Source organism: Salmonella sp. SAL04214 (genome assembly GCF_046550615.1).
In the GTDB taxonomy this organism is placed as follows: domain Bacteria; phylum Pseudomonadota; class Gammaproteobacteria; order Enterobacterales; family Enterobacteriaceae; genus Salmonella; species Salmonella enterica.
Genome location: NZ_JBGDXT010000013.1, coordinates 1 through 57,671 on the forward strand (window position 1 = coordinate 1; position 57,671 = coordinate 57,671).

Sequence of the window (57,671 nt, forward strand, 5' to 3'; positions counted from 1 at the left end):
AAAGGGGTTTTAATAACTGGCTTAAAGCTGAAAGCTTTCCGGAACCCCCAGCCTAGCTGGGGGTTTTCCATAGACAATAAAAAAACCTGCCCGAAAGCAGGTTTTTGTTTAATTAACTGAACGCTTATTGCAGTAACGAAATATCCGCAACCTGCAGGAACAGTTCGCGTAGTTTCGACAACAGCGTCAGGCGGTTGATACGGATATCTTTCTCTTCCGCGTTAACCATGACATTTTCGAAGAATTCATCCACCGGCGCGCGCAGTGCCGCCAGCTCAATCAACGCTTCCTGATAACGACCATCGGCAAAGTACGGCTGAAGCTTATCACGCAGCACAACCAGATGTCTGGCCAACTCAATTTCCGCCGCTTCTTTCAGTACGGAGGCGTGGACGATATCGTTCAGCGGCTCAGTGGCTTTCGCCAGGATGTTGGAGACGCGCTTGTTCGCCGCCGCCAGCGCAGAGGCTTCTTCCAGGGTGCGGAAATGAGACACCGCCTTCATGCGGGCATCAAAATCTGCCGGACGGGTCGGACGACGCGCCAGTACCGCCTGGATGGTGTCGACGGTGTAACCTTCATCCTGATACCAGGCGCGGAAACGACCCAGCATAAAGTCGATCACATCATCGACTACGTTGGCGTTGGTCAGCTTGTCGCCATACAGACGCACCGCTTCTTCGGTCAGCGTTTGCAGATCGAGATTCAGGTTCTTCTCAACAATGATACGCAGCACGCCCAGCGCGGCACGACGCAGCGCAAACGGGTCTTTGTCGCCTTTCGGATGCTGACCAATACCGAAGATACCCGCCAGAGTGTCCATCTTATCGGCGATCGCCAGCGCACAGGCTACCGGGTTAGACGGCAGGTCATCACCGGCAAAGCGCGGCTGATACTGTTCGTTCAGCGCCACAGCCACATCTTCCGCTTCACCATCGTGACGCGCGTAGTGCATCCCCATCACGCCCTGGGTGTCGGTGAACTCGAAGACCATGTTGGTCATCAGGTCGCACTTGGAGAGCAGGCCCGCACGAGTGGCGTGGTTGACGTCAGCGCCAATCTGACCGGCAATCCAGCCCGCCAGCGCCTGAATACGGTCGGTCTTGTCGCGCAGCGTGCCCAGTTGTTGCTGGAACAGCACGGTTTGCAGACGCGGCAGATGGTCTTCCAGACGTTTTTTACGGTCGGTATTGAAGAAGAATTCAGCATCTGCCAGACGCGGACGCACCACTTTCTCGTTACCGGAGATAATCTGGGTCGGATCTTTCGATTCGATGTTGGCGACGAAGATAAAGTTCGGCAACAGCTTGCCCGCGTTGTCATAAACCGGGAAATACTTCTGGTCGCCCTTCATGGTGTACACCAGCGCTTCGGCAGGCACGGCGAGGAATTTCTCTTCGAATTTCGCCGTCAATACCACCGGCCACTCCACCAACGAGGCCACTTCTTCCAGCAGGCTTTCGCTCAGGTCGGCATTACCGCCAATCTTGCGTGCTGCTTCTTCGGCGTCCGCTTTGATTTTGGCTTTACGCGCTTCGTAGTCCGCAATGACTTTACCGCGCTCCAGCAGAATTTGCGGGTACTGGTCAGCATTGTCGATAGTGAACTCAGGCTCCCCCATAAAGCGATGGCCGCGAATGACGCGGTCAGACTGAATACCCAGAATAGTCGCCGGAATGACCTTATCGCCCAACAGCAGGGTCACGGTGTGCACCGGACGCACGAAGTGGACGTCAGACGCGCCCCAGCGCATCAGTTTCGGGATCGGTAGTTTCGCCAGCGAGGTGGCTACCATGTTCGGCACCAGCGCTTCGGTACTTTCGCCCTTCACGTGGGCGCGATACAGCAGCCATTCGCCTTTGTCGGTCTTCAGACGCTCGGCCTGATCAACGGTGATCCCGCAGCCGCGCGCCCAGCCTTCTGCCGCTTTGCTCGGTTTGCCTTCGGCGTCAAACGCCTGAGCAATCGCCGGACCACGTTTTTCGACTTCGCGATCGGGCTGAGATTCAGCAAGATTCGCCACTTTCAGCGCCAGACGGCGCGGGGCGGCAAACCATTCAACGTTACCGTGCGCGAGGCCGGCGTTATCCAGCTCCGCAGTGAAGTTCGCAGCAAAGGACTCAGCCAAACTGCGCAGTGCTTTTGGTGGCAGCTCTTCAGTGCCGATTTCCACCAGAAAAGTTTTCTCAGACATGGCCGCCTCTTACTTGTCTTTGTTGCACATCGGGAAGCCGAGGGCTTCACGGGAAGCATAATAAGCCTCTGCCACTGCTTTGGTCAGGGTGCGAATACGCAAAATGTAGCGCTGACGTTCGGTGACGGAGATAGCTTTACGCGCATCCAGCAGGTTGAAGCTATGGGCGGCTTTCAGAATACGCTCGTAGGCCGGCAGCGGCAGCGGGTTTTCCAGCGCCAGCAGCTGCTGGGCTTCTTTCTCATACTGCTCGAAGCAGGTGAATAAGAAATCCACATCGGCGTATTCAAAGTTATAGGTGGATTGCTCCACTTCGTTCTGATGGAACACGTCGCCGTAGGTAGTTTTACCCAGCGGGCCATCGCTCCAGACCAGGTCGTAAACGCTGTCCACGCCCTGGATATACATCGCCAGACGTTCCAGACCGTAGGTGATTTCACCGGTCACCGGCTTGCACTCCAGGCCGCCGACCTGCTGGAAGTAGGTGAACTGCGTCACTTCCATGCCATTCAGCCACACTTCCCAGCCGAGTCCCCAGGCGCCCAGCGTCGGGTTCTCCCAGTTATCTTCCACGAAACGGATATCGTGAATGGTCGGGTCCATACCCAGCTCTTTCAGAGAACCGAGATACAGCTCCTGAATGTTGTCCGGAGACGGCTTAATCACTACCTGGAACTGATAGTAGTGCTGTAAGCGGTTCGGGTTTTCGCCGTAGCGGCCATCGGTCGGACGACGAGAAGGCTGCACATAGGCAGTCGCCATCGGCTCTGGCCCCAGCGCGCGCAGGCAGGTCATTGGATGAGAAGTTCCCGCGCCGACTTCCATGTCCAATGGTTGAACAATGGTGCAGCCCTGGCGAGCCCAGTAATCCTGTAAGGTCAGGATCAAGCCCTGGAAGGTCCTGGTATCAAACTTTTGCATATTATTTCGTGCTGGATACGTGTGGATTTAAAGGAAGGAGCCAGTATACCCGCTGGATGCGAGATATACAGTATGAAACCGGTTTGTTTAGCGAAAATTGCCGGATTTCGCGGCATCACACCTCACCAGGCGCGGCTTTTACCGCATAGAAAGATGTAAAAACTGCCCATCTGCATCAAAAGAGCAGACAAAACTCTCTTTACGGAAAGTATTACCACGCATCTCATAGCTCCCCTGAAACTGTTCGAAACCGGTAACAGCAATTTTCTGTGCGCCAGTATTGTAACGCTGCGCCGCCTGAGCTTTACACAATGCTTCCATATCCAGCGTGCGTGTTGGGCTCACTTTACTCTGCTGGGCTTTTTGCGTCGGTGGCGGTGTCGCTGTGCATCCCACCAGAGCGATGGCTATCATCACAGAACAGAAATACTTCATTATCATTTTTATTACCGTCTGGTTTGCTGGTCAGTCTTATTATTAAGGTTTGTGGGTAGCAGACACATTGTGCGAATCTCCTTACGCCATCACAAGATGTAGCGTAGAAAGTCGGATTTTTCCAGTGAGCCACCGCGCTGGAACTCTATTGAAACGGAAGCTGAGGAACTGATGCAGCCTAAAATTAACTGGATTGATAACCTGCGAGGGATCGCCTGTTTAATGGTAGTGATGATCCATACTACAACGTGGTACATCACCAACGCCCACAGCGTCAGCCCGCTAAACTGGGATATTGCGAATGTCCTGAATTCGGCTTCGCGCGTTAGCGTTCCCCTGTTTTTTATGATTTCAGGCTATCTTTTTTTTGGCGAGCGCTGCGCGCAACCGCGGCATTTTTTACGTATCGCCCTCTGCCTTATCTTTTACAGCGTTGTCGCCCTGGCTTACATTTCACTTTTTACTTCGATCAACGTCGAGCTTTCGCTAAAAAATGCGCTGCAAAAACCCGTGTTTTACCACCTGTGGTTTTTCTTTGCGATTGCGGTGATCTACCTGGTATCGCCATTAATCCAGGTAAAAAACGTGAGCGGCAAAATGCTCCTGATGCTGATGGTGATCATTGGTATTATTGCTAACCCAAATACTGTGCCGCAAAAAATCGGCGGCGTTGAATGGTTGCCCATCAATCTGTATATCAACGGCGACACGTTCTACTACATTCTCTACGGTATCCTGGGCCGCGCCATTGGAATGATGGAGACGCAAAAGCCATCGCTGACGCTTATCTGCGCTGCCCTGTTCATCATCGCGGTATTTGTTATTTCTCGCGGCACATTGCATGAATTACGCTGGCGCGGAAATTTTGCCGATACCTGGTATCTGTATTGCGGTCCCATGGTGTTTATTTGCGCCGTCTCACTGTTCACGATAGTTAAAAATAAGCTGAATGCGCGGACGTTACCTGGACTGGGACTTATCTCCCGCCACTCGCTGGGTATTTATGGTTTCCACGCGCTGATTATCCATGCGCTACGTACTAATGGTCTGGAGTTAAAACGTTGGCCGCCGTTAGACATCGTGTGGGTTTTTGCCGCGACGGTGACAGGAAGCCTGCTACTTTCCATGCTGTTACAGCGTATTGATAAACGGAAATGGGTTAGCTAAACGAATGATGGCTCCGGCCATCATTCATCATCACTGTAGGAAGCGTAAAGATCGGTTCCATATATACTGACCCCCAGCGCCACCAGACACAGTATTTTCAGCGCGCCCGCCAGCGCCAGGTTAAATACGCCGACCGCGACCATGCCGATGCCAAGCAACAGCAAAGATTTGCAACGAGAAAGCAAGCGGCCATTTCCCGTGTGTTCCTGGCGAATTAAGACTGGAAAACCACACATGACGATTGCCGCAAAAAAATATCCCTTTTCGCTTAATGTATGACAGCCTGGCCACAGTCCTACCAGGTATACCACTGCACCGACAACTAACATTCCCAGGCCGAATATCCGTTTCCTGCGCGCAACGTGATCGTCCATCTCACTCTCCTTGTGGTTGTGTGAGACACATTAAGCGAAGAAATAGCGATGAAAAAGGCGCCTGCTCAGCAATAATATAAAAATCAGAAAACACACATACTTACTTCGATATAATTCAATAGAATTAATATTTACGGGAAATGCCTTTCAGCCAAAACCGAAAGGCATTCTGACTTATGACATCAACGGCAACAGCTGCTGATAGAGTCGACGGAAGGTTTCACGACGTTGTTGATAAACCGCATGACGCTGCGCATCGGGATAATGCGCCTGCTCCAGCGGCAACTGCGGCAATACATCGGCGAGCGGAGTCTGTTTATTCACCGCAATTTGCGCCAGACGCGCCGCGCCCAGCGCTGGCCCCACATCGCCGCCAGTACGATAATCAAGCTGTAGCCCGCTAATATCAGATAGCATCTGACGCCAGTATTCGCTGCGCGCCCCGCCGCCGATAAGCGTCACGCTGGCGGGTTTGACGCCGCAGGCGTGAACCACATCCATGCCATCCGCCAGAGCATATCCCACGCCTTCCAGTACCGCCCGCGCCAGTTCCGCCGGGCCATGCTGATGGGTTAAACCAAAGAAAACGCCTTTTGCCTGCGGATTATTGTGCGGCGTGCGCTCGCCGGACAGGTACGGCAAAAACCAGATCGGATCGGTATGCTCATCCGCCAGCTGCGCGGCGGCAATCAGCGTCGGGACGTTCTTCTGCCCGGTGAGTTTAGCCGCCCAGTCCAGACAAGAGGCGGCGCTCAACATTACAGACATTAAATGCCAGCGTTCCGGCAGCGCATGGCAAAAACTGTGTACTGCGCTCTCCGGTTTACTCAGAAAGCCGTCGCTGACGGCAAAATAGACGCCCGATGTTCCGAGTGAGAGCATCGTCTGTCCGGCATCGATCATTCCTACGCCGACCGCGCCAGCCGCATTGTCGCCGCCGCCCGCCACCACAGGTACTGCTGGCATTCCCCATGCGCTGGCTACCTCTGGCAGCAACGTTCCGGTAATGTCACTACCTTCAAATAACGCTGGCATCTGCTGTCGGGTTAAATGACAGGCGTTGAGCATAACGTCGCTCCAGTCGCGCTTTTTCACGTCCAGCCACATCGTTCCCGCCGCATCCGACATATCGCTGGCAAAGACGCCCGTCATTCGCAGCCGCAGAAAATCTTTCGGCAGCAGAACTTTGTCTATCTGGCGGAAAATATCCGGTTCGTGGCGCTGCACCCAGACTAATTTGGGCGCGGTAAAACCGGGCATCATCAGATTACCGGTTATCGCACGCGACTGCGGCACCTGTTTTTCCAGCCAGGCGCACTCTTCGCTACAGCGTCCGTCATTCCATAAAATCGCTGGTCGCAGAACCTGCTGACGGCTATCAAGCAATGTCGCGCCATGCATTTGTCCGGCGATGCCCAACGCCCGGACGCCACTTAACGACTGTTGCCGACCTAAACCTTTAACCGCACGATCCGTCGCCTGCCACCACTGCTCTGGTTCCTGCTCCGACCATAAGGGATGCGGACGCGATACGGTCAGTTTTTCAGTATGCGTAGCCAGCACATCGCCCTGCTCATTCAACAGGATAGCTTTTACACCCGATGTACCAAGATCGATCCCGATATACATAGTGTGGGTTCCTTTACTGAAAGCGCCCGGCAGCGCTACGCTTACCGGGCTAATCACGACTACAGGCCGGGCTAACGCGGAGTCGCCCGGTAGATAGGGTTATTTATCAAACAGATAACGGTTAACCAGATTTTCTAACAGCTCCTGATGACCGCTTTGATGTACTGGCGCCAGATTATGCTGCTCCGCATACTGCGCCAGTTCGCCTAAGGAGAGTTGTCCTTTCAGAATCTGCTGCCCCAGCTCGCCATTCCAGCCGGCATAGCGCTTCGCCACGCGTTTATCCAGCTCGCCGTCTTCAACCATACGCGCGGCGATTTTCAGCGACAACGCCATCGTATCCATCGCGCCGATATGACCGTAGAACAGATCGTATTTATCGGTGCTCTGGCGACGAACTTTGGCGTCGAAGTTGAGACCGCCCGTCGTGAATCCGCCCGCTTTCAGGATTTCGTACATCACCAGCGCGTTCTCTTCAACGCTAATCGGGAACTGATCGGTATCCCAGCCCAGTTGCGCATCGCCGCGGTTGGCATCAACGGAGCCAAAAATACCCAGCGCGATAGCGGTCGCGATTTCATGATGGAACGAATGGCCCGCCAGCGTCGCGTGGTTCGCCTCAATGTTCACTTTGATCTCTTTTTCCAGGCCGAACTGTTTGAGGAAGCCATAGACCGTTGCAACGTCATAATCATACTGATGTTTTGTCGGTTCCTGCGGTTTCGGTTCAATCAGCAGCGTGCCCTGGAAACCCATTTTATGTTTGTGCTCAACCACCATTTGCATAAAGCGGCCAATCTGTTCGCGTTCCTGGCGCAGATCGGTATTCAGCAACGTTTCATAACCTTCGCGCCCGCCCCACAGCACGTAATTTTCGCCGCCCAGTTTATGCGTGGCGTTCATTGCCGTAACCACTTGCGTCGCTGCCCAGCTAAAGACTTCCGGATCCGGGTTAGTGGCGGCGCCTGCGCCATAGCGCGGGTTGGTAAAGCAGTTCGCCGTTCCCCACAGCAGTTTTACGCCGCTCTGCTCCTGTTTCGCCGCCAGCACATCCACCATCTGCGCGAAGTTGTTTTTATATTCTTTCAACGACGCGCCTTCCGGCGACACATCCACGTCATGGAAGCAATAAAAAGGCACATTCAGTTTGTGGAAAAATTCAAACGCCACGTCCGCTTTGCGTTTCGCCAGCTCCAGCGCTTCGCCTGGTTGCTGCCACGGACGATTAAACGCGCCTACACCAAACATATCCGCGCCGTTCCAGCAGAAGGTATGCCAGTAACAGGCCGCGAAACGCAGGTGATCTTCCATACGTTTACCTAAAACCAGCTCGTCGGGATTGTAATGACGAAATGCCAGCGGGTTAGTCGATTGAGGGCCTTCATAGCGAACACGATCGAGTTGGTCAAAATAAGCCTGCATAGTGAGCTCCATAATCAGATAAGACGGCAAGTAAACGACATAACGTCATACTGGAATTTCCTGATTTATTGCTCAATTACGTTATTTCACACCGCTATTAAGAGAATCCCCAAATGTGCTCTGGCTCTCAAAAAAACGCTGAAAACCACAGAAGAAAAAAGCGATCGCGATCGAATCCTGGCAAATAAACAAAAAACCGTAATATATAGATAAGAAATGACAATTGTCATCCGCCGTTTGCTGTGATGAATTTCGCATAACGTTTCAGGCGCAAAATAATTTGTCATCATTCGCCAGACCGTTATGTCAGCCGTTTTGATAGTATCCATGAGTCCAGGTTCACTTTTGCAGGATATATCCTCATGTTTGATAAACGTCACCGTATCACTCTGTTATTTAACGCGAATAAAGCCTATGACCGTCAGGTAGTGGAGGGGGTGGGTGAATATTTACAAGCCTCGCAATCCGAATGGGATATATTTATTGAGGAAGATTTCCGTGCCCGTATCGATAACATTAAAGAGTGGTTAGGCGACGGCGTTATTGCCGATTACGATGATGACGATATCGCGCAATTATTAGCCGATGTCGACGTACCCATTGTCGGGGTCGGAGGTTCTTACCATCTTGCTGAAAATTATCCCGCCGTTCATTACATCGCCACCGATAATCATGCACTCGTTGAAAGCGCTTTCCTGCATTTAAAAGAAAAAGGCGTTAACCGCTTCGCGTTTTACGGTTTGCCCGACTCCAGCCGCAAACATTGGGCGGCGGAACGGGAATACGCCTTTCGCCAGCTGGTCGCCGAGGAAAAATACCGCGGCGTAGTCTATCAGGGACTGGAAACCGCGCCGGAAAACTGGCAGCACGCGCAAAATCGCCTCGCCGACTGGCTTCAGACGCTGCCGCCGCAAACCGGCATCATTGCCGTAACGGATGCCCGCGCCCGTCACGTATTGCAGGCCTGTGAACACCTGCATATTCCGGTGCCAGAAAAACTTTGCGTTATCGGTATTGATAACGAAGAGTTAACCCGTTATCTGTCGCGCGTCGCGCTTTCCTCCGTCGCGCAGGGGGCGAGGCAAATGGGCTATCAGGCGGCGAAACTGCTGCACCGTTTGCTGGCGCGCGAAGAGATGCCGTTACAGCGCATTCTGGTGCCGCCGGTGCGCGTCATTGCGCGCCGCTCGACAGACTATCGCTCCCTGACCGATCCGGCGGTTATCCAGGCGATGCACTTTATTCGTAACCATGCCTGTAAGGGCATTAAAGTCGAGCAAGTGCTGGACGCGGTTGGGATTTCACGTTCAAACCTGGAAAAACGTTTTAAGGAAGAAGTTGGCGAGACGATACATGCGCTGATCCACGCCGAAAAGCTGGAAAAAGCGCGTAGTTTGTTGATTTCTACCACGTTGGCGATAAACGAAATTTCGCAAATGTGCGGCTACCCGTCGCTGCAATATTTCTATTCGGTGTTTAAAAAGGAGTACGTCACTACGCCTAAGGAGTATCGCGACCAGCATAGTGAAGCGTTGTTGTAGTTTATCCAGCCTACAGACGCCTTGTAAGCCGGATAGCGTAGCGCCATCCGGCACACAGAATTACATATGCGCGGCGATCAGACGCTGGTTGTCCTGGTACATCGCGAACAAGTAGTTGTTATAGCGCGACCCCTGGGTAGAGTAACCCTTCAGCTTATGAATCATCGCCGTGGCGGTGACTTCCTGATCCGCCTTACGCAGTTGGGCGCGCGACTTGCGGAAAGAGGAATAAGCCGGATGCGTGTTCAGGTTGGCGACATACGCGCTCACCGACTCCTCAACCGACGCGAATTGCGAGTAACCTTTCACCTTACCCGGCGTATTGGTACAACGCCCTTTCGTACACTTCATGCCGAACAGGTTGTTGTTGCTACGCGCCAGTTTAGAGGTTCCCCAGCCGCTTTCCGCCGCCGCCATCGTCGCCACCATGCTGGTTGGGATAATGTCGACGCGCTCCAGCAACGTATTCCACGGAATACGACGCGTGTTGCCGGACCAGCTCACTTTATAGCGCTTCGCGATATCTTTCATACGCGCGCGTTCAGACGGCGACCAGCGGTTCTGGTACTGTTTTGAGATCAGCCAATTACGGTCCGCGGTAATCGCGGCATTTTGGCTGGTGATGTAAGGCATAACGGTCCGGAGAAACGCTTTTTTTCTGGGGGTTCCGGAAGGGTATTTTCGCAAATCAGGAAGTGAACTGCTCTTTGCACTATTGCGAGAATACTCTTGTTTACTGCTAACCTGTTTATAACTTGTCTCAGTTATGTGGGACTTTTGACTCGTTTGTGTTGCGTGCGTCTTTGCCAGCACCTCACCCGAAAATGCGATGGTGAGTAACATAAGAATCATTGCCCCATATCGTCGCATGGGAGTCAATATCATTAGGTCTCCTGGTCGGATTGATACATTCCAACACCTTTTATTTTTCACGAAGTTGAGGTTTGAACCCCAAATTCTAGCAAAAATAGGCTTAAAAAGCACCTCAGGGAATAGTCTTAATCCGAAACTATGTCAACTATTAACGATAACAGGCAGCAATAATGCCAATAAAATGTGGTGCTTATCGCAAATAGAGGCGTTTTTTTGCGCCTCGTCGCTCACCCTCGCGCCTCCTCCTGCGCGACTCTCTGCTGAGGAGGAGTTCATTCGCCTAAAAACCAGGCAAGCTGATGAATATTGCCCACAAAGGATAGCGTGATGAAACTTGCCGCCTTCGCTCTGACGCTGATACCCGGTATCGCGATCGCCTCATCATGGACCTCACCCGGTTTTCCGACGTTCTCGACGCAGGAAACCGGGCGCTTTACCAGCCATGCTGCATTAACAAAAGGTACACGCGCGTTAACGCTCCATATTGACCAGCAGTGCTGGCAGCCCTCCGGCGCCATAAAACTCAACCAGATGTTGTCGTTAAAACCCTGCGAAGGCGCGCCGCCGCAATGGCGTCTGTTTAAAGATGGCGACTATACGATAACGGTAGATACCCGCTCCGGTACGCCGACCCTGTTGTTATCGATAAAAACTGAACCTGAACGCACCGCGCAGCTCGCCCGTCAGTGTCCCGTCTGGGATGGTTCGCCGCTCACGCTGGATGTTCGCCAGACCTTTCCGGAAGGGACGGTAGTGCGCGATTATTACAGTGGTCAAACCGATACCGTCCAAAACGGGCAAATCACGCTGCAACCTGCCGACAGCCACGGGCTTTTATTGCTGGAGCGCGCGGAAACCCATGCATCAGCGCCTTTTAACTGGCGCAACGCCACCGTTTATTTTGTGCTTACGGATCGTTTTCGCAATGGCGATCCAACCAACGACCACAGCTATGGTCGCCATAAGGATGGTATGCAAGAGATTGGCACTTTCCACGGCGGCGATTTACGCGGGTTGACGAGTAAACTGGACTATCTACAGCAATTAGGCGTGAACGCCTTGTGGATAAGCTCGCCGTTTGAACAGATCCACGGCTGGGTCGGCGGCGGAACAAAAGGCGATTTTCCTCATTACGCCTATCACGGCTATTACACTCAGGACTGGACGACGCTGGATGCCAATATGGGCAGCGAAGCCGATCTCCGCGCGCTGGTCGACGGCGCGCACCAGCGCGGCATCCGTATTTTATTTGACGTAGTAATGAATCATGCCGGTTACGCCACGCTGGCGGATATGCAGGAGTATCAGTTCGGCGCGCTCTATTTATCCGGCGCGGAACGGCAAAAAATTCTCGGCGATCGCTGGACAAACTGGCGACCCGCCGCCGGACAAAGCTGGCACAGCTTTAACGACTACATCAACTTCAGCGACAGCGCCGCCTGGGAAAAATGGTGGGGGAAAAAGTGGATTCGTACCGATATTGGCGACTACGACAGTCCGGGATTTGACGATTTAACCCTGTCGCTGGCCTTCCTGCCGGATATAAAAACGGAATCTACCACGCCTTCCGGCCTACCCGCGTTCTATGCCAACAAACCCGATACTAAAGCAAAGTTCATTGAGGGCTATACGCCACGGGATTATCTGACTCACTGGTTAAGCCAGTGGGTGCATGATTACGGCATTGACGGGTTCCGGGTCGATACTGCCAAAAACGTTGAGCTTCCTGCCTGGCAACAGCTAAAAACCCAGGCCAGCGCGGCGTTACATGAATGGAAGCAGGCCAATCCGGACAAAGCGCTGGATGATAGCCCGTTCTGGATGACTGGCGAAGCGTGGGGCCACGGCGTCATGAAAAGTGATTATTATCGCTATGGTTTCGACGCGATGATCAATTTTGATTATCAGGAGCAGGCGGCGAAAGCGGTCGATTGCCTGGCGGAAATGGGGCCAGTCTGGCAGCAGATGGCGGATAAAATGCAGGATTTCAACGTATTAAGTTACCTCTCCTCGCATGATACGCGCCTTTTCCGTGAGGGCGGTGATAAGGCGGCGGAACTGCTGCTGCTTTCACCGGGCGCGGTGCAGATCTTTTACGGCGATGAATCCGCTCGTCCCTTCGGCCCCACCGGCTCCGACCCGCTGCAAGGCACCCGTTCAGATATGAACTGGCAGGACGTGAGCGGAAAGTCAGCCGCAGCCGTCGCGCACTGGCAGCATATTAGCCAGTTCCGCGCCAGACATCCCGCCATCGGCGCAGGCCAACAAACCACGCTGACGCTAAAACACGGGTACGGTTTTGTACGCCAGTACGGCGACGATACGGTGATGGTCGTCTGGGCGGGCCGCCGCTAATCGTGGCGCTACCGGTCCCCTCGCGTACCGGTAGCCCCTTCAAAATAAAAAACTAACCTGATAAAAATTTGTAGCATAAAACATCAATACTACCGCCTGCCCCTCATTTGCGCCCCGCCATTTGTAGCGTTATGGTTATCCACTTTGACAGACAGTTCGATAGATCACCCGTTATGACATTTTCACTTTTCGGCGATAAATTTACCCGCCATTCAGGCATTACCCGCCTGATGGAGGATCTCAACGACGGCTTACGCACGCCAGGCGCCATCATGCTTGGCGGCGGTAACCCGGCACACATCCCTGCAATGCAGGATTATTTCCAGACGCTACTGACAGAGATGGTAGAAAGCGGCAAAGCCGCTGATGCGCTTTGTAATTATGACGGTCCCCAGGGAAAAACGGCGCTACTGAATGCACTGGCCGTACTGCTACGTGAAACGCTGGGATGGGATATCGAACCACAGAATATTGCGCTGACAAATGGCAGTCAGAGCGCGTTTTTCTACTTATTTAATCTCTTCGCCGGACGTCGCGCCGACGGCAGTACGAAAAAGGTACTATTCCCGCTTGCGCCGGAATACATCGGCTATGCAGATTCCGGTCTGGAAGACGACCTCTTCGTTTCGGCGCGCCCGAATATTGAACTGCTGCCGGAAGGCCAGTTTAAGTATCACGTCGATTTTGAGCATCTGCACATCGGCGAAGAAACGGGGATGATTTGCGTCTCGCGCCCGACCAACCCAACCGGTAACGTTATCACCGACGAAGAGCTGATGAAGCTGGACAGACTGGCGAATCAGCACAACATCCCACTGGTGATTGATAACGCTTACGGTGTACCGTTTCCGGGCATTATCTTTAGCGAAGCGCGCCCGCTGTGGAACCCCAATATTATCCTATGCATGAGCCTCTCGAAGCTGGGGCTGCCCGGTTCCCGCTGCGGGATTATCATCGCCAATGATAAGACGATTACCGCCATTGCCAACATGAACGGCATTATCAGCCTTGCGCCCGGCGGCATGGGTCCGGCGATGATGTGCGAAATGATTAAGCGTAACGATCTGCTGCGGCTGTCGGAAACGGTTATCAAACCTTTCTACTATCAGCGCGTTCAACAGACGATCGCGATCATTCGTCGCTATTTATCCGAAGAACGCTGCCTGATTCATAAACCGGAAGGCGCAATATTTTTGTGGCTGTGGTTTAAAGATCTGCCGATTACCACCGAGCTACTCTATCAACGCTTGAAAGCGCGCGGCGTGCTGATGGTGCCGGGCCACTATTTCTTTCCCGGACTGGATAAACCCTGGCCGCACACACACCAATGTATGCGGATGAACTACGTGCCTGAACCGGATAAAATCGAGGCGGGCGTAAAAATTCTGGCAGAAGAGATAGAACGCGCCTGGCGTGAAGGCTGACGGCTATTCCGGCCATCATGCAGGCCGGAACGACATTCAGAAAGGTTGAGAATAGAGGCGCTGGCGCTGCACGTGTGCTGCGTCAACGCACTGTAACGCACTGGTCGGGCAGGCTTCCACGCACGCCGGCCCCGCTTCCCGATGCCAGCAAAGATCGCATTTAATCGCCTGCGCGCCTGACGTGGACGCCACCACGGTCATCGCGCCAAACGGGCAAGCCAGCATACAGCTTTTACAACCAATGCAGCGCGATGGCGTCACGAAGATATGCCCCCGATCACGGCGAATCGCCTGTACCGGGCAGACATTCGCGCACGGCGCGTCCTCACACTGATGGCAGACCGTGGCCGTGGTGAAGCTATCCTCTTTTATCACCCGGATACGCGGCACAAAGTCCGCCGTCGTCACCGCCGCGCTATTCTGCTGTTGCTGGTGCGACACCACGCAGGCGACCTCGCAGGTACGACACCCGATACACGCCGACGCATCCGCCATAATAAACCGGTTCATTGTTCTCCCCCTGCGTTAAAACGCCAGAATGCCAGAGAGCCATTCCCCGCCGCTTTGATCCCACTACGCAAACGGACAAATTTTGTCAGATGCCTGATAAAACCTGGCGAGCTGTCTTATTCGCGAACGGTAAATCCCAGCTCATTAGAGATAGCCTGTGCGGTTTCACGCAACGGTTTGAGCAGATTTTTCTCGCCGATCTGTTTTAGCCGTGACGTCGACAGTGAAATAGAAATGGCGTAAGGCACTCGATGGTGAATATCAAACACAGGCACAGCAATACAGGAAACGCCCAGTTCATTTTCTTCGCGATCCATCGCCATGCTGGTTTCACGAATTTGCGCCAGCTCATCGTACATTGCTGGTAAATCGGTAATGGTATTACGAGTCAGCGGCTGGATCTGATCTTTATGGCTTTCCCAGTAAGACGCCACATAATCCGGCTGACCAAACGCCATATAAATTTTCCCCATCGCCGAGCAGTACAGCGGCATATGCTGGCCAATGTAGGCGCGCGTGCGCAGCATACCGGTGGTCGGTTCCAGCTTATAAATCAGGATAGCGTGGTCATCTTCACGGCTGGAAAAATTCACCGTCTCGCCGGTGGCCAGGTTGAGCGCCTCAAGGTGCGGTGCCGCAACGTGGATGATATTCAGCGATGACAGGGCTTTTTGGCCGACGGCAATAAACTTTGTCGTCAGACGGTAGCTTCCGGCCGCCGGCGCTGGCGTCACGTATCCGCAGGATTGAAGCCCCTGCAATAAACGATGGACGGTACTCTTGTTCAACCCCGCCAGCTCCGACAGGTGCGCCAGCGGGCAACCGTTCGGGTAGTTACTCAAAATTTCTATCAACATCAGGCCACGAAACAGGCTCTGACTCCCCGCAGGCTTCTCTTTATCGTTGTTCTGGCTCATCAGAAAACTCTCTCCTTTCTTGGGCGATCAGATGGTAGCTCAAAGTGTGTTGCAGTTCACGATATCAGCATAAAAAACATAACCCGATGATTTTAATCGTTTTTAAAAACCTTCTCTGGCGTTGCCATGTCAATTTTTGATCTATATATTTGGAACTACATTTCGCATTATGAAATTTATCGACAAAAAAACATACTAAAATTTCTGACAATCGACCAGGAGAACAGGGATGAAAGTAACTTTCGAAGAGTTAAAAGGGGCCTTCTACCGCGTCTTGCGGTCGCGGAATATTGCGGAAGATACCGCCGACGCCTGCGCGGAAATGTTCGCTCGCACCACCGAGTCCGGTGTCTATTCCCACGGCGTGAACCGCTTTCCCCGCTTCATTCAGCAACTGGATAACGGCGACATTATTCCTGATGCTAAACCGCAGCGGGTTACCAGCCTCGGCGCCATCGAACAGTGGGATGCTCAGCGCGCTATCGGCAACCTGACGGCGAAAAAGATGATGGACCGGGCCATCGAGCTGGCTTCCGATCATGGTATTGGCCTGGTGGCGTTACGTAATGCTAACCACTGGATGCGCGGCGGCAGCTACGGCTGGCAGGCGGCGGAAAAAGGCTATATCGGCATTTGCTGGACCAACTCCATCGCCGTCATGCCGCCGTGGGGCGCGAAAGAGTGCCGTATCGGTACCAATCCGCTGATCGTCGCCATCCCTTCCACGCCGATCACGATGGTAGATATGTCGATGTCGATGTTCTCTTACGGCATGCTGGAGGTTAACCGTCTGGCGGGCCGCGAACTGCCGGTGGACGGCGGTTTCGACGATAACGGTCAGTTGACCAAAGAACCGGGCGTGATCGAGAAAAATCGCCGCATTTTACCGATGGGTTACTGGAAAGGCTCTGGTCTGTCGATTGTGCTGGACATGATTGCCACCCTGCTTTCCAACGGTTCTTCCGTTGCCGAAGTGACCCAGGAAAACAGCGATGAGTATGGCGTTTCGCAGATCTTCATCGCCATAGAAGTGGATAAGCTGATCGATGGCGCAACCCGCGATGCCAAACTGCAGCGGATTATGGATTTCATCACCACTGCTGAACGTGCTGACGACAACGTCGCGATTCGGCTGCCCGGCCACGAATTTACCAAATTGCTGGATGACAACCGCCGTCACGGTATCACCATTGACGATAGCGTCTGGGCCAAAATTCAGGCGCTGTAAGGAGCCACATCATGATTTTTGGACATATCGCGCAGCCTGATCCGTGCCGGTTACCGTCGGCCATAGAGCAGGCGCTCGATTTCCTGCGTAATACGGACTTTCGCACGCTGGAACCCGGCGTAGTGGAAATCGACGGCAAAAATATCTTCGCGCAGATTATCGATATGACCACCCGCGATGCTGCTGAAAATCGTCCGGAGGTTCATCGCCGCTATCTGGATATTCAGTTTCTGGCATGGGGCGAAGAGAAAATTGGGGTTGCCATTGATACCGGTAATAATCAAATCAGCGAGTCATTATTAGAACAGCGCGATATTATTTTTTATCACGACAGTGAACATGAATCATTCATTGAAATGATACCGGGAAGTTATGCCCTGTTTTTCCCGCAGGATGTTCATCGTCCAGGTTGTAATAAAAGCATTGCTACGCCGATACGGAAAATAGTCGTAAAAGTCGCCATAGACGTTTTATAAAATAGAGTTTACTGGAGCACAAAATGAAAAATAATACCGGTTATATTATCGGTGCGTACCCTTGTGCACCCTCATTTCACCAGAAGAGTGAAGAGGAAGAGACGGAATTCTGGCGGCAACTCTCTGATACTCCGGATATCCGGGGGCTGGAGCAGCCTTGTCTTGAACATCTTCACCCGCTCGGCGACGAGTGGTTATTGCGCCATACACCGGGAAACTGGCAAATCGTGGTCACCGCGATAATGGAAACCATGCGCCGCCGTAGCGAAAACGGCGGTTTTGGATTAGCGTCCAGTGACGAGGAACAGCGTAAAGCCTGCGTGGAATACTACCGTCATCTTTATCAGAAGATAAATAAACTCAATGCGAAAACCCCCGGCAAAGTTATAGCCCTTGAGCTTCATGCCGCTCCTCTGGCGGGCAATCCGAACGTGGCGCAGGCAACCGACGCCTTTGCGCGCTCATTAAAAGAGATTGCCAACTGGGACTGGTCCTGCGACCTGGTGCTTGAACACTGCGACGCGATGACCGGCCCCGCACCGCGCAAAGGATTCTTACCGTTAGTAAACGTACTGGAAATTATTGCCGACTATGACATAAGCGTCTGCGTTAACTGGGCGCGCTCGGCTATTGAAGGGCGGGATACCTCTCTACCGCTGATCCACACGCAGCAGGCCAAACAGGCTGGAAAACTCGGGGCGCTGATGTTCTCCGGTACAACGCTGGATGGAGAATACGGCGAATGGCAGGACCTCCATGCTCCGTTTGCACCTTTCTGTCCACAAAGCCTGATGACGGAGAAACATGTTAAAGAACTCATTACCGCCGCCGCTCCCGATCTGTTGCAGTTTACCGGTATTAAATTGTTGGAAATCAATGCCAGCGCCGATATTAATCACCGCATCAATATATTACGCGATGGTATTAACATGATGAAAAGGCCACACGCCGCTAACCTGAATTAAACATCATCACCTTAATTCTCGGCCTGCAACTCAACGTTGCGCCGACCTAATATAAACCAAACATAATAAATTAAGTTCCACTATTCAGCATCGAAAGAAATAAGTTTCTATAACCTGATGGAGTCGTTATGAAGCGGGTACTTGAGGGCATACTTGCGGTATTAATTGCCGTACTTTCCTGCATTGTATTTATTAACGTTATTTTACGTTACGGTTTTGAGAGCAGTATTTTGTCGGTAGATGAACTATCACGTTATCTATTTGTATGGCTGACGTTTATTGGCGCCATTGTTGCATTTATGGATAACGCTCACGTTCAGGTCACTTTTGTGGTGGAAAAACTTTCGCCAGCGAATCAGCGTCGACTCTCGCTGCTGACACATTCGCTGATTTTATTGTTATGCCTCGCATTAGGCTGGGGCAGCCTGCAAAAAGCGTTGCAGGACTGGAGCGATCACTCGCCAATCCTCGGTTTACCGATCGGCCTGATGTATATCGCCTGTCTGCCCACAAGCGTTGCCATCGCGTTAATCGAGCTGCGTCGGCTTTATCACTTAATAACGCATAACGATTCCTTTCAACAACCACAGCAAGGAGCCTAATCATGGCCGTGGTGATATTTCTCTGCTGCCTGCTCGGCGGGATCGCGATAGGTTTACCCATCGCCTGGTCGCTGCTGCTTTGCGGCGCTGCTCTGATGACATACCTGGATATGTTTGACGTGCAGATTATGGCGCAAACCCTGGTTAACGGCGCGGACAGTTTCTCCCTGCTGGCCATTCCCTTTTTTGTTTTGGCCGGTGAAATCATGAACGCGGGCGGCCTGTCAAAGCGAATTGTCGACCTGCCGATGAAGCTGGTCGGCCATAAACCCGGCGGCCTGGGCTACGTGGGCGTTATTGCGGCAATGATTATGGCCAGCCTTTCCGGCTCTGCGGTAGCAGATACCGCTGCGGTCGCCGCGCTGCTGGTGCCGATGATGCGCTCCGCAAACTACCCGATCAACCGCTCCGTTGGGTTAATCGCTTCCGGCGGGATCATTGCGCCAATTATTCCACCCTCAATTCCTTTTATTATCTTCGGCGTTTCCAGCGGCTTGTCGATCAGCAAGCTGTTTATGGCCGGGATCGCACCGGGCATCATGATGGGCGCGGCGCTTATGCTCACCTGGTGGTGGCAGGCTGGGCGATTAAATCTCCCTTCTCAGCCTAAAGCAACACCGCGTGAAATCTGGCAATCATTGGTTTCAGGTATCTGGGCGCTGTTTTTACCGGTGATTATTATCGGCGGCTTCCGTTCCGGACTTTTCACGCCAACGGAGGCAGGGGCGGTTGCCGCGTTTTACGCCCTCTTTGTCGCCGTGGTTATCTATCGGGAATTAACGTTTTCCAGTCTCTACCACGTGCTGGTCAATGCCGCCAAAACGACGTCAGTCGTCATGTTTCTGGTGGCCGCGGCTCAGGTATCCGCCTGGCTGATTACGATCGCGGAGTTACCCATGATGGTGTCAGATTTGCTGCAGCCGCTGGTCGACTCTCCGCGACTCTTATTTATCGTCATTATGATCTCAATTATGGTCGTCGGTATGGTGATGGACTTAACGCCAACGGTGTTAATTCTTACCCCTGTATTATTGCCATTAGTTAAAGAAGCCAATATTGACCCGATTTATTTCGGCGTCATGTTCATTATTAACTGCTCTATTGGATTAATCACACCGCCCGTTGGCAACGTCCTCAACGTTATTTCCGGGGTAGCAAAATTGAAATTTGATGACGCGGTAAGAGGCGTATTCCCTTACGTTGTCGTACTGATGTCGTTGCTGGTTTTATTTATTTTTATTCCCGAGCTAATTATCACACCGCTTAAATGGATTAATTAAAGGATAATATTATGAAATTACACGTTATTGCTCGTTCATTATTGATAGCTGGTCTGACGGTTTTCAGCGTGTCGTCTCTGGCGGCGCAATCTTTACGTTTTGGTTATGAAACACCGCAAACTGACTCCCAACATATTGCCGCGAAAAAATTTAACGAATTATTAAAAGAAAAAACCAACGGCGAATTAACGCTAAAACTCTTTCCTGACAGCACATTAGGTAACGCCCAGGCAATGATCAGCGGGGTGCGCGGCGGAACCATTGATATGGAAATGTCCGGTTCGAACAATTTCACCGGTCTGGCCCCTGTATTCAACTTACTTGATGTCCCCTTCCTGTTTCGCGATACCGCGCATGCGCATAAAACGCTCGACGGTAAAGTCGGCGATGAACTGAAAAAATCACTCGATTCAAAAGGGTTAAAAGTCCTCGCCTACTGGGAAAACGGCTGGCGCGACGTCACCAACTCCCGCGCGCCGGTAAAAACGCCGGGCGATTTGAAAGGCTTAAAAATCCGCACTAACAACAGCCCAATGAATATCGCGGCCTTTAAAATCTTCGGCGCGAACCCTATTCCGATGCCGTTCTCCGAAGTCTATACCGGCCTCGAAACCCGTACGATTGATGCCCAGGAACACCCTATCAACGTCGTGTGGTCAGCGAAATTCTATGAGGTACAGAAATACCTCTCCCTCACTCATCACGCCTATTCGCCTCTGCTGCTGGTGATCAATAAAGCCAAATTCGACGCTTTAAGCCCGCAGCTCCAGGAGGCACTGCTGAGTTCCGCCAAAGAAGCGGGTGACTACCAGCGCAAACTGGTCGCCGAAGATCAGCAAAAAATTATCGATGGCATGAAAGAAGCCGGAGTTGAAGTCCTGACCGATATCGACCGTAAAGCCTTCAGCGATGCGCTGGGCAGCCAGGTGCGCGATATGTTCCTGAAAGACAACCCGCAGGGCGCCGATCTCCTGAAAGCCGTGGACGAGGTGCAATAAGTCATGAGCAATTACTGGCTGGGGTTAGATTGTGGTGGGAGTTGGCTAAAAGCCGGGTTGTACGATGGCGCAGGCCGGGAAGTAGCGGTGCAACGCCTGCCGCTACACGCTTTAAGCCCGCAGCCAGGCTGGGTTGAACGCGATATGACCGAACTGTGGCAACAGTGCGCCTCGGTCATCAACAAACTGCTGACGCACACCGGGGTGAGCGGCTCACAAATCCGCGGTCTGGGCATTTCCGCTCAGGGTAAGGGCCTGTTTCTGTTAGATAAAAGCGATCGGCCATTAGGTAAAGCGATACTCTCTTCCGACCGTCGCGCCATGGAAATTGTCCAGCGCTGGCAAAAAGAAGCGGTTCCGCAAAAACTCTACCCGCTGACCCGGCAAACCCTGTGGACCGGACATCCGGTCTCCCTTTTACGCTGGGTAAAAGAGAATGAGCCGCAGCGCTACGCGCAGATAGGCTGCGTCATGATGACGCATGACTATCTGCGCTGGTGCTTAACCGGCGTGAAGGGCTGCGAAGAGAGCAACATCTCCGAGTCCAACCTCTACAACATGGCGACGGGCCAGTACGACCCGCGTCTGACCGAATGGCTGGGCATCAGTGAAATCGATAGCGCGCTGCCCCCCGTGGTGGGTTCAGCCGAAATATGCGGGGAGATCACCGCTCAGGCAGCCGCCATCACCGGTCTGGCGACGGGCACCCCCGTCGTCGGCGGCCTGTTTGATGTGGTTTCCACCGCCCTTTGCGCCGGTATTGAGGATGAATCGACCCTCAATGCGGTGATGGGTACCTGGGCCGTCACCAGCGGCATCGCTCACGGTCTGCGCGACCATGAGGCCCACCCTTACGTCTATGGCCGCTACGTCAATGACGGGCAGTATATCGTTCACGAAGCCAGCCCGACCTCTTCCGGCAACCTTGAATGGTTCACCGCCCAGTGGGGCGACCTCTCTTTTGACGAGATCAACCAGGCGGTCGCCAGCCTGCCGAAAGCCGGTAGCGACCTCTTTTTTCTGCCGTTTCTCTACGGCAGCAATGCCGGACTGGAGATGACCTGCGGTTTTTACGGCATGCAGGCGCTGCACACCCGCGCGCACCTGCTGCAGGCGATTTATGAAGGCGTGGTCTTCAGCCATATGACCCACCTCAACCGCATGCGTGAACGTTTTACCGACGTTTGCGCCCTGCGCGTTACCGGCGGCCCGGCCCACTCCGACGTCTGGATGCAGATGCTGGCGGACGTCAGCGGTTTACGCATTGAGCTGCCGCAGGTGGAGGAGACCGGCTGCTTCGGCGCAGCGCTGGCGGCCCGCGTCGGCACCGGCGTATATCGCGATTTCCGCGAGGCCCAACGCGACCTGCAGCACCCGGTGCGCACGCTGCTGCCGGACATGACCGCGCACGCCCTCTACCAGCGCAAATACCGCCAATACCAGGATTTGATTGAAGCACTACAGGGCTATCACGCCCGTATTAAGGAGCACGCATTATGAGCCGACCATTACTGCAACTGGCGCTCGACCACACCAGTCTGGAAGCAGCCCAACGCGATGTCGCCCTGCTACAGGATCATGTCGATATCGTTGAGGCCGGAACCATCCTTTGTTTAACCGAAGGCCTTAGCGCGGTGAAAGCCCTGCGAGCGCAGTGCCCGGAAAAAATCATCGTCGCCGACTGGAAAGTGGCCGATGCCGGTGAAACCCTGGCGCAGCAGGCTTTTGGCGCTGGCGCCAACTGGATGACTATCATCTGCGCCGCGCCGCTCGCGACCGTCGAGAAAGGCCACGCCGTCGCGCAATCCTGCGGCGGTGAAATTCAAATGGAGCTGTTCGGCAACTGGACGCTGGACGACGCCCGAGACTGGTATCGCACCGGCGTGCGTCAGGCGATTTATCATCGCGGACGCGATGCGCAGGCCAGCGGGCAACAGTGGGGAGAAGCGGACCTGGCACGCATGAAGGCGTTGTCCGACATCGGCCTTGAACTATCGATTACCGGCGGCATTACCCCAGCGGATCTGCCGCTGTTCCGCGACATTAACGTTAAGGCATTTATCGCCGGACGTGCGCTGGCAGGTGCCGCCCATCCGGCGCAGGTCGCCGCCGAATTCCACGCCCAAATTGACGCCATTTGGGGAGAAAAGCATGCGTAGCCATCCATTAGGGATCTATGAAAAAGCGCTGGCGAAAGACCTCAGTTGGCCAGAGCGGCTGGTGCTGGCAAAAAGCTGCGGTTTTGATTTTGTCGAGATGTCGGTGGATGAAACCGACGAACGTCTTTCTCGCCTCGAATGGACTTCGGCTCAGCGCGCATCGCTGGTGAGCGCGATGCTGGAAAGCGGCGTCGCCATCCCGTCAATGTGTCTCTCCGCCCATCGCCGTTTCCCTTTTGGCAGCCGCGACGAAGCGGTACGCCAGCGGGCGCGTGAAATCATGACCAAAGCCATCCGTCTGGCGCGCGATCTGGGGATCCGCACCATCCAGTTGGCGGGTTACGACGTCTATTACGAAGAGCACGACGAAGGCACCCGGCAACGTTTCGCCGAAGGGCTGGCGTGGGCGGTGGAACAGGCCGCAGCGGCGCAGGTGATGCTGGCGGTGGAAATCATGGATACCGCGTTTATGAACTCCATCAGCAAGTGGAAAAAGTGGGACGAGATGCTTTCGTCACCGTGGTTCACCGTCTACCCGGACGTCGGCAACCTCAGCGCCTGGGGGAACGACGTGACCGCCGAGCTGAAGCTGGGTATCGACCGTATCGCCGCTATCCACCTGAAAGACACGCTGCCGGTGACCGGTGACAGCCCCGGCCAGTTCCGCGACGTGCCGTTTGGCGAAGGATGCGTTGATTTTGTCGGCATCTTCAAAACGCTGCATGAGCTGAATTATCGCGGTTCATTTCTGATTGAGATGTGGACAGAGAAATCCAGTGAGCCGGTGCTGGAAATTATCCAGGCCCGCCGCTGGATTGAATCACGGATGCAGGAAGGAGGTTTCACATGTTAGAGCAACTGAAAGCCGAGGTGCTGGCGGCAAACCTGGCCCTCCCGGCGCACGGGCTGGTCACCTTTACCTGGGGCAACGTCAGCGCGGTCGATGAGACGCGCAAGCTGATGGTCATTAAGCCTTCCGGCGTCGAATATGAGGTGATGACCGCCGACGATATGGTGGTGGTAGAGATCGCCAGCGGTAAGGTCGTTGAAGGCAACAAAAAACCGTCGTCCGATACCGCGACCCATCTGGCGCTCTATCGCCGCTATCCGCAGATCGGTGGGATCGTGCATACCCATTCCCGCCATGCGACGATCTGGTCGCAGGCCGGGCTCGATCTGCCCGCCTGGGGCACCACCCACGCCGACTATTTCTATGGCGCGATCCCCTGTACCCGGCTGATGACCGTTGAGGAAATTAACGGCGAGTACGAGTATCAGACCGGCGAGGTGATTATTAAAACCTTTGAAGAGCGCGGTCTCGATCCGGCGCAAATCCCGGCGGTATTAGTTCATTCGCACGGCCCGTTTGCCTGGGGTAAAAATGCCGCCGATGCCGTCCACAACGCCGTGGTGCTTGAGGAGTGCGCCTATATGGGGCTGTTCTCGCGCCAGCTGGCCCCGCAGCTACCGGATATGCAGCCTGAACTGCTCGATAAACACTATCTGCGTAAACACGGCGCGAATGCCTATTACGGGCAGTAATGCCGGCAGCCACAGCCTGTGTCGGATGGCGGCTGCGCCTTATCCGACCTACAAGACTTGCAATATCAATACGTTGTGATGAACTCTTGTAGGCCCGATAAGCAAAGCGCCATCGGGCATTCAGTTTGCAACCGCGTTGTCAGAGGGCCAAAGATTATACTCAAGAATTAACGTGTTCCTTACTGTAGCGCCGCTTCCAGGCGGTAGGCGTCAGGCCGGTGTGCTTGCGGAAGATCTGGCGAAAGTAACCAACGTCATTAAAACCGCACCGCTCCGCCACCTCTTTTAACGAACGCGCGTCGCTAATCAGCAACTTTTCCGCCTCGCGCACCCGCTGGCGGTGGATGGCTTCCGTTAGCGTAAGGTGAAATACCCGCCGATAAACGCGTCCCAGATAATCCACATTGCAATGCAGTTCTTTCGCCAGAACCGAGCTGGAAAGCGGCAGGTGATAGTGCGTTCGAATCAGCTGCTGTACTTTCCAGGCCAGCGACACGCCAGCGGCCTCGGCGTTTTCATTCTGCCGGGCGTCAACGGTAAGCTGCTGCAAAATCAGCAGCACGATGAACTCCAGCGCCGGGCTGCGCTGGTGCTTTTCCTGCTCGTTCATAAACTGGCGAAAAAGCGCAATCAGCGCCTGCGGATCGGCAACCTGGGTATGCTGCGGCACGGAAAGATGCGTCAGCCAGCGCGGGTCGCTGTCCGGCGCTTTGACCTCAAAATGGAGCCAGTAAAATTTAAGATCGGCGGGAAACTCCTCAACGCCAATATGGCGGCGATGCGGCCAAAGCAACAGGCTTTCCCCGGCTTCAACACAGAAAACACATTCTTCTTCCTGAATTTTCAGGCAGCCTTTTTCCACAAATATAATTTCCCACGATTGCAGACGCCTGGCAGGATGACGCCCAATGCCGCGAGAAATAAATAATCCGCCGTTTTGGACTTTAATCGGTAATGTTATGGATAATTCGAGCATTAATATGTCATTTCCCGCTCATTCAGCACCGTATTTCATATTAGCCTTTGATTATTAACTAAAAATAGTCATTTCACTCGATCCATCTCACATTTTTAAATACGGGTCGGAATCGTCATCTTTTTTTACTCTTTTATCGCCTTGTCGCTCACCGCTATCTGGGCAAAATGAATCAGGTCATAACGCGAAAATAAAAATTACTGCCATAAAATACCCCGTCAGCGAGGAATATCTATGACCTCTACAGCCTTAAGGAGCACGAAATGAACGTACTGGAAGTCGATCTGCATAAACTGACGGTCAGCGATCCGTTCCTCGGACAGTATCAACAACTGGTTCGCGATGTGGTTATTCCTTACCAGTGGGATGCGTTAAACGATCGTATTCCAGAGGCTGAACCCAGCCATGCCATTGAAAATTTCCGCATTGCCGCAGGACAGCAGACGGGCGACTTTTACGGCATGGTCTTTCAGGACAGCGACGTGGCGAAATGGCTGGAAGCGGTTGCCTGGTCACTGTGCCAGAAGCCCGATCCCGCGCTTGAGAAAACCGCCGATGAGGTGATTGAACTGGTGGCCGCCGCGCAGTGTGACGATGGCTACCTCAATACGTACTTTACGGCAAAAGCCCCGCAAGAACGCTGGAGCAACCTGGCGGAGTGCCACGAGCTTTATTGCGCCGGGCACCTGATTGAAGCGGGCGTCGCCTTCTTTCAGGCCACCGGCAAGCGTCGGCTGCTAGACGTCGTTTGTCGCCTGGCCGATCATATCGACAGCACTTTCGGCCCTGGCGAAAATCAGCTGCACGGCTATCCGGGCCACCCGGAAATTGAGCTGGCGCTGATGCGTCTGTATGAGGTAACAGAGCAGCCGCGCTATATGACGCTGGCAAGCTACTTTATCGGGCAACGCGGCACCCAACCGCACTTCTACGACGAAGAGTACGAAAAACGCGGCCAAACCTCTTACTGGCATACCTACGGCCCGGCGTGGATGGTCAAAGACAAAGCCTACAGCCAGGCGCATCTGCCAATTTCGCAGCAGCAGACGGCCATTGGCCACGCGGTACGTTTTGTCTATCTGATGACTGGCGTGGCGCATCTCGCTCGCCTGAGCAACGATGAAGGCAAACGCCAGGACTGCCTGCGCCTGTGGAAAAATATGGCGCAGCGTCAGCTATATATCACCGGAGGCATCGGTTCACAGAGCAGTGGCGAAGCCTTTAGCAGCGATTACGATTTACCGAATGATTCGGTCTATGCGGAAAGTTGCGCTTCAATCGGCCTGATGATGTTCGCCCGCCGGATGCTGGAAATGGAAGCCGATAGCCAGTACGCCGACGTGATGGAGCGCGCGCTGTACAACACCGTCCTCGGTGGTATGGCGCTGGATGGCAAGCATTTCTTCTACGTCAACCCGCTGGAAGTGCATCCAAAATCGTTAAAATTCAACCATATTTACGATCACGTTAAGCCCATCCGCCAGCGCTGGTTTGGCTGCGCCTGCTGCCCGCCGAACATCGCCCGCGTGCTCACCTCCCTTGGTCACTACATCTACACGCCGCGTGCGGATGCGCTGTACATCAATATGTACGTGGGTAACAGCATGGAAATACCCGTTGAAAATGGCGCGCTCAAACTGCGAATCAGCGGGAACTACCCGTGGCAAGAGCAGGTGAAGATTGCCATCGACTCTGTGCAGCCGGTACGCCACACGCTGGCGCTACGTCTGCCGGACTGGTGCCCTGAGGCAAAAGTGACGCTCAACGGGCTGGAAGTGGAGCAGGATATTCGCAAAGGTTATCTGCATATCCGTCGAACCTGGCAGGAGGGCGATACGATAACCCTGACGCTGCCGATGCCGGTTCGCCGCGTGTATGGCAATCCGCTGGCGCGTCACGTCGCCGGTAAGGTCGCCATTCAGCGCGGGCCGCTGGTCTATTGCCTTGAGCAGGCCGATAACGGCGAAGAACTGCATAATCTGTGGTTACCGAAAGAGAGTGAGTTCCGGGTCTTTGAGGGCAAAGGGCTTTTTGCGCATAAGATGCTGATTCAGGCTGAAGGCGAGAAGCAAAGCGCCCCAGATGCGCAGCATCAGGCGTTGTGGCACTACGATAACGCGCCGTCATCGCGCCAGCCGCAGACGCTAACGTTCATTCCGTGGTTTAGCTGGGCCAACCGTGGCGAGGGCGAAATGCGGATTTGGGTTAACGAACGGTAATACTGTGCCGGATGGCGGCTGCGCCTTATCCGGCCTACAAGATTTGCAATATCAGTATATTGCGATGAATTTTTGTAGGCCCGATAAGCGCAGCGCCATCGGGCATTACCTCTTGCGTCAGAACAGCCCCAGCGGCTTATCGGAATAGCTCACCAGCAGGCACTTGGTTTGCTGGTAGTGTTCCAGCATCATCTTATGCGTTTCGCGCCCGATGCCCGACTGTTTATAGCCGCCGAACGCCGCATGTGCCGGATAGGCGTGATAGCAGTTGGTCCACACGCGCCCGGCCTGAATGCCGCGCCCCATCTTATAGGCCAGATTGCCGTTGCGGCTCCAGACGCCAGCGCCCAGGCCGTATTGGGTATCGTTAGCGATTTCCAGCGCCTCCTCCATGGTTTTAAAGGTGGTTACCGCCAGCACCGGGCCAAAGATCTCCTCCTGAAAGACGCGCATATTGTTCTTACCAAACAGGATAGTAGGCTCAAGGTAATAGCCCTCTTTAAGTTCGCCATCCAGCTCCTTGCGTCGCCCACCGGTCAGAATATCGGCCCCCTCTTTTTTACCGATATCGATATAATTGAGGATAGTCTCAAGCTGGCCGTGGGAGACCTGCGCCCCCATCTGTGTACCGCTATCTAGCGGGTTCCCGCTGCGAATGCTCTCTACCCGGCGAATAGCGCGCTCCATAAAGCGCTCATAGATGGACTCCTGGACCAGCGCACGGCTTGGACAGGTACACACCTCGCCCTGGTTAAAGGCAAACAGGGCAAATCCCTCCAGCGCTTTATCAAAGAACGCATCTTCCTCATCCATCACGTCGGCGAAGAAGATATTGGGCGATTTACCGCCTAACTCCAGCGTCACCGGAATAATATTCTGCGTGGCGTACTGCATGATCTGTTGACCCACTTCCGTCGAACCGGTAAACGCCACCTTCGCGATACGTTTCGAGGTCGCCAGATATTCGCCGATCTCGCCGCCCGCACCGTTCACAACGTTGACGACGCCCGGCGGTAACAGATCGCCAATGACTTCCATTAACAGCAAAACGGAAAGCGGCGTCAGGCGTGCCGGTTTAAGCACCACGCAGTTACCCGCCGCCAGCGCTGGCGCCATTTTCCAGCTTGCCATCAACAACGGAAAGTTCCACGGGATTATCTGCCCCACGACGCCAAGCGGTTCGTGAAAATGGTAGGCCACAGTTTCGCTATCAACTTCGCTGATCCCGCCCTCCTGCGCACGTATACAGGAGGCGAAATAGCGGAAATGATCGATCGCCAGCGGTACGTCGGCGGCGCTGGTTTCACGAATCGGTTTACCGTTATCCCAGGTTTCCGCTGTCGCCAACAGTTCGAGGTTTTGTTCCATCCGATCGGCGATCTTAAACAAGATAGCGGCACGGTCTTGTACTGACGTATGCGCCCACTTATCTTTCGCCTTATGCGCGGCGTCGAGCGCTAAATCGATATCTTTTTTACCGGAGGAAGCGACTTCACATAGCGGCTGGCCGGTTACTGGCGTCAGGTTTTGATAATATTCGCCGTCGGCGGGCGCAACCCAGTCACCGCCAATAAAATTGTCATAGCGGGCTTTTAACTTCAGTGGGTACCCGTATTCACCTGGCTGAATACGTGTTGAAGGGGGATTGTTCGTCATGACCAACTCCTTATTGTAAAGGTACTCCACAAGGGTAGACGGTACTGGTGAATTTTTCGCCAATGGTTTCCCGCTTTACGACAGCAATCACGAATTACTTTCCTTTACGTTTCTCCGTCTGGTTTTAGCCATACTAAACAGGTGCCTGTTTAACGTACGGAGAACACTATGCAGCAATATATCGGTATTGATGTGGGAGGAACTCACGTCAAATATGGCGTGATTAACAGTGACGGCGAAGAATTAACCCATCATCAATTCGATACGCCAGAGGACGCCTCCACGTTTACCCGCAAATGGCAGGATGTGGTGGCGCGTTGCCAACAGGACTATGACATTGCGGCAATCGGGGTCAGTTTCCCCGGCCATATTAATCCCCATAACGGTCATGCGGCAAAAGCGGGCGCGCTGGCTTACCTGGATGACGTCAACCTGATGGAGTTGTTCAGCGGGCTGACCGATCTGCCGCTGGTCGTAGAGAACGACGCGAACTGCGCGGCGCTGGGCGAAATGTGGCGAGGTGCCGGGCAGCATTATGAAAACATGGTCTGTATCACCATTGGAACCGGCATTGGCGGCGGTATTATCGTCGGACGAGAACTGTATCGCGGCGCACATTTCCATGCCGGTGAATTCGGCGTCATGCCGGTCGGGAATAATGGCGAAAGTATGCATAAGATCGCGTCAACCAGCGGATTAATGGCGTCGTGCCGCCAGGCGCTGGCGCTGCCTGCCGAAGAGATGCCGCCTGCGGATGTGATCTTCGAACGAATGGCGACCGATGTTCATCTGCGTGAGGCGGTCAATGACTGGGCGCGTTATCTGTCACGCGGCGTTTACAGCGTGATCTCTATGTTTGATCCGGGCGTGGTGCTGATCGGCGGAGGAATAAGCGAACAGGAAAAGCTCTACCCGCTCCTGACGCGGCATCTTGAAACGTTTGAAATGTGGGAGGCGCTCCAGGTGCCGATTCAGCCCTGCCAACTGGGAAATCAGGCGGGCAGGCTGGGCGCCGTCTGGCTGGCGCAGCAAAAGCTCGACCGAGGCTAACGAGTTACGCCTTATCCGGCCTGCATCGTCTACGCAGGCCCGGTAAGCGTCCGCGCCACCGGGCAAAGGCGTTACATCGCCGCGCGATAAAGTTCCACAATCTCATCGTGAGTCGCCTGACTAAGGCGCAAAGAATATGGGCAAAACTATTCTGATAATAGGCTCACGCTGGCTATTTTAAGAAGCCAGAAAAATAAAAAGCAACGCAATAATTGTATTGCTTCATTTGTTATTTAATTTAACCATTTCATTCTTTTTGCGGAAATAATAACGCATCACGTAATAAATGATCATTCCCACGACGTCGTGTAAATCCAATCCGGTCAAAATATTCAAGGATCTGAATGGCCAGTTTCCGCCCTACATTCAGCCTGTCGCGAAAATCCGCCGCACACGTTGATCCTCTCTCTTGATCCAGCTCGCGGATCATATTGGCGAAAGCGACAATCCGATCGTTACGATAGTACCGATCTTTTACGATCGCGGTAATGATGCCTTGCTGTGCCGCCTGCCGCAGCACCAGCCGCATCAATTGTTCTTCCGTTCCGGTCTCTTTCGCCAGATCGCGTACCCACCAGGGCTCATCGCCAAATAGCGGTTCGACTTTTTGCCAGACGGCCTGCTGCTCATCGCTAAATCCTGCTTTATGATCCGGCAGATGCAACCAACCGTGATGGCTATGAATCAGGCCGTCGTCGCGCATCCGCTCGATCAGCATCAGGACCAGCGCTTCATCCTCCATTGGCAGGGCCATGCGGCGTAAACGCTCGCGTCCCGGCCCCGGTTCATCGCGGTGCTGTTCGTGGTAGGTCGCCAGCGTATCAAGAATCTTACGCTGCCAGCGGGCGGCGACGGGCGCACTTAACAGATTGTCTCCGGCCTGGATAAAACCATGTTGCTCAATAAGCTGACGCATACCGAGAGGATTAAGCTGACGCGCCCAACCGAAATCCGGCAGGTTGACGGCGCCGCGTTCCAGATGAATGGCCAACGCCGCGCTATCGTCCTGCGCGGCGGCAAGCGTTGAAAGCCAGTGCAAATAATCTGGCTTACGTTTACCGCGACGCGGCGCGTTAAGCGTCACCACACGTGCGCCGGCAAGGGTGGCGCGTGCGGAAATATCACGCAGCACCAGTCTGTCATTATCGGCCAGCCACAACGGCGTATCAAAGATCAGCTCGGCCAGTCCGCCTTCCAGCAAAGAGACGCGACCGGTCACATGGCTGGCGGCATGGTGAATATGTAGCGGCTGCCATTGGGAAAGCGGCGCATGAAGCGCCAGAGAAACGATCACCCGGGAAAAAGCCTCCCCCACCGGCGCATCCGAAAGCAGCCAGTCGCCTCGGTTAAGCTGCTCCTTCTCCGCATCGCCCGCAATATTGAGCGCAATACGTTGCCCGGCATACGCATGGTCGGTGGGCTGATTTTGCGCGTGTAGACTTCGTACGCGCATCGGCGTATTAACGCCGGTCAACCATAGCGTATCGCCCACGTTTACCTCTCCGCTCAGCGCCGTTCCGGTCACCACCAGTCCCGCCCCTTTCACCGTAAACGCACGGTCGATAGCCAGACGGAAACGATGCTGCGCGGCGTGCGAACGTGCAGGAAGTTGCTGTAAATGAGCGCGAAGTTCTGCAATACCGCGTCCTTCATTGGCGGCGGTGACAAATAAAACGGTATCGGCGAAGCCATAGTTGTCGAGCGCCGCCAGTACCTCTTCACGTACTTCACCGATACGCGCCTCGTCCACGCGATCGGCTTTGGTCAGCGCGACGGTGAGCTGGAGATTGCCCGTCAGTTGCAGGATCTGTAAATGCTCGCGCGTTTGCGCCATAACGCCGTCATCACAGGCGACCACCAGCAAAGCGTGATCGATACCGCCTACGCCCGCCAGCATGTTAGAGAGGAATTTTTCATGCCCAGGCACATCGATAAAGCCCAGCACACGACCATCCGGCTGCGGCCAATAGGCGTAACCCAGATCGATAGTCATCCCGCGTTTTTTCTCTTCCGGCAGACGGTCGGCATTAATGCCGGTAATCGCCTGGAGCAACGTCGTTTTACCGTGGTCTACGTGTCCGGCAGTTGCAATAATCATTTCAGCATCATCTCCATAAACCGGCTTTCGTCTTCAAGACAGCGCATATCCAGCCATAAACGGCCATCATAAATTCGGCCAATGACCGGTACAGGCAGCATGCGCCAGCGGGCCGCCAGCGCCTCCAGCCGACTACCGCGCCCGTCGTGCGGGGTAAAGGTCATGGCGGCGCTGGGAAGGCGGTCTACCGGTAATGAACCGCTGCCGATTTGCGACAGGCAGGGTTTAACCTCCAGCGCAAATTCATCGCCGTAACGTGCCGCCAGCCGCGCCTGTAATCGCTGCGCTTGTTCGCGAATCGACGCTTCACTGCGGGTTAACAGACGCAGGGTGGGTAATTTCTCCGCCAACGCTTCCGGGTGCAGATACAGACGTAACGTTGCCTCCAGCGCCGCCAGCGTCATTTTATCCGCGCGCAGAGCGCGTTTCAGCGGATGGCTTTGCAGTTGGGCAATCATCGCTTTTTTGCCGACGATGATCCCGGCCTGCGGCCCGCCCAGCAACTTATCGCCGGAGAAGCTTACCAGGCTGACGCCTGCGGCAATGAGCTGCTGCGGCATCGGCTCTTTGGGTAAGCCATATTGACTTAAATCCACCAGCGAACCGCTGCCCAGATCCGCCACCACCGGAATATCCAGCTCTCGCCCGATTTCCGCCAGTTCCGCTTCCTCTACCGTTTTGGTAAAGCCTTCAATGCTGTAATTACTGGTATGCACCTTCATCAACAGACCGGTATTTTCATTTACCGCCTGACGGTAATCTTTCGCGTGCGTCCGGTTGGTGGTGCCCACTTCATGCAGCGTACAGCCCGCCTGGCGCATAACATCCGGAATACGAAACGCGCCGCCGATTTCGACCAGCTCGCCACGCGAAACCACCACCTCTTTGCCGCTGGCGGTCGCCGCCAACATCAGCAATACCGCCGCCGCATTGTTATTGACGATACAGGCGTCCTCCGCCCCGGTGATACGGCATAACAGCGTCGCCAGCGCCCGGTCGCGATGCCCCCGCCCGGCGCCATCTAAATCGTATTCCAGCGTCACCGGCGCGCGCATCGCCTGCGTTACCGCCTCAATCGCTTCTTGCGCCTGCAAGGCGCGGCCAAGATTGGTGTGCAGCACCGTCCCCGTCAGGTTAATCACCGGGCGCAGCGCGCTTTGCGCCGCATTTTCCAGCCGGAGTTTCGCCTCTTGCGCCCAGTCTGCGTACCAGTCGGGAAGCGTTTGCGTATTCCGTATGACGTCGCGCGCGTCGTCAAGCATCCGCCTAAGCAGATCAACCACCTGGGTATGGCCATACCGATCGCGCAGAGAAAGAAAAGCGCTATCGTGCAATAAGCGATCGATAGCAGGAAGCTGGCTGTAGAGTGTACGCGTTTCGCTTGTCATGAAAATGCCTGGCTGTTGGTGGCCCTCTCCTGGCGGGAGAGGGATATCGACATAAGGGGGATTGTAACGTGAGTTTGCTCAGGCGGACATAATACGCGTCAAGCCTTTGGCGCTTCGGTGCGGGCAAAGCTTTCGCGTTGAAAAAGCGTTTCGACCAGTTTGACCAGGTGGGGGCGGCTAACACACCAGCCGGGCGCGACCCGGCGGAAGTTGAGATAGCCTACCGCACAGGCAATCGCGATAGTCGCCAGATTGACCGTATCCGTTTTTAGCGTCCCGTCGCTCAGATAACTTTCGAGCATATCCAGGCTGCGGTTGATTTTTTCCCGCTGGCGCAGCAGTTCCGTTTCCGATTGTTGCGCCGCCGGACGCGCCTGTTCGCGTACAGAAACCAACGCTGCATCCATAATGCCGTCAGCCAACGCTTCGAGCTGGCGAACTTTAAGCGCTGCCATCGGGTCACGCGGGAGCATCGCTGGCGCGATATCCAGCAGCTCAATATATTCCGCGATGATCGGCGAATCGAACCAGTACTCCCCTTTCTCCGTCACCAGCGCTGGCACCTTACCCAGAGGGTTGTATTGCGCCACGCCGTTATCCGCCTCGTAGGGTAGTTCATTAATAAATTCGAAGGTAATGCCTTTTTCGAGCAGCAGAACAGAGATTTTGCGCACAAAAGGGCTGGTGTAGCTACCGATGAGTTTCATGCCGTGTCCTTTTTGCCAACCAGTAAAAATCATAGTATGGCTCAAATAAGACGAAAAGAGACGCAAAAGGAGGTTGCTGAATGACATAACGTGAGTGAGCTCGCGACAAAATGTTTGCCGGATCGTATTGGCGTTACCCGGGCTTAAAATTTCTTGTGAAGAGGATCACAAAAATTCAACAAAGCACCAAAATAAAAATGTGAAATATCTCACATAAAATGGTCTTTTAAGAGCTAAAAATTAGATTCGTTGTTTTTTTACACAGCCACTTTGTGATCAATATCACATCAATTACCTCTCTACCCCCTATATTTATGTGACACAAATCACATAAATTGTCCCTGTCTGGACAGTTGAACGATTCAGTGCCAGATTGCGCAGTATCTACACTACAGGGTCCGGCTACCTCTGCCGCTACATTAACAAACCTCGGGCTTTCAGCCTGCGCGACAGCAACATAAGAAGGGGTGTTTTTATGTCATCCGATATTAAGATCAAAGTGCAAAGCTTTGGTCGATTCCTCAGCAATATGGTGATGCCTAATATCGGCGCGTTTATCGCGTGGGGTATTATCACCGCATTATTTATTCCAACAGGGTGGTTGCCTAACGAAACGCTGGCGAAACTGGTTGGTCCGATGATCACCTACCTGCTGCCGCTGCTCATCGGTTATACCGGCGGTCGTCTGGTTGGCGGCGAACGCGGCGGCGTGGTGGGCGCTATCACTACCATGGGCGTTATTGTCGGCGCGGATATACCGATGTTCCTTGGCTCGATGATCGCCGGTCCATTAGGCGGCTACTGCATTAAGAAATTCGACAGTTGGGTAGACGGTAAGATCAAATCCGGTTTTGAGATGCTGGTGAACAACTTCTCCGCTGGCATTATCGGTATGATCCTCGCCATCCTGGCGTTCCTCGGTATTGGTCCGGCGGTTGAAGTCCTGTCCAAAATTCTGGCGGCGGGCGTTAACTTCATGGTGGCGCACGATATGCTGCCGCTGGCGTCCATTTTTGTTGAACCGGCGAAAATCCTGTTCCTCAATAACGCGATTAACCACGGCATCTTCTCACCACTGGGTATCCAGCAGTCCCATGAGATGGGTAAATCCATCTTCTTCCTGATTGAAGCTAACCCGGGTCCGGGGATGGGCGTCCTGCTGGCGTACATGTTCTTCGGTCGCGGCAGCGCTAAACAGTCTGCGGGCGGCGCGGCAATTATCCACTTCCTGGGCGGTATCCATGAGATCTACTTCCCGTACGTGCTGATGAACCCACGTCTGATCCTGGCCGTTATCCTTGGCGGTATGACCGGCGTATTCACCCTGACCATCCTGAACGGCGGTCTGGTTTCTCCGGCTTCTCCTGGCTCCATTCTGGCGGTACTGGCGATGACGCCAAAAGGCGCTTACTTCGCTAACATCGCTGCCATCGTGGCGGCAATGGCGGTCTCCTTCGTGGTTTCTGCAATTCTGCTGAAAACCAGCAAAGTGAAAGAAGAAGATGACATTGAGGCGGCCACCCGTCGTATGCAGGACATGAAAGCGGAATCTAAAGGCGCCTCTCCGCTGGCGGCTGGCGACGTGACCAACGACCTGAGCCATGTGCGTAAAATCATCGTGGCTTGCGATGCCGGTATGGGTTCCAGCGCGATGGGCGCAGGGGTACTGCGTAAGAAAGTACAGGATGCGGGCCTGAGCCAGATCTCCGTCACTAACAGCGCCATTAACAATCTGCCGCCGGATGTGGATCTGGTCATTACTCACCGTGACCTTACCGAGCGCGCGATGCGTCAGGTACCGCAGGCGCAGCATATTTCGCTAACCAACTTCCTGGATAGCGGCCTGTACACCAGCCTGACCGAACGTCTGGTTGCTGCACAGCGCCACAATACTAATGAAGAGAAAGTACGCGACCATCTGAAAGACAGCTTTGAAGAGGGTGATAACAACCTGTTCAAACTGGGTGCGGAGAATATCTTCCTGGGCCGTAAAGCCGCTAACAAAGAAGAGGCGATTCGCTTTGCCGGTGAACAACTGGTGAAAGGCGGCTATGTTGAGCCGGAATACGTCGAGGCGATGCTGGACCGCGAAAAGCTGACGCCGACTTACCTCGGTGAATCCATCGCAGTTCCGCACGGCACGGTGGAAGCGAAAGATCGCGTGCTGAAAACCGGCGTGGTGTTCTGCCAGTATCCGGAAGGCGTACGCTTCGGTGAAGAAGAAGACGATATTGCCCGTCTGGTCATTGGTATCGCCGCACGTAACAATGAGCACATCCAGGTCATCACCAGCCTGACCAACGCGCTGGATGATGAATCCGTGATCGAACGTCTGGCGCACACCACCAGCGTGGATGAAGTGCTGGAACTGCTGGCAGGTAAAAAAGCTTAACAGTTAAGTATCCCCAAAATAGTTCGAGCTGCAGGAAGGCGGCAACGCAGTGAATCCCCAGGAGCGTACATAAGTACGTGACTGGGGTGAGCGAGGAGAGCCAACGCATCTGCAGTTCGAAATATGAAGGCGATACCCTCTCCCTTGTGGAGAGGGTTAGGTTGAGGGGAAATCTATGCAGTCCCTCACCCCAGCCCTCTCGGGTAAAAACATTAATGAAGGTTAATACTATGAAAGCATTACATTTTGGCGCAGGTAATATCGGTCGTGGCTTTATCGGCAAACTGCTGGCTGACGCGGGGATACAACTGACGTTTGCGGATGTAAACCAGGTCGTACTCGATGCCCTGAATGCCCGTCATAGCTATCAGGTTCATGTTGTGGGTGAAAATGAGCAGGTGGATACCGTTTCCGGCGTCAACGCTGTCAGCAGCATCGGCGATGATGTTGTCGACCTGATTGCCCACGTTGATTTAATCACTACTGCCGTGGGTCCGGTTGTGCTTGAGCGTATCGCTCCGGCCATCGCTAAAGGGCTGGTAAAACGTAAGGCGCAGGGCGTGGATGCCCCGCTGAATATCATCGCCTGTGAAAATATGGTGCGCGGCACCACGCAGCTGAAAGGCCACGTAATGAACGCGCTGGCGGATGGCGATAAAGCCTGGGTTGAACAGCACGTCGGTTTTGTCGATTCCGCCGTTGACCGTATTGTGCCGCCATCTGCTTCTGCGACCAACGATCCGCTGGAAGTGACGGTAGAAACCTTCAGCGAGTGGATCGTCGATAAAACCCAGTTTAAAGGCGCGTTGCCAAACATTCCGGGGATGGAGTTAACGGATAACCTGATGGCATTTGTCGAACGTAAACTCTTCACGCTGAACACGGGTCATGCTATAACCGCGTACCTCGGCAAATTAGCCGGTCACCAAACCATTCGCGACGCCATTCTCGATGAGAGTATTCGCGCGGTGGTGAAAGGCGCGATGGAAGAAAGCGGCGCGGTGCTGATCAAACGCTACGGTTTTGATGCCGACAAACATGCGGCATACATTCAGAAAATCCTCGGTCGTTTTGAAAACCCGTATCTGAAAGATGACGTCGAACGCGTAGGTCGTCAGCCGCTACGCAAACTCAGCGCGGGCGACCGTCTGATCAAACCGCTGCTTGGCACCCTGGAATATGGTCTGCCGCATGTGAATCTGGTCAAAGGGATCGCGGCGGCGATGCATTTCCGTAGTGATGAAGATCCGCAGGCGCAGGAGTTGGCGGCTCTGATTACCGAAAAAGGCCCGCAGGCCGCGCTGGCGCAAATTTCCGGGCTGGATGCCAATAGCGATGTGGTGGCAGAGGCGGTTAACGCATATAACGCGACCAAATGACGCAGAACCCGGCGCAGGTTAGCCTGCGCCCAAATAACAGATTGTCAGATATGCAGGCAATAATGGAACAAACCCAGGCCTTTGAAAATCGTGTGCTTGAGCGTCTGAATGCTGGCAAAACCGTACGGAGCTTCCTGATTACCGCCGTCGAGTTATTGACCGAGGCGGTGAATATTCTGGTGCTCCAGGTGTTTCGCAAAGACGACTATGCGGTGAAATACGCTGTGGAACCGTTGCTGGACGGCGACGGGCCGCTGGGCGATCTTTCGGTACGTCTGAAACTTATCTATGGCCTGGGCGTACTCAGCCGCACCGAATATGAAGATGCGGAGCTGTTAATGGCGCTGCGCGAAGAGCTGAATCACGACGGCAATGAGTACGCCTTTACCGACGATGAAATCCTCGGGCCGTTTGGCGAACTGCACTGCGTCATGGCGCTGCCGCCGCCGCCGCATTTTGATACGTCCGACGCGGCGCTCTACGCCATGCAAATTCAGCGCTACCAGCAGGCGGTGCGTTCGACGATGGTCCTCTCTCTGACCGAGCTGATTTCTAAAATCAGCTTAAAAAAGGCCTTTCAAAAGTAAATCCCGCCCTTAACCTCTTTCTTCTTCTTTTGGTCGGTACAGCCGTCGGTAATATTCCAGACGCTGCAAATAAATGGGCGCGCTCTCCGACGGCACTTCGGAAGGAACATAATCACGCGGCGGCGTTTTATTCAGGTATTCACGGAACGCCTGGCTGGACGCCATAAAATCGACGGCTTTATCAATAAGAAGTGGTACGTTCTCACCTATTTTTGCCATGATAGATCCTCCATGTGGGGCCCGCGTCTGACTCCCGCGGTCGCTTATTTGAGTTTAGGATCAATTTAGCGTTGTCATTGAGGAAAATGTGCTTAATCGCTTTTCTTGCCGACAAAAGGGCGCTTCATCTTTTCTTTCGACAAAAAGGATTTTATTCTCAACGAGATAATTAAATAATGAGCAGTGTAATACTTGCCATAATTGATTATCTTTACGTCATGAGTTGTGAAGAATCACTCACTGCGCGCATACTATAAGGTATCTATCCCATTTCTATCAGAAGCTATCCCATGAAAGAAGTCGAAAAAAACGAAATTAAACGCCTGAGCGATCGTCTTGACGCTATTCGCCACCAGCAGGCAGGTCTCTCTCTGGTTGAATCCGCCGATAAATACGCGGAGCTGGAAAAAGAAAAAGAGACGCTGGAAGCAGAAATTATCCGTCTGCGCGAAGTACACAGCCAGAAACTGAGTAAAGAAGCGCAGAAGCTGATGAACCTGCCGTTTCGCCGCGCGATCACTAAAAAAGAGCAGGCCGACATGGGCAAGTTGAAGAAAAGCGTGCGTGGCCTGATTGTTGTCCACCCGATGACGGCGCTGGGCCGGGAAATGGGGCTCAAAGAGATGACAGGCTTTAATAAAACAGAATTCTAAACGTTGACCGGGCGGCACTTTCGCTTACCCGGTTCTTCCTTTCTGACTGACTAAATTATTGGTCCTACCAATTCCCGCTGGATCCGACCACAGGTTCACATTTCATTAAATTAACTCTACAATACCGTTGCCAATAAATAACATCTGGTTAACTATTTGTTGTCATTATCCATACACAACAATATTGGCAGGACCACTTTTACACATAATGTGACTTCAACGAGATGAGCAAAGATTCATCCCATTATGCGTGTGGTTCTCAGGAGACCTGCAATGAACCTCTGGCAACAAAACTATGACCCGGCGGGTAATATCTGGCTTTCCAGCCTGATTGCATCGCTCCCAATCCTGTTCTTCTTTTTCGCCCTGATTAAACTCAAGCTGAAAGGCTATGTTGCCGCTTCGTGGACGGTGGTTATCGCGCTCGCCGTCGCGCTGCTGTTCTATAAAATGCCAGTCGATCACGCGCTGGCATCGGTCGTGTATGGCTTCTTCTACGGGCTATGGCCGATTGCCTGGATAATCATCGCCGCGGTCTTCGTCTATAAAATTTCGGTCAAGACCGGGCAGTTTGACATTATTCGCTCGTCAATTCTGTCAATTACCCCCGATCAACGTCTGCAAATGCTGATTGTCGGCTTCTGCTTCGGTGCGTTCCTTGAAGGCGCGGCGGGTTTCGGCGCGCCGGTGGCGATAACCGCCGCGCTGCTGGTGGGTCTGGGCTTTAATCCGCTGTATGCGGCAGGGTTGTGCCTGATTGTAAACACCGCGCCAGTCGCCTTTGGCGCGATGGGGATCCCGATTCTGGTTGCCGGACAGGTCACGGGCCTGGACAGCTTTGAAATCGGTCAGATGGTCGGTCGTCAGCTACCGTTCCTGACCATTATCGTCCTGTTCTGGATTATGGCGATTATGGACGGCTGGCGCGGCGTGAAAGAAACCTGGCCTGCGGTGATGGTCGCTGGCGGCTCGTTTGCTATCGCCCAGTATCTCAGCTCCAACTTTATCGGGCCGGAACTGCCGGACATCATCTCTTCACTGGTGTCTCTGGTGTGTCTGACGCTGTTCCTCAAACGCTGGCAGCCGGTACGCATCTTCCGCTTCGGCGATATGGGCGCGTCACAGGTCGATCAGACGCTGGCCCGTACCCGCTATACGACAGGACAAATTGTTCGCGCCTGGTCGCCGTTCCTGTTCCTGACCGCCACGGTCACTCTCTGGAGCATACCGCCGTTCAAAGCGCTGTTTGCCCCCGGCGGCGCGCTGTATGACTGGGTAATTAACGTTCCGGTACCGTATCTCGATAAACTGGTCGCCCGTATGCCGCCGGTTGTACACGAAGCGACCGCTTACGCGGCGGTGTATAAATTTGACTGGTTCTCCGCCACCGGCACGGCGATCCTGTTTGCCGCGCTGTTGTCTATCGTCTGGCTGAAAATGAAACCCTCAGCCGCAATCCAGACCTTTGGCAGCACGCTGAAAGAGCTGGCGTTGCCGATTTACTCCATCGGCATGGTGCTGGCGTTCGCGTTTATCTCGAACTATTCCGGGCTTTCTTCCACGCTGGCGTTAGCGCTGGCGCACACCGGCAGCGCTTTCACGTTCTTCTCGCCGTTCCTCGGCTGGCTGGGTGTCTTCCTGACCGGGTCCGACACCTCATCTAACGCGCTGTTTGCCTCTCTACAGGCTACCGCGGCGCAGCAAATCGGCGTTTCGGATGTGCTGATGGTGGCGGCAAATACCACCGGCGGCGTGACCGGCAAGATGATCTCGCCGCAATCTATCGCCATCGCCTGTGCGGCAGTGGGATTAGTGGGGAAAGAGTCTGATCTGTTCCGCTTTACCGTGAAACATAGCCTGATTTTCACCTGCATGGTGGGGGTGATTACCACCCTGCAGGCCTATGTCTTAACCTGGATGATTCCGTGATTGTGATGCCAAAACGCCTGTCCGACGAGATTGCCTCTCGCGTGCGGGCGCTGATTGAAGAACAAAACCTGGAAGCGGGCATGAAATTGCCCGCCGAGCGCCAGTTGGCTCTACAGCTTGGCGTATCACGCAACTCTTTACGCGAAGCGCTGGCGAAGCTGGTCAGTGAAGGCGTGCTGGTGAGCCGTCGCGGCGGCGGGACATTTGTCCGCTGGCAGCACGAAACCTGGTCTGAACAGAATATCGTGCAACCGCTGAAAACCCTGCTGGCGCACGATCCGGACTACAGTTTCGACATTCTGGAAGCCCGCCACGCCATTGAAGCCAGTACGGCCTGGCACGCCGCCATGCGTGCCACCGCTGCCGACAAAGAGAAAATCAGACTCTGCTTTGATGCGACGCTCAGCGAAGACCCGGATCTCGCCTCCCAGGCCGACGTGCGCTTTCATCTGGCGATCGCGGAAGCCTCGCACAATGTGGTGCTGTTGCAAACCATGCGCGGTTTCTTCGACGTCCTGCAATCCTCCGTCAAACAGAGTCGCCAGCGTATGTATCTCGTTCCGCCCGTATTCTCAAAGCTGACGGAACAACACCAGGCGGTGATGGACGCCATTCTGGACGGTAACGCCGAGGGCGCGCGTAAAGCGATGATGGCGCACCTCAGTTTTGTCCACACCACGATTAAACGATTTGATGAAGACCAGGCCCGCCAGGCGCGTATTACCCGCCTGCCCGGCGACCATAATGAGATGACCAGGGAGAATAAATCATGATTATTTCAGCAGCCAGCGATTATCGCGCCGCAGCTCAGCGCACGTTGCCTCCTTTCCTCTTCCACTACATCGACGGCGGCGCGTATGCGGAATATACCCTGCGCCGAAATGTGGAAGACCTGTCGCAAGTCGCTCTGCGCCAGCGCGTGCTGAAAAATATGTCCGATTTAAGCCTGGAAACGACCCTGTTTAACGAAACGTTGTCGATGCCAGTGGCATTAGCGCCGGTAGGTCTGTGCGGCATGTACGCCCGTCGCGGCGAAGTACAGGCCGCCGCCGCCGCAGACGCAAAGGGCATTCCGTTCACCCTTTCCACCGTCTCCGTCTGTCCGATAGAAGAAGTTGCACCAACCATTAAGCGCCCGATGTGGTTCCAGCTTTATGTGCTGCGTGACCGGGGCTTTATGCGCAACGCGCTTGAACGTGCGAAAGCGGCGGGCTGCTCCACGCTGGTCTTTACCGTCGATATGCCAACGCCGGGCGCGCGCTACCGTGACGCCCACTCCGGGATGAGCGGCCCAAACGCCGCCATGCGCCGTTACTGGCAGGCGGTGATGCACCCTAAATGGGCGTGGGATGTCGGCCTGAACGGTCGCCCGCATGATTTAGGCAATATTTCCGCCTATCTGGGTAAACCGACCGGCCTTGAGGACTATATCGGCTGGCTGGCAAATAACTTCGATCCGTCCATCTCCTGGAAAGATCTGGAGTGGATACGCGAATTCTGGGACGGCCCAATGGTGATCAAAGGGATCCTCGATCCAGAAGATGCCCGCGATGCGGTACGTTTCGGCGCTGACGGTATCGTGGTGTCGAATCACGGCGGCCGCCAGCTCGATGGCGTGCTCTCTTCCGCCCGCGCCCTGCCCGCCATTGCCGATGCGGTGAAAGGCGATATCGCCATTCTGGCGGATAGCGGGATTCGTAACGGGCTGGATGTCGTGCGTATGATTGCGCTGGGGGCCGATACCGTACTGCTGGGTCGGGCCTATCTCTACGCGCTGGCGACGGCAGGAAAAGCGGGGGTCGCCAACCTGCTGGACCTGATCGAGAAAGAGATGAAAGTCGCCATGACCCTGACCGGCGCGAAATCCATTAGCGAAATCAGTGGCGATTCACTGGTGCAGGAACTGGGGAAAAGTTTGCCCGCCGCGCTGGCGCCAATGAGCAAAGGCGATGCCGCCTGAACGCCTGGCGCGTGAGAGCCCGGTAAATTTCTGCTATTCTGCCCCCCGCATTTAAGGGGGCATCATGCTTAACATCGTACTCTTCGAACCAGAAATCCCGCCGAATACCGGCAACATCATTCGTCTTTGCGCCAATACCGGCTTTCGTCTGCACATCATCGAACCGATGGGGTTTACCTGGGATGATAAGCGCTTACGCCGCGCAGGGCTGGACTATCACGAATTCGCCGCGGTTCAGCGCCATCACGATTATGCCGCCTTTGTCGCCGCTGAAAATCCGCAGCTCCTGTTTGCGTTGACGACAAAGGGCACGCCCGCCCATAGCGCCGTAAGCTATCAGGATGGCGATTATTTGATGTTTGGCCCGGAAACGCGCGGCCTGCCCGCCAGCATTCTCGATGCGTTGCCTAAAGAGCAGAAGATTCGCATTCCGATGATGCCGGATAGCCGTAGCATGAACCTGTCGAATGCGGTGTCGGTGGTGGTGTATGAAGCGTGGCGCCAGTTAGGATATCCCGGCGCGGCATTGCGGTCGTAATATATTCAATGCCGGATGGCGGCTAACGCCTGATCCGGCCTGGCCGATCCCGATGGCATGTTCCCGTTTATGCGGACTCTCGCTCAATCAAATGAAAGCCAATATCCACAATAGCTTCTGCGCACGGTTTCTGTTCAATACGATCGGCCAACAGCGTAGCGGCGCGCTGACCAATGGCGCGTCTGTCAACGCTTACGGTAGTAATTGACGGTCGATTGCTGGCGGCAAAATCAAGGTCGCCAAAACCAATAACCGCTAAATCATGCGGAATGCGCATACCACGGCTTTCCGCCTCCATCATCGCCCCCTGTGCCAGGGTATCAGAACTGCAAACAATGACATCAAACGTCCCTTCGTCAAAAAGCTGGCTTAAACCGCTGCGCCCCAGCGAAAGCGATGCCGGAAGGGGGACATCTACCTGCGGTACGGCATGAATAGCGTGGCGTTGAAGAACACTACATAACCCCTGCTTACGTTGCGCGGCTCGGCGATCGGCGGTCCACAACAAGCCGGGACGACGATAGCCCTTACTCAGAAGATACTCCCCCGTCGCCTGCCCGACTTTTTCATGGGAAAAACCGACCAGCATATCAAGCGGCGTGGGCGTTAAGTCCCAAATTTCCACCACCGGAATAGCCGCGTTCAGGATGACCTTTTTCAGTTCTATCGTGTGATGGATCCCGGTAAGCACCACGCCATCGGGGCGGCGGGAAAGCAGTGTCGCCACCAACTCCGCTTCCGTTTGTTCGGTATATCCCGCCACGCACAGCAATATGTGATATCCGCGTCGGGCCAGTTCATCGCTCAGCGACTGGATGGTATCGACAAACATGTTGTTGTTAATTTGCGGCACGACGACAGCGATTAATTTACTCCGTCGCGACGCCAGACCACCGGCTAACGCGTTGGGTATGTAGCCTGTGACGCGAACCGCCTGCATGACTTTCTCAACCGTTTTGGGGCGAACCAGTTGTGGCGAATTCAATGCCCGGCTGACTGTCATCGGAGACAGCCCGGCGCTACGTGCTACATCTTCCAGCGTCGGCGCACGAGGTGATTTGGTTCTCTTCACGTCTGATGCCCCTGCAAAGATTGGCTGATTTATCCGCGCATTATTCATCATGCCTGCGGCTATTGCCAGCTTCGCATCAGGAAAGGCCGTAAATACAGTAGCTTATCAAGCTCAGTCATTACAAAATGATAGCGCCATCATTTTGTATTATGCATTTCCCCAGATATTTTTGGATCGTGATCCATTTTGCAATAAATCCTGCTTTTTATACGACATATGTGATCAAATGTTCAAATCAACATCAACTTTCTGGATCCTGCGTTCGCTTAATAATAAAAATGTTAGCGCAATCATTTTGTGATTATCAGGAGAAAAAAAATGGCTTTAAGCGCGAATTCCGACGCCGTAACGTATGCAAAAGCGGCGAATACCAGAACCGCGGCAGAAACCGGCGATCGTATCGAATGGGTGAAGCTATCACTGGCTTTTCTACCGCTGGCGACGCCAGTGAGTGACGCGAAGGTACTGACCGGTCGCCAGAAACCTTTGACCGAAGTGGCAATCATCATTGCCGAAATCCGCAGTCGCGATGGCTTTGAAGGCGTTGGTTTTAGCTACTCCAAACGTGCTGGCGGCCAGGGTATTTATGCTCACGCCAAAGAGATAGCCGATAATCTACTGGGCGAAGATCCCAATGATATCGACAAAATATACACTAAGCTGCTGTGGGCCGGAGCCTCAGTGGGGCGTAGCGGGATGGCGGTACAGGCTATCTCCCCTATCGATATCGCCTTATGGGATATGAAGGCTAAACGTGCCGGTCTGCCACTGGCAAAACTGTTGGGCGCGCACCGCGACTCCGTTCAGTGTTACAACACCTCAGGGGGGTTCTTGCATACACCGCTCGATCAAGTTCTGAAAAATGTGGTGATTTCCCGCGAAAATGGCATTGGCGGTATTAAGTTGAAAGTCGGACAACCCAACTGCGCTGAGGATATTCGCCGCTTAACCGCAGTACGTGAAGCGCTTGGGGATGAGTTCCCGTTAATGGTTGACGCTAACCAGCAGTGGGATCGCGAAACGGCTATCCGCATGGGGCGTAAAATGGAACAGTTCAATCTTATCTGGATTGAAGAACCATTAGATGCTTACGACATCGAAGGCCACGCCCAGCTTGCTGCCGCGCTGGATACGCCTATCGCCACCGGGGAAATGCTGACCAGTTTCCGGGAACACGAGCAGTTGATTCTGGGCAATGCCAGCGATTTCGTTCAGCCAGATGCGCCGCGTGTCGGCGGTATCTCTCCGTTCCTGAAGATTATGGATCTGGCGGCGAAACACGGGCGTAAGCTGGCGCCGCACTTTGCGATGGAAGTACACCTGCACCTTTCCGCAGCGTATCCCCTGGAGCCGTGGCTGGAACATTTCGAGTGGCTGAACCCATTATTCAACGAGCAACTTGAGCTGCGCGATGGCCGCATGTGGATTTCCGATCGTCATGGTCTGGGTTTCACGCTCAGTGAACAAGCGCGCCGCTGGACACAATTAACATGTGAATTTGGCAAACGCCCTTAACCCGACTGGCGGGAATCCGTCCCGCCTCTCTTACCTTACAGGATGCATTCTGCCCTTATCTGAGGAGTAGATAATGAACACAATAATAAAGCGCACAAAAGTGCGTCATACCATTCTTATATTTTTATTTCTTGCTACCGTATTTAATTATGCGGATCGCGCAACTCTATCCGTAGTTGCCCCAATAATGAGTAAAGAATTAGGTTTTGATCCGGAAGCGATGGGCCTGGCCTTCTCCTCATTTGGTATCGCCTATGTCATTATGCAACTACCCGGCGGTTGGCTATTAGACCGCTACGGTTCACGACTGGTTTACGGTTGCGCATTGATTGGCTGGTCGTTAGTAACCATGTTTCAGGGAACGATCTATCTGTATGGCAGCCCATTAATTGTACTGGTTATTCTACGTCTGCTGATGGGCGCGATTGAAGCGCCTGCCTTTCCGGCGAACAGTCGTTTAAGCGTACAATGGTTTCCCAATAATGAACGAGGTTTCGTTACTTCAGTTTATCAGGCTGCGCAATATATCTCGCTGGGCATTATCACCCCGCTAATGACGATCATTCTGCATAATTTAAGCTGGCATTTTGTCTTCTATTATATTGGCGCTATTGGTGTGATGCTCGGTATATTCTGGTTAATGAAAGTCAAAGATCCGATGCACCACCCAAAAGTTAATCAAGCGGAAATTGACTATATTCGTAGCGGTGGTGGCGAGCCCTCTCTGGGCTGTAAAAAGGAGCCGCAGAAAATAACGTTCGCGCAGATTAAAACCGTCTGTGTTAACCGGATGATGATCGGTGTTTACATCGGGCAATTCTGCGTCACCTCTATCACCTGGTTCTTCCTGACCTGGTTCCCGACCTACCTGTACCAGGCGAAAGGCATGTCGATTCTGAAAGTCGGTTTTGTGGCCAGTATTCCAGCCATTGCCGGTTTTATTGGCGGCCTGCTCGGCGGCGTGTTCTCCGACTGGCTACTCAAACGCGGCTATAGCCTTACCGTCGCGCGGAAACTGCCTGTTATCTGCGGTATGTTGCTCTCTTGCGTAATTGTGATCGCCAACTACACCTCTTCAGAATTTGTGGTCATTGCGGCGATGAGTCTGGCCTTTTTTGCCAAAGGGTTTGGTAACCTGGGCTGGTGCGTACTCAGCGACACCTCGCCGAAGGAAGTTCTGGGTATTGCCGGCGGCGTATTTAACATGTGCGGCAATATGGCAAGCATCGTTACGCCACTGGTCATCGGCGTGATTCTTGCCAATACTCAGTCGTTCGACTTTGCCATTTTATACGTTGGCTCGATGGGACTTATTGGTCTCATTTCATATCTGTTTATCGTCGGCCCGCTGGATCGCATCACGCTGACATCATCCGCAGCCTGATTGTCCACATTGCGAATTCTTCGCTCCGCTGTTCCGGGATTGCACTCCATCGGAACAGCGTTTTTTAGTTGTACCGCGCAATTCAGATGCCGTCGCCATACTCAAACGTATGGTGTAGCCCGTTGAAATGCTGGTCCATATCCATCGACGGCTTATCGCTGCCCGGCTTGCCGACAATACGCGCCGGAACGCCTGCGGCGGTAGTGTGCGGCGGGACAGGCTGTAAAACGACGGAACCTGCGCCAATTTTCGCGCCGCGCCCCACCTCGATATTGCCGAGAATTTTCGCGCCCGCGCCAATCATCACGCCTTCGCGGATTTTAGGATGACGATCGCCGCTCGTTTTCCCGGTACCGCCCAGGGTGACGGATTGCAGGATCGACACATCATCTTCAATAACCGCCGTCTCCCCCACCACAATACCGGTGGCATGGTCGAGCATAATCCCGCGGCCAATTTTCGCTGCCGGGTGAATATCCACCTGAAACGAGACCGAAACCTGATTTTGCAGGAAGATAGCCAGCGCGCGGCGACCTTTATTCCACAACCAGTGACCAATGCGGTAGGCCTGTAGCGCATGAAAGCCTTTCAGATATAACAGCGGCGTGGAGTATTTATCCACCGCCGGATCGCGAGTGCGCACGGCCTGAATATCGCAGGCTGCCGACGCGATCATTTCCGGGTCGGCGGCATAGGCTTCTTCAACTACTTCACGGATAGCGATAGCGGGCATGATGGGCGACGCCAGTTTATTTGCCAGCATATAGCTCAGCGCACTGCCCAGATTTTCATGCTTGAGTAGCGTGGCGTGATAAAAACTGGCCAACATAGGCTCACAGTCAGCTAAAGCGCGGGCTTCAGCTTTAATATTCTTCCAGACGATTTCCAGTTCTTCACACGGCATGGCTTACTCCAGACGGGCAGAAAACGACCAACCCGTTCTGTGCGGGTTGGGTCGTTTATGCAAACAGTTCCTTACGGCTAGTGGCGACTCAGCTCTTCCTTGCGGGCGCGACCTAATAACGTTAATGCTGCCTCGCGCGCGTTTTTTCCGCAATACAATACTTGATAAATTTCCTCGGTTATTGGCATTTCAACACCAAAACGGTGCGCCAATTCACGAACTTCTTTCGTATTGCGATAGCCTTCGACCACCTGGCCAATCTTATCCTGCGCGCCTTTAACGTCCATGCCCTGGCCAAGCATCATGCCAAAACGACGGTTGCGCGACTGGTTGTCGGTACAGGTCAGCACCAGATCGCCTAAACCCGCCATCCCCATAAAGGTGGCGGGATCGGCACCAAGCGCTGCGCCAAGCCGCGACATTTCGGTCAGTCCACGCGTGATTAGCGCCGTGCGGGCGTTCGCGCCGAAGCCGATGCCGTCAGACATCCCCGCGCCAATCGCAATCACGTTTTTCACCGCGCCGCCAAGCTGCACGCCGATAAAATCCGCATTGATATAGACGCGAAAACTTTTTCCGCAGTGCAACAGTTGCTGGAGATCGTCGGCAAAGGTCTCATCGGTTGAGGCCAGCGAGATTGCCGTCGGCAAACCCGCCGCCAGCTCTTTAGCGAACGTCGGACCGGAAATCACCGCCAGCGGGATTTGATCGCCTAACGCCTCGCGAGCGACATCCTGCAACAGGCGCCCCGTTTCCGCTTCCAGGCCTTTGGTCGCCCATACCAGACGCGCATCCGGACGCATCAGCGGTTTAATCTGCCGCAGCACGTCGCTGAAAACATGGCTTGGCACCACCACCAGAATGTTACGACTGGCCGCCAGCGCGGTTGCTAAGTCGCTTTCCAGGTGTAACGTATCGGGAAAAGGCACATCGGGAAGGAACGCGACGTTGCAGCGATCGTGCTCCAGGGTCGCGATATGTTTTGGGTCGTGGCCCCACAGGACAACCTGGTGGCCGTTTCTCGCCAGAGTGATGGCAAGAGCGGTGCCGTACGAGCCGGCACCGATGACTGTCATTGACGCATTACTTTGGTTCATCAGGCATCCTGATGTTCTTCAGTACCTTCGCCAGCCTGCTGCTGCAAATAGTTCATGAACAGCGCATCAAAGTTGACCGGCGCAAGGTTCAGTTGCGGGAACGTACCGCGTGAAACCAGGCTGGTGATGCACTCGCGAGCATACGGGAACAGAATGTTCGGGCAGTATGCGCCCAGGCAATGCGCCATCTGAGTACCTTCAATACCGCTGATGGAGAAAATACCGGCCTGCTGAACTTCGCACAGGAACGCGGTTTCTTCCCCCAGGGAAGCCGTTACGGTAACACGCAGCACAACTTCATAAACGTCATCCGCCAGTTGGGAAGATGCCGTATCAAGATCCAGTTTAACCTCTGGCTGCCAATCTTTCTGGAAAACATGCGGTGCGTTTGGCGCTTCGAAAGAAACATCCTTGGTATAGATACGTTGGATCTGGAAAGCCATTTCAGTGTTATTTTGTTCTGACATGTGTAAAACCCTTTAGTGTTGTCCTTAAATACTTGAGTACGCCTTAACGCAACAGCGGATCCAGTCCACCACGCGCATCCAGCGCATACAAGTCGTCACAACCGCCAATGTGCTGTGCATCAATAAAAATTTGCGGAACCGTCGTTCGGCCACTACGTTTGATCATCTCTTCACGCTTCACGGCGTCGCCGTCAATCGCAATTTCCTGGAAACTCACGCCCTTGCTGTTTAACAGCGCCTTTGCACGATGGCAAAACGGACAGGTTGCTTTGGTGTAGATTTCAATATTGGCCATGACTTCGCTCCTGTTTTTTACCCGATGGATTTCATGTCGACGCAAGGGCAAGTCATTCCCCTTGCGTCATGAAAACGACGGGTAATCACTTACCGCGCACCAGAGGCAGATTCTCGCCGCTCCAGCCTGCTACGCCTTCTTTCAACACAAAGACCTTTTCAAAGCCGGCTTTTGTCAGCGCGTTAGCGGATTCCTGGCACTGCATACCAGAACCGTCGACCACGATAATCGGCTTGTCTTTGTGCTTTTCCAGTTCGCCAACATTGTTGGCTTTGATTTCGCTCGGCAGCAAATTGGTCGCGCCAGCGATATGGCCTTTACGGAAATCGTCACGTTGACGTAAATCCACAACAACGGCGTCCTCTTTGTTGATAAGGCGCGTGGCTTCGCCGCGTGTAATCACCTTAACTTTTGAAGTCAGACCTTTGAACGTGGTAAATAAAACCGCCACCAGTAACGCAATCCAGGCGATACTCAGTATGGGATGACGGCCAACAAATTGCATAATTTCTTGCATGGGGGGTAACAACTCCCGACGTAGTGATTAAAAAACCAGGAAAGGAGTATACCTGTGCAGTGGCGCAAATACAGCCAGAGCGTGCACTGGAATGCATTTTTGCGGGGCGCTACGAAAAAAAATCACGCTATTACTTGCCTTCTCACGCCAGCGCGATCCCTTTCTTTGATCTTCTGAGGCTATTTTATCGATTCAGCTGTAGTAAAATTACGCAATTATTTTGTCTATTGAGTATGAGGTTGTCGCAATGTCGGTTTCTAAAAAACCTATGGTACTGGTGATTCTGGATGGCTACGGCTACCGTGAAGAACAGCAGGATAACGCTATCTTAAACGCCAAAACCCCGGTGATGGATGCTCTGTGGGCAAAACGTCCGCATACCCTGATCGACGCATCCGGTCTGGAAGTGGGTCTGCCTGACCGCCAGATGGGCAACTCCGAAGTGGGCCACGTTAACCTGGGCGCAGGCCGCATCGTTTATCAGGACCTGACGCGTCTGGACGTTGAAATTAAAGAACGTACTTTCTTTGCTAACCCAGTCCTGACCAATGCGGTAGACCAGGCGAAAAACGCCGGTAAAGCGGTTCATATTATGGGCCTGCTGTCCGCGGGCGGCGTCCACAGCCACGAAGATCACATTATGGCGATGGTGGAGCTGGCCGCAGAGCGCGGCGCAGAAAAAATCTATCTGCACGCCTTCCTCGACGGTCGCGACACGCCGCCGCGCAGCGCTGAAGCCTCGCTGAAAAAATTCGAAGACAAATTCGCCGCGCTGGGCAAAGGCCGCGTGGCGTCTATCGTCGGTCGTTACTACGCTATGGACCGCGACAACCGTTGGGATCGCGTGGAAAAAGCGTATGATCTGATGACCCTGGCCCAGGGCGAATTCCAGGCGGATACCGCTGTGGCTGGCCTGCAGGCCGCTTACGCTCGTGATGAAAACGATGAGTTTGTCAAAGCGACCGTTATCCGCGCCGAGGGCCAGGCTGATGCGGCGATGGAAGACGGCGACACGCTGATTTTCATGAACTTCCGCGCTGACCGCGCGCGCGAAATTACCCGCGCTTTCGTTAACGCTGATTTCGACGGCTTTGCGCGTAAGAAAGTGGTTAATCTGAACTTCGTGATGCTGACCGAATACGCCGCCGATATCAAAACTGCCGTTGCCTACCCACCAGCGTCGCTGGCGAATACCTTTGGCGAATGGATGGCGAAAAACGACAAAACTCAGCTGCGTATTTCCGAAACGGAAAAATATGCGCACGTAACCTTTTTCTTTAACGGCGGCGTAGAAGAACCGTTTGCTGGTGAAGAGCGCATTCTGATCAACTCCCCGAAAGTGGCCACTTATGACCTGCAACCGGAAATGAGCTCTGCAGAATTGACTGAAAAATTGGTCGCGGCGATCGAAAGCGGTAAGTACGACACCATCATTTGTAACTATCCAAACGGCGATATGGTCGGTCATACCGGCGTGATGGAAGCCGCCATCAAAGCGGTGGAAGCGTTGGATAACTGCATTGAACAGGTAACAAAAGCGGTTGAGTCCGTTGGTGGACAACTGTTGATTACCGCGGACCACGGCAACGCGGAGCAGATGCGCGATCCGGCGACCGGTCAGGCGCATACCGCCCACACCAACCTGCCGGTGCCGCTGATTTATGTCGGCGAGAAAAACGTGAAGGCGGTCGAAGGCGGCAAACTTTCAGACATTGCGCCTACCATGCTGTCGCTGATGGGGATGGAAATCCCGCAAGAGATGACTGGTAAGCCGCTGTTCATCGTGGAATAATCCCTCCCCATGAGGGGAAAGGCGATTAACACCATTCAACAGGCCGTGAAACCAAGAACGTTTTCAGTCAGGCCTTTGTTCTACGCCAGCGTACTTAGCGCTGGCGTATTGTTGTGCGCCTTTTCCGCCCACGCGGATGACCGCGATCAACTCAAATCTATTCAGGCCGATATCGCCGCGAAAGAACGCGACGTACGCCAGCAGCAGCAACAGCGCGCCAGCCTCCTGGCACAACTGAAAGCCCAGGAAGAGGCCATCTCGGCCGCAGCGCGTAAGCTGCGCGAAACGCAAAGCACTCTGGATCAGTTAAACGCGCAAATTGATGAGATGAACGCCTCAATTGCCAAACTGGAGCAGCAAAAAGCCAGCCAGGAGCGTAATCTCGCCGCACAGTTGGACGCCGCTTTCCGCCAGGGCGAACACACCGGCATTCAGCTTATTCTTAGCGGAGAAGAAAGCCAGCGTGGGCAACGCCTGCAGGCCTACTTCGGCTATCTGAACCAGGCGCGCCAGGAGACTATCGCCGAACTGAAACAGACTCGCGAACAGGTCGCCACGCAAAAAGCCGAGCTGGAAGAGAAGCAAAGCCAACAACAAACGTTGCTGTATGAGCAGCGCGCCCAGCAGGCGAAGCTGGAGCAGGCGCGTAATGAACGTAAGAAAACGCTTGCCGGACTGGAGTCGTCTATTCAGCAAGGCCAGCAACAGTTAAGCGAACTACGCGCCAACGAATCACGCCTACGCAACAGTATCGCGCGGGCGGAAGCGGCGGCCAAAGCGCGAGCGGAGCGTGAAGCCCGCGAAGCGCAGGCGGTACGCGATAAGCAGCAGGAAGCCTCGCGTAAAGGCAGCACCTATAAGCCGACGGAAAGCGAGCGTTCGCTAATGTCCCGCACCGGCGGTCTGGGCGCGCCACGCGGTCAGGCATACTGGCCGGTACGCGGCCCGATATTACATCGCTATGGCGAACGGCTGCAGGGTGAGCTACGTTGGAAGGGGATGGTGATCGGCGCGTCGGAAGGCACCGAGGTCAAAGCCATCGCCGACGGCAGGGTGATTCTGGCGGACTGGCTGCAAGGCTATGGCCTGGTGGTGGTCGTGGAGCATGGTAAAGGTGATATGAGCCTTTACGGCTATAACCAGAGCGCGCTGGTCAGCGTAGGCGCGCAGGTGCGCGCCGGACAACCTATCGCCCTTGTGGGCAGTAGCGGCGGTCAGGGCAGACCCTCGCTTTATTTCGAAATTCGTCGCCAGGGTCAGGCCGTCAATCCACAGCCGTGGTTGGGAAGATAAGTTTTGCCTCAGTTTCGTCGCTCCATTCTCACGCTGGCCACTTTGCTGGCGTTTGCACATCCCGTTTTCGCTGGCAAGCTCGCCATCGTGATTGATGATTTTGGCTATCGCCCGCACACGGAAAACCAGGTTCTGGCGCTGCCACCAAACATCTCCGTCGCCGTGCTGCCCAACGCGCCGCACGCGCGCGAAATGGCAACTAAAGCGCACAATAGCGGGCATGAGGTGTTAATCCATCTGCCGATGGCGCCGCTAAGCAAACAGCCGCTGGAGAAGGATACGCTGCGACCAGATATGAGCAGCGATGAGATCGAGCGCATTATCCGCGAGGCGGTAAACAACGTGCCGTATGCCGTCGGGCTTAATAACCACATGGGCAGCGCAATGACTTCCAGCCTGTTCGGTATGCAAAAAGTTATGCAGGCGCTGGAACATTACAATCTCTATTTTCTCGACAGCATGACGATTGGCAATAGCCAGGCGATGCGCGCGGCATCCGGTACGGGTGTGAAAGTGATCAAGCGCAAAGTGTTCCTCGACGATACGCAAAACGAGGCGGATATCCGCCGTCAGTTTAATCGCGCTATCGAACTGGCCCGTCGCAACGGTTCCGCTATCGCGATTGGTCATCCGCATCCCGCAACGGTTCGCGTGCTGCAACAGATGGTTTATCGCCTGCCGGCGGATATCACCCTGGTACGTCCAGGCAGCCTGCTCAACGAACCGCAGGTAGATACGTCCCGACCTGATTTGACGCCGCAGAAAATTGACGCGCCGCGCAATCCCTTTCGCGGCGTGAAGATGTGCAAGCCGAAAAAACCGCTGCAACCGGTCTACGCTACGCGCTTTTTCAGCGTCATCGGTGAGAGCATTACGCAAAGTTCCGTGGTTGTCTGGTTTCAGCACCAGTGGCAAGGCTGGGGGAAAATCGCCGCGCCTAAAAACGTGAGCGCTAAGACAGATTGAGCGCCTTACGGGCCATACGACGGTGCGACAAGGTTTTGTCGCGCCATTGCCACAGCCGGAAGGACCAGAGCAGCGTCTGATAAGCTGCTTTCGCGCTGCGGACGTTAGCCATCATCCGTCTATACATGCCAGAAGTAAAAATTTCGGCAATCATACGCTGGCGGGTCAAAATATCAGGCTCTTTACGTACCGCATGACAAACACGTAACGCTTCCCAGGTAATTTGCTGGCGAAATTCCGGGTAAATCGGAATACGACGGGCATAATCACGATTGAGCTTTTCTAATAATCGCGTAATTTTAATATAATGCCGCTGATAATTAAGATTTTTATTGCCTTGTCTTTGCAAACGGCTTACCGAATTATCATGCAGGAAATATTTATATAATGATTGTTCGGTATAACGTACGCGCGTGGCATTAAACATAACTTCCGTCGACCATAATATGTCCTGATGATGTAGTCCGGGAACGAAAGTAATATTGTTATCGATAATCAGCGCACGTCGATAAACGCCCATCCAGACAACATGCGTCCAGCGCCGCGAGGCCAGCGCCATACGCAACCAATCCGGTCCACTTAATACTCCGGTGGAGCGCAGACGATCGGTCGGAATAGATTGCCAGGCGTGCCCGGTTTTTCGGACGCACCAGTCCGCGTTGCACTGCGCAACGTCCAGATCATCGTTAAGCGCCATGGTCATCAGCGTTTCATACATCTTCGGGTAGACCAGGTCATCTGCATCGACAAAGGCGACATAATCGCCGGTCGCTGCTTGCAGGCCAAGATTACGGGCGACAGACGCGCCAGCATTGGCCTGATGAAGTAGTCGAACATGCGGGTAATGTTCCGCGTAATGTTTTGCTATCTCAACGGAATGATCCGTCGATCCATCATTCACAATAATAATTTCCAGCGCCGACCACGTTTGCGCGATTAACGACGCCATGCAAGCATTAAAATCCGCTCCCGCATTATATAACGGGACAATGATACTCACTTTGGTTTTACTATTTTTCATAACGATTACCAGAAAAACCTTAATTTACCCTGCCTTTATACTGTGGCTCTATTAAGAAACTATTAAGCCGCCATAATTAATTTTTACAGTAAAAAGCAAGCACAAAACTCAGAGTAGAGCGTGACGTTAGCGAGTAAAATAAGAGTAAAGCGCAATTACGAATGCTTGATGTCTATGACAATTCTTTACGGCTTTCCAGATTTTCCCTAACAAAAAAGGTTGGCGAATGACACCAACCTTTTACGAGGAAACGTATATCAGACCCGATAAAATTATCGGGTCTCTATACATATTAATCCCAGCTCAGAATAACTTTTCCTGACTGGCCTGAACGCATGGCGTCAAAACCTTTCTGGAAATCATCAATAGAGAAACGATGGGTGATAATCGGTGACAGATCCAGACCGGACTGGATCAGCGCCGCCATTTTGTACCACGTTTCGAACATCTCACGACCATAAATACCTTTAATGAACAAGCCCTTAAAGATGACTTTTGTCCAGTCGATAGACATATCTGATGGCGGAATCCCCAGCATCGCAATACGACCGCCGTGATTCATGGTGTCCAGCATGGTACGAAACG

52 protein-coding genes (1 of these 52 running past the window's edge) are annotated in these 57,671 nt (G+C 53.9%); 29 read left to right on the forward strand and 23 right to left on the reverse strand.

Translation table 11 applies throughout. The features are described 5' to 3' along the window. Positions 1-124 precede the first annotated feature (124 nt). From glyS to ACLJQD_RS19225, 3 genes are all read right to left on the reverse strand, one after another. A complete protein-coding gene (gene glyS, locus ACLJQD_RS19215) occupies positions 125-2,194 on the reverse strand; it encodes a glycine--tRNA ligase subunit beta (RefSeq protein WP_001291739.1) in 2,070 nt (689 codons plus the stop codon). 9 nt (positions 2,195-2,203) lie between these two features. Continuing rightward, on the reverse strand, positions 2,204-3,115 hold the full coding sequence (gene glyQ, locus ACLJQD_RS19220) for a glycine--tRNA ligase subunit alpha (RefSeq protein WP_001168551.1): 912 nt from the start codon (positions 3,113-3,115) through the stop codon (positions 2,204-2,206). Between the two features lie 138 nt (positions 3,116-3,253). Beyond that, positions 3,254-3,556 (reverse strand): YsaB family lipoprotein, encoded by a 303-nt coding sequence (locus tag ACLJQD_RS19225; RefSeq protein WP_000605590.1) that lies wholly within the window; start codon positions 3,554-3,556, stop codon positions 3,254-3,256. A gap of 165 nt (positions 3,557-3,721) precedes the next feature. Here ACLJQD_RS19225 and ACLJQD_RS19230 point away from each other — a divergent pair, with 165 nt between their 5' ends. Further along, positions 3,722-4,717, forward strand: coding sequence for an acyltransferase (locus tag ACLJQD_RS19230; RefSeq protein WP_017442149.1), 996 nt, complete (start codon positions 3,722-3,724; stop codon positions 4,715-4,717). A 20-nt stretch (positions 4,718-4,737) separates the two neighbouring features. Here ACLJQD_RS19230 and ACLJQD_RS19235 read toward each other — a convergent pair whose 3' ends face one another. The 3 genes from ACLJQD_RS19235 to xylA form a co-directional block, all read right to left on the reverse strand. Further along, positions 4,738-5,091, reverse strand: a complete 354-nt coding sequence (locus ACLJQD_RS19235; protein WP_000340935.1) for a YiaA/YiaB family protein — start codon at positions 5,089-5,091, stop codon at positions 4,738-4,740. Between the two features lie 174 nt (positions 5,092-5,265). After that, positions 5,266-6,720 (reverse strand): xylulokinase, encoded by a 1,455-nt coding sequence (xylB, locus tag ACLJQD_RS19240; RefSeq protein WP_017442148.1) that lies wholly within the window; start codon positions 6,718-6,720, stop codon positions 5,266-5,268. A gap of 99 nt (positions 6,721-6,819) precedes the next feature. After that, positions 6,820-8,142 carry a xylose isomerase gene (gene xylA, locus ACLJQD_RS19245; protein ID WP_001149561.1) on the reverse strand — a complete coding sequence of 441 codons (1,323 nt, stop codon included), beginning with the start codon at positions 8,140-8,142 and terminating at the stop codon, positions 6,820-6,822. A 362-nt stretch (positions 8,143-8,504) separates the two neighbouring features. Here xylA and xylR point away from each other — a divergent pair, with 362 nt between their 5' ends. Next, positions 8,505-9,683 (forward strand): D-xylose utilization transcriptional activator XylR, encoded by a 1,179-nt coding sequence (gene xylR / locus ACLJQD_RS19250; protein ID WP_000459824.1) that lies wholly within the window; start codon positions 8,505-8,507, stop codon positions 9,681-9,683. A 60-nt stretch (positions 9,684-9,743) separates the two neighbouring features. On the opposite strand, the gene ACLJQD_RS19255 is transcribed toward xylR, so the two are convergent. Then, positions 9,744-10,568 carry a protein bax gene (locus ACLJQD_RS19255; protein ID WP_001575119.1) on the reverse strand — a complete coding sequence of 275 codons (825 nt, stop codon included), beginning with the start codon at positions 10,566-10,568 and terminating at the stop codon, positions 9,744-9,746. Between the two features lie 315 nt (positions 10,569-10,883). Here ACLJQD_RS19255 and ACLJQD_RS19260 point away from each other — a divergent pair, with 315 nt between their 5' ends. Both ACLJQD_RS19260 and avtA read left to right on the forward strand, forming a co-directional pair. Next, positions 10,884-12,911: an alpha-amylase gene (locus ACLJQD_RS19260; RefSeq protein ID WP_017442147.1), complete on the forward strand. Its 2,028-nt coding sequence runs from the start codon at positions 10,884-10,886 to the stop codon at positions 12,909-12,911. A 173-nt stretch (positions 12,912-13,084) separates the two neighbouring features. Continuing rightward, the gene (gene avtA / locus ACLJQD_RS19265) at positions 13,085-14,335 is read left to right on the forward strand and encodes a valine--pyruvate transaminase (RefSeq protein ID WP_000144384.1); all 1,251 of its coding nucleotides are present in this window, start codon (positions 13,085-13,087) and stop codon (positions 14,333-14,335) included. A 36-nt stretch (positions 14,336-14,371) separates the two neighbouring features. Here the strand turns inward: avtA and ACLJQD_RS19270 are convergent, their stop codons facing one another. After that, on the reverse strand, positions 14,372-14,845 hold the full coding sequence (locus ACLJQD_RS19270; protein WP_017442146.1) for a 4Fe-4S dicluster domain-containing protein: 474 nt from the start codon (positions 14,843-14,845) through the stop codon (positions 14,372-14,374). A gap of 116 nt (positions 14,846-14,961) precedes the next feature. Continuing rightward, positions 14,962-15,762, reverse strand: coding sequence for an IclR family transcriptional regulator YiaJ (yiaJ, locus tag ACLJQD_RS19275; RefSeq protein WP_000081338.1), 801 nt, complete (start codon positions 15,760-15,762; stop codon positions 14,962-14,964). A gap of 229 nt (positions 15,763-15,991) precedes the next feature. Between yiaJ and yiaK the strand changes: the two genes are divergently transcribed. The 10 genes from yiaK to araD all read left to right on the forward strand — a co-directional run bounded on the left by yiaK (position 15,992) and on the right by araD (position 25,012). Then, positions 15,992-16,990 carry a 3-dehydro-L-gulonate 2-dehydrogenase gene (gene yiaK / locus ACLJQD_RS19280; protein ID WP_000869008.1) on the forward strand — a complete coding sequence of 333 codons (999 nt, stop codon included), beginning with the start codon at positions 15,992-15,994 and terminating at the stop codon, positions 16,988-16,990. Positions 16,991-17,001: 11 nt separating this feature from the next. Beyond that, positions 17,002-17,466 (forward strand): YhcH/YjgK/YiaL family protein, encoded by a 465-nt coding sequence (locus tag ACLJQD_RS19285; protein ID WP_000576056.1) that lies wholly within the window; start codon positions 17,002-17,004, stop codon positions 17,464-17,466. Between the two features lie 23 nt (positions 17,467-17,489). Then, positions 17,490-18,431 carry a DUF4862 family protein gene (locus tag ACLJQD_RS19290; RefSeq protein ID WP_017442145.1) on the forward strand — a complete coding sequence of 314 codons (942 nt, stop codon included), beginning with the start codon at positions 17,490-17,492 and terminating at the stop codon, positions 18,429-18,431. 128 nt (positions 18,432-18,559) lie between these two features. Beyond that, positions 18,560-19,033, forward strand: coding sequence for a 2,3-diketo-L-gulonate TRAP transporter small permease YiaM (gene yiaM / locus ACLJQD_RS19295; RefSeq protein ID WP_000832315.1), 474 nt, complete (start codon positions 18,560-18,562; stop codon positions 19,031-19,033). 2 nt (positions 19,034-19,035) lie between these two features. Next, positions 19,036-20,313 carry a 2,3-diketo-L-gulonate TRAP transporter large permease YiaN gene (yiaN, locus tag ACLJQD_RS19300; RefSeq protein ID WP_000301828.1) on the forward strand — a complete coding sequence of 426 codons (1,278 nt, stop codon included), beginning with the start codon at positions 19,036-19,038 and terminating at the stop codon, positions 20,311-20,313. Positions 20,314-20,324: 11 nt separating this feature from the next. Continuing rightward, positions 20,325-21,311: a 2,3-diketo-L-gulonate TRAP transporter substrate-binding protein YiaO gene (gene yiaO / locus ACLJQD_RS19305; protein WP_000766341.1), complete on the forward strand. Its 987-nt coding sequence runs from the start codon at positions 20,325-20,327 to the stop codon at positions 21,309-21,311. A 3-nt stretch (positions 21,312-21,314) separates the two neighbouring features. Continuing rightward, positions 21,315-22,811, forward strand: a complete 1,497-nt coding sequence (locus tag ACLJQD_RS19310) for an FGGY-family carbohydrate kinase (RefSeq protein WP_017442144.1) — start codon at positions 21,315-21,317, stop codon at positions 22,809-22,811. Further along, positions 22,808-23,470, forward strand: coding sequence for a 3-keto-L-gulonate-6-phosphate decarboxylase UlaD (ulaD, locus tag ACLJQD_RS19315; protein ID WP_000089527.1), 663 nt, complete (start codon positions 22,808-22,810; stop codon positions 23,468-23,470). Before ACLJQD_RS19310 ends, ulaD begins: the two co-directional genes overlap by 4 nt. Beyond that, entirely contained in the window at positions 23,463-24,323 is an 861-nt protein-coding gene (locus ACLJQD_RS19320) for an L-ribulose-5-phosphate 3-epimerase (protein ID WP_017442143.1), read from the forward strand. The genes ulaD and ACLJQD_RS19320 overlap by 8 nt, the downstream gene beginning before the upstream one ends. After that, entirely contained in the window at positions 24,317-25,012 is a 696-nt protein-coding gene (gene araD, locus ACLJQD_RS19325) for an L-ribulose-5-phosphate 4-epimerase (RefSeq protein WP_000893174.1), read from the forward strand. The genes ACLJQD_RS19320 and araD overlap by 7 nt, the downstream gene beginning before the upstream one ends. A gap of 160 nt (positions 25,013-25,172) precedes the next feature. Here the strand turns inward: araD and ACLJQD_RS19330 are convergent, their stop codons facing one another. Then, positions 25,173-25,988 carry a helix-turn-helix domain-containing protein gene (locus tag ACLJQD_RS19330; protein WP_000891808.1) on the reverse strand — a complete coding sequence of 272 codons (816 nt, stop codon included), beginning with the start codon at positions 25,986-25,988 and terminating at the stop codon, positions 25,173-25,175. 263 nt (positions 25,989-26,251) lie between these two features. Here ACLJQD_RS19330 and ACLJQD_RS19335 point away from each other — a divergent pair, with 263 nt between their 5' ends. Then, complete coding sequence (locus ACLJQD_RS19335) at positions 26,252-28,207, forward strand: glycoside hydrolase family 127 protein (protein WP_017442142.1); 1,956 nt, start codon at positions 26,252-26,254, stop codon at positions 28,205-28,207. Between the two features lie 117 nt (positions 28,208-28,324). Here ACLJQD_RS19335 and aldB read toward each other — a convergent pair whose 3' ends face one another. After that, positions 28,325-29,863 (reverse strand): aldehyde dehydrogenase AldB, encoded by a 1,539-nt coding sequence (gene aldB / locus ACLJQD_RS19340; protein WP_000183988.1) that lies wholly within the window; start codon positions 29,861-29,863, stop codon positions 28,325-28,327. Positions 29,864-30,031: 168 nt separating this feature from the next. Between aldB and ACLJQD_RS19345 the strand changes: the two genes are divergently transcribed. Next, positions 30,032-30,913, forward strand: a complete 882-nt coding sequence (locus ACLJQD_RS19345) for an ROK family protein (protein ID WP_001188274.1) — start codon at positions 30,032-30,034, stop codon at positions 30,911-30,913. Between the two features lie 247 nt (positions 30,914-31,160). Here the strand turns inward: ACLJQD_RS19345 and selB are convergent, their stop codons facing one another. From selB to ACLJQD_RS19360, 3 genes are all read right to left on the reverse strand, one after another. Then, positions 31,161-33,011, reverse strand: a complete 1,851-nt coding sequence (gene selB / locus ACLJQD_RS19350) for a selenocysteine-specific translation elongation factor (RefSeq protein WP_017442141.1) — start codon at positions 33,009-33,011, stop codon at positions 31,161-31,163. Beyond that, positions 33,008-34,399, reverse strand: a complete 1,392-nt coding sequence (gene selA / locus ACLJQD_RS19355) for an L-seryl-tRNA(Sec) selenium transferase (RefSeq protein WP_000200187.1) — start codon at positions 34,397-34,399, stop codon at positions 33,008-33,010. Before selA ends, selB begins: the two co-directional genes overlap by 4 nt. Before the next feature lie 98 nt (positions 34,400-34,497). After that, complete coding sequence (locus ACLJQD_RS19360; RefSeq protein WP_000766681.1) at positions 34,498-35,106, reverse strand: glutathione S-transferase; 609 nt, start codon at positions 35,104-35,106, stop codon at positions 34,498-34,500. A 475-nt stretch (positions 35,107-35,581) separates the two neighbouring features. Between ACLJQD_RS19360 and mtlA the strand changes: the two genes are divergently transcribed. The 3 genes from mtlA to mtlR all read left to right on the forward strand — a co-directional run bounded on the left by mtlA (position 35,582) and on the right by mtlR (position 39,464). Next, positions 35,582-37,498: a PTS mannitol transporter subunit IICBA gene (gene mtlA / locus ACLJQD_RS19365; RefSeq protein ID WP_410967629.1), complete on the forward strand. Its 1,917-nt coding sequence runs from the start codon at positions 35,582-35,584 to the stop codon at positions 37,496-37,498. Positions 37,499-37,728: 230 nt separating this feature from the next. Then, complete coding sequence (gene mtlD, locus ACLJQD_RS19370) at positions 37,729-38,877, forward strand: mannitol-1-phosphate 5-dehydrogenase (protein WP_000645391.1); 1,149 nt, start codon at positions 37,729-37,731, stop codon at positions 38,875-38,877. Continuing rightward, on the forward strand, positions 38,874-39,464 hold the full coding sequence (mtlR, locus tag ACLJQD_RS19375; RefSeq protein WP_000193201.1) for a mannitol operon repressor MtlR: 591 nt from the start codon (positions 38,874-38,876) through the stop codon (positions 39,462-39,464). The genes mtlD and mtlR overlap by 4 nt, the downstream gene beginning before the upstream one ends. Before the next feature lie 9 nt (positions 39,465-39,473). Here the strand turns inward: mtlR and ACLJQD_RS19380 are convergent, their stop codons facing one another. Continuing rightward, a complete protein-coding gene (locus tag ACLJQD_RS19380) occupies positions 39,474-39,683 on the reverse strand; it encodes a hypothetical protein (RefSeq protein ID WP_001062558.1) in 210 nt (69 codons plus the stop codon). Between the two features lie 290 nt (positions 39,684-39,973). Between ACLJQD_RS19380 and ACLJQD_RS19385 the strand changes: the two genes are divergently transcribed. From ACLJQD_RS19385 to trmL, 5 genes are all read left to right on the forward strand, one after another. Further along, positions 39,974-40,336, forward strand: coding sequence for a YibL family ribosome-associated protein (locus ACLJQD_RS19385; RefSeq protein ID WP_000665688.1), 363 nt, complete (start codon positions 39,974-39,976; stop codon positions 40,334-40,336). A 273-nt stretch (positions 40,337-40,609) separates the two neighbouring features. Continuing rightward, the gene (gene lldP, locus ACLJQD_RS19390; RefSeq protein ID WP_001055304.1) at positions 40,610-42,265 is read left to right on the forward strand and encodes an L-lactate permease; all 1,656 of its coding nucleotides are present in this window, start codon (positions 40,610-40,612) and stop codon (positions 42,263-42,265) included. Next, the gene (gene lldR / locus ACLJQD_RS19395) at positions 42,262-43,038 is read left to right on the forward strand and encodes a transcriptional regulator LldR (RefSeq protein WP_017442140.1); all 777 of its coding nucleotides are present in this window, start codon (positions 42,262-42,264) and stop codon (positions 43,036-43,038) included. Before lldP ends, lldR begins: the two co-directional genes overlap by 4 nt. Further along, positions 43,035-44,225 (forward strand): quinone-dependent L-lactate dehydrogenase, encoded by a 1,191-nt coding sequence (gene lldD, locus ACLJQD_RS19400; RefSeq protein WP_000586988.1) that lies wholly within the window; start codon positions 43,035-43,037, stop codon positions 44,223-44,225. The genes lldR and lldD overlap by 4 nt, the downstream gene beginning before the upstream one ends. A 64-nt stretch (positions 44,226-44,289) precedes the next feature. After that, positions 44,290-44,763 (forward strand): tRNA (uridine(34)/cytosine(34)/5-carboxymethylaminomethyluridine(34)-2'-O)-methyltransferase TrmL, encoded by a 474-nt coding sequence (trmL, locus tag ACLJQD_RS19405; RefSeq protein ID WP_017442139.1) that lies wholly within the window; start codon positions 44,290-44,292, stop codon positions 44,761-44,763. A 67-nt stretch (positions 44,764-44,830) separates the two neighbouring features. Here trmL and ACLJQD_RS19410 read toward each other — a convergent pair whose 3' ends face one another. Next, positions 44,831-45,835, reverse strand: coding sequence for a LacI family DNA-binding transcriptional regulator (locus tag ACLJQD_RS19410; protein ID WP_001805166.1), 1,005 nt, complete (start codon positions 45,833-45,835; stop codon positions 44,831-44,833). A 318-nt stretch (positions 45,836-46,153) separates the two neighbouring features. Here ACLJQD_RS19410 and ACLJQD_RS19415 point away from each other — a divergent pair, with 318 nt between their 5' ends. Next, a complete protein-coding gene (locus tag ACLJQD_RS19415; protein ID WP_001218249.1) occupies positions 46,154-47,350 on the forward strand; it encodes an L-talarate/galactarate dehydratase in 1,197 nt (398 codons plus the stop codon). 73 nt (positions 47,351-47,423) lie between these two features. After that, the gene (locus ACLJQD_RS19420) at positions 47,424-48,734 is read left to right on the forward strand and encodes an MFS transporter (protein WP_001092104.1); all 1,311 of its coding nucleotides are present in this window, start codon (positions 47,424-47,426) and stop codon (positions 48,732-48,734) included. 82 nt (positions 48,735-48,816) lie between these two features. Here ACLJQD_RS19420 and cysE read toward each other — a convergent pair whose 3' ends face one another. The 5 genes from cysE to ACLJQD_RS19445 all read right to left on the reverse strand — a co-directional run bounded on the left by cysE (position 48,817) and on the right by ACLJQD_RS19445 (position 52,014). Continuing rightward, positions 48,817-49,638: a serine O-acetyltransferase gene (cysE, locus tag ACLJQD_RS19425; protein WP_001112114.1), complete on the reverse strand. Its 822-nt coding sequence runs from the start codon at positions 49,636-49,638 to the stop codon at positions 48,817-48,819. Between the two features lie 77 nt (positions 49,639-49,715). Further along, the gene (gene gpsA, locus ACLJQD_RS19430) at positions 49,716-50,735 is read right to left on the reverse strand and encodes an NAD(P)H-dependent glycerol-3-phosphate dehydrogenase (protein ID WP_001076596.1); all 1,020 of its coding nucleotides are present in this window, start codon (positions 50,733-50,735) and stop codon (positions 49,716-49,718) included. Continuing rightward, positions 50,735-51,202, reverse strand: a complete 468-nt coding sequence (gene secB, locus ACLJQD_RS19435; RefSeq protein WP_000003370.1) for a protein-export chaperone SecB — start codon at positions 51,200-51,202, stop codon at positions 50,735-50,737. Before secB ends, gpsA begins: the two co-directional genes overlap by 1 nt. Before the next feature lie 43 nt (positions 51,203-51,245). Further along, on the reverse strand, positions 51,246-51,497 hold the full coding sequence (grxC, locus tag ACLJQD_RS19440; protein WP_001273795.1) for a glutaredoxin 3: 252 nt from the start codon (positions 51,495-51,497) through the stop codon (positions 51,246-51,248). Positions 51,498-51,582: 85 nt separating this feature from the next. Continuing rightward, a complete protein-coding gene (locus ACLJQD_RS19445; protein ID WP_001156179.1) occupies positions 51,583-52,014 on the reverse strand; it encodes a rhodanese-like domain-containing protein in 432 nt (143 codons plus the stop codon). Between the two features lie 247 nt (positions 52,015-52,261). Here ACLJQD_RS19445 and gpmM point away from each other — a divergent pair, with 247 nt between their 5' ends. Genes gpmM through ACLJQD_RS19460 form a run of 3 tightly spaced genes read left to right on the forward strand, consistent with a single transcriptional unit; the run spans position 52,262 to position 56,065 of the window. Continuing rightward, on the forward strand, positions 52,262-53,806 hold the full coding sequence (gpmM, locus tag ACLJQD_RS19450) for a 2,3-bisphosphoglycerate-independent phosphoglycerate mutase (protein WP_000116576.1): 1,545 nt from the start codon (positions 52,262-52,264) through the stop codon (positions 53,804-53,806). A 33-nt stretch (positions 53,807-53,839) separates the two neighbouring features. Then, entirely contained in the window at positions 53,840-55,099 is a 1,260-nt protein-coding gene (gene envC, locus ACLJQD_RS19455; RefSeq protein WP_058814511.1) for a murein hydrolase activator EnvC, read from the forward strand. 3 nt (positions 55,100-55,102) lie between these two features. Next, the gene (locus ACLJQD_RS19460) at positions 55,103-56,065 is read left to right on the forward strand and encodes a divergent polysaccharide deacetylase family protein (RefSeq protein WP_001135513.1); all 963 of its coding nucleotides are present in this window, start codon (positions 55,103-55,105) and stop codon (positions 56,063-56,065) included. Here the strand turns inward: ACLJQD_RS19460 and ACLJQD_RS19465 are convergent. Together ACLJQD_RS19465 and tdh are read right to left on the reverse strand one after the other, a co-directional pair. Further along, on the reverse strand, positions 56,052-57,086 hold the full coding sequence (locus ACLJQD_RS19465) for a glycosyltransferase (RefSeq protein WP_000798198.1): 1,035 nt from the start codon (positions 57,084-57,086) through the stop codon (positions 56,052-56,054). The two genes, ACLJQD_RS19460 and ACLJQD_RS19465, sit on opposite strands and share 14 nt — an antisense overlap. A 292-nt stretch (positions 57,087-57,378) precedes the next feature. Then, positions 57,379-57,671 carry the 3' end of an L-threonine 3-dehydrogenase gene (tdh, locus tag ACLJQD_RS19470; RefSeq protein WP_000645990.1) on the reverse strand. The gene runs 733 nt beyond the window's last position, so the window shows 293 of its 1,026 coding nt (coding positions 734-1,026); the start codon falls outside the window, past its right edge — the gene reads right to left on this strand; it ends in the stop codon at positions 57,379-57,381.

Bases quoted from the DNA above. Each gene is read 5' to 3' on its own strand.
- glyS (WP_001291739.1), bottom strand. From the start codon at position 2,194: ATGTCTGAGAAAACTTTTCTGGTGGAAATCGGCACTGAAGAGCTGCCA.
- glyQ (WP_001168551.1), bottom strand. From the start codon at position 3,115: ATGCAAAAGTTTGATACCAGGACCTTCCAGGGCTTGATCCTGACCTTA.
- ACLJQD_RS19225 (WP_000605590.1), bottom strand. From the start codon at position 3,556: ATGATAATGAAGTATTTCTGTTCTGTGATGATAGCCATCGCTCTGGTG.
- ACLJQD_RS19230 (WP_017442149.1), top strand. From the start codon at position 3,722: ATGCAGCCTAAAATTAACTGGATTGATAACCTGCGAGGGATCGCCTGT.
- ACLJQD_RS19235 (WP_000340935.1), bottom strand. From the start codon at position 5,091: ATGGACGATCACGTTGCGCGCAGGAAACGGATATTCGGCCTGGGAATG.
- xylB (WP_017442148.1), bottom strand. From the start codon at position 6,720: ATGTATATCGGGATCGATCTTGGTACATCGGGTGTAAAAGCTATCCTG.
- xylA (WP_001149561.1), bottom strand. From the start codon at position 8,142: ATGCAGGCTTATTTTGACCAACTCGATCGTGTTCGCTATGAAGGCCCT.
- xylR (WP_000459824.1), top strand. From the start codon at position 8,505: ATGTTTGATAAACGTCACCGTATCACTCTGTTATTTAACGCGAATAAA.
- ACLJQD_RS19255 (WP_001575119.1), bottom strand. From the start codon at position 10,568: ATGATATTGACTCCCATGCGACGATATGGGGCAATGATTCTTATGTTA.
- ACLJQD_RS19260 (WP_017442147.1), top strand. From the start codon at position 10,884: ATGAAACTTGCCGCCTTCGCTCTGACGCTGATACCCGGTATCGCGATC.
- avtA (WP_000144384.1), top strand. From the start codon at position 13,085: ATGACATTTTCACTTTTCGGCGATAAATTTACCCGCCATTCAGGCATT.
- ACLJQD_RS19270 (WP_017442146.1), bottom strand. From the start codon at position 14,845: ATGAACCGGTTTATTATGGCGGATGCGTCGGCGTGTATCGGGTGTCGT.
- yiaJ (WP_000081338.1), bottom strand. From the start codon at position 15,762: ATGAGCCAGAACAACGATAAAGAGAAGCCTGCGGGGAGTCAGAGCCTG.
- yiaK (WP_000869008.1), top strand. From the start codon at position 15,992: ATGAAAGTAACTTTCGAAGAGTTAAAAGGGGCCTTCTACCGCGTCTTG.
- ACLJQD_RS19285 (WP_000576056.1), top strand. From the start codon at position 17,002: ATGATTTTTGGACATATCGCGCAGCCTGATCCGTGCCGGTTACCGTCG.
- ACLJQD_RS19290 (WP_017442145.1), top strand. From the start codon at position 17,490: ATGAAAAATAATACCGGTTATATTATCGGTGCGTACCCTTGTGCACCC.
- yiaM (WP_000832315.1), top strand. From the start codon at position 18,560: ATGAAGCGGGTACTTGAGGGCATACTTGCGGTATTAATTGCCGTACTT.
- yiaN (WP_000301828.1), top strand. From the start codon at position 19,036: ATGGCCGTGGTGATATTTCTCTGCTGCCTGCTCGGCGGGATCGCGATA.
- yiaO (WP_000766341.1), top strand. From the start codon at position 20,325: ATGAAATTACACGTTATTGCTCGTTCATTATTGATAGCTGGTCTGACG.
- ACLJQD_RS19310 (WP_017442144.1), top strand. From the start codon at position 21,315: ATGAGCAATTACTGGCTGGGGTTAGATTGTGGTGGGAGTTGGCTAAAA.
- ulaD (WP_000089527.1), top strand. From the start codon at position 22,808: ATGAGCCGACCATTACTGCAACTGGCGCTCGACCACACCAGTCTGGAA.
- ACLJQD_RS19320 (WP_017442143.1), top strand. From the start codon at position 23,463: ATGCGTAGCCATCCATTAGGGATCTATGAAAAAGCGCTGGCGAAAGAC.
- araD (WP_000893174.1), top strand. From the start codon at position 24,317: ATGTTAGAGCAACTGAAAGCCGAGGTGCTGGCGGCAAACCTGGCCCTC.
- ACLJQD_RS19330 (WP_000891808.1), bottom strand. From the start codon at position 25,988: ATGCTCGAATTATCCATAACATTACCGATTAAAGTCCAAAACGGCGGA.
- ACLJQD_RS19335 (WP_017442142.1), top strand. From the start codon at position 26,252: ATGAACGTACTGGAAGTCGATCTGCATAAACTGACGGTCAGCGATCCG.
- aldB (WP_000183988.1), bottom strand. From the start codon at position 29,863: ATGACGAACAATCCCCCTTCAACACGTATTCAGCCAGGTGAATACGGG.
- ACLJQD_RS19345 (WP_001188274.1), top strand. From the start codon at position 30,032: ATGCAGCAATATATCGGTATTGATGTGGGAGGAACTCACGTCAAATAT.
- selB (WP_017442141.1), bottom strand. From the start codon at position 33,011: ATGATTATTGCAACTGCCGGACACGTAGACCACGGTAAAACGACGTTG.
- selA (WP_000200187.1), bottom strand. From the start codon at position 34,399: ATGACAAGCGAAACGCGTACACTCTACAGCCAGCTTCCTGCTATCGAT.
- ACLJQD_RS19360 (WP_000766681.1), bottom strand. From the start codon at position 35,106: ATGAAACTCATCGGTAGCTACACCAGCCCTTTTGTGCGCAAAATCTCT.
- mtlA (WP_410967629.1), top strand. From the start codon at position 35,582: ATGTCATCCGATATTAAGATCAAAGTGCAAAGCTTTGGTCGATTCCTC.
- mtlD (WP_000645391.1), top strand. From the start codon at position 37,729: ATGAAAGCATTACATTTTGGCGCAGGTAATATCGGTCGTGGCTTTATC.
- mtlR (WP_000193201.1), top strand. From the start codon at position 38,874: ATGACGCAGAACCCGGCGCAGGTTAGCCTGCGCCCAAATAACAGATTG.
- ACLJQD_RS19380 (WP_001062558.1), bottom strand. From the start codon at position 39,683: ATGGCAAAAATAGGTGAGAACGTACCACTTCTTATTGATAAAGCCGTC.
- ACLJQD_RS19385 (WP_000665688.1), top strand. From the start codon at position 39,974: ATGAAAGAAGTCGAAAAAAACGAAATTAAACGCCTGAGCGATCGTCTT.
- lldP (WP_001055304.1), top strand. From the start codon at position 40,610: ATGAACCTCTGGCAACAAAACTATGACCCGGCGGGTAATATCTGGCTT.
- lldD (WP_000586988.1), top strand. From the start codon at position 43,035: ATGATTATTTCAGCAGCCAGCGATTATCGCGCCGCAGCTCAGCGCACG.
- trmL (WP_017442139.1), top strand. From the start codon at position 44,290: ATGCTTAACATCGTACTCTTCGAACCAGAAATCCCGCCGAATACCGGC.
- ACLJQD_RS19415 (WP_001218249.1), top strand. From the start codon at position 46,154: ATGGCTTTAAGCGCGAATTCCGACGCCGTAACGTATGCAAAAGCGGCG.
- ACLJQD_RS19420 (WP_001092104.1), top strand. From the start codon at position 47,424: ATGAACACAATAATAAAGCGCACAAAAGTGCGTCATACCATTCTTATA.
- cysE (WP_001112114.1), bottom strand. From the start codon at position 49,638: ATGCCGTGTGAAGAACTGGAAATCGTCTGGAAGAATATTAAAGCTGAA.
- gpsA (WP_001076596.1), bottom strand. From the start codon at position 50,735: ATGAACCAAAGTAATGCGTCAATGACAGTCATCGGTGCCGGCTCGTAC.
- secB (WP_000003370.1), bottom strand. From the start codon at position 51,202: ATGTCAGAACAAAATAACACTGAAATGGCTTTCCAGATCCAACGTATC.
- grxC (WP_001273795.1), bottom strand. From the start codon at position 51,497: ATGGCCAATATTGAAATCTACACCAAAGCAACCTGTCCGTTTTGCCAT.
- ACLJQD_RS19445 (WP_001156179.1), bottom strand. From the start codon at position 52,014: ATGCAAGAAATTATGCAATTTGTTGGCCGTCATCCCATACTGAGTATC.
- gpmM (WP_000116576.1), top strand. From the start codon at position 52,262: ATGTCGGTTTCTAAAAAACCTATGGTACTGGTGATTCTGGATGGCTAC.
- ACLJQD_RS19465 (WP_000798198.1), bottom strand. From the start codon at position 57,086: ATGAAAAATAGTAAAACCAAAGTGAGTATCATTGTCCCGTTATATAAT.